This is a genomic window from Mesorhizobium muleiense (assembly GCF_900099905.1).
Taxonomy (GTDB): domain Bacteria; phylum Pseudomonadota; class Alphaproteobacteria; order Rhizobiales; family Rhizobiaceae; genus Mesorhizobium; species Mesorhizobium muleiense.
This window is the reverse complement of record NZ_FNEE01000022.1, coordinates 1-55,749: the sequence shown is the minus strand read 5'-3', so window position 1 is coordinate 55,749 and position 55,749 is coordinate 1. Positions and strand designations below refer to the sequence as shown.

The window sequence follows — 55,749 nt, the reverse complement described above, 5'->3', positions numbered from 1 at the left end:
TGAGCAGCGGGTGGCGCAGGAGCGCAGCTTCCGCAGCCATGACGGCACCGAGATCTTCTACCGCTACTGGCCGGCGGTCGGGCAACCCGCCAGGGGCGCGATTGTGCTGTTCCACCGCGGCCACGAGCATGGCGGCCGCATGGCGCATCTGGTCGACGAACTCGATATGCCCGGCCATGCCTTCTACGCCTGGGACGCGCGCGGCAATGGCCGCTCGGCCGGCGAGCGCGGCTATGCGCCGTCTTTTGCCGCACTTGTGCGCGACATCGATTGTTTGGTGCGCGAGATCGGCAGAGACGGTTTTTCCCAGCGCGACATCGCGCTGATCGCGCAATCTTTCGGCGCGGTGCTCGCCGCCGCCTGGGTGCATGATTATGCACCGCAGATTCGCGCCTTGGTACTGGCCTCGCCGGCCTTCTCGGTCAAGCTCTACGTGCCTTTCGCCAAGCAAGGCATTGCGCTGTGGCAGAAGATCAAGGGCCGCTTCTTCGTCAATTCCTACGTCAAGGCCAAGTTCCTGACGCATGACCCCGAGCGCATCGCCTCCTTCGAGGCCGACCCGCTGATCACGCGGCCGATCGCTTCCAACATCCTGGTCGAGCTCTACGACCACGCCGCCCGCATCGTCTCAGATGCCCGCGCCATCACCGTGCCGACGCAATTGCTGATCTCCGGCAGCGACTGGGTTGTGCGGCATGGACCGCAGCACGAATTCTTCGTCAATCTCGCCAGCCCGGCCAAGCAGCGGCATGTGCTGCCGGGTTTCTTCCACGACACGCTGGGCGAACGCGACCGCCGCAAGGCGCTCGACCTGATCAAGCCGTTCCTCGAAAGACAGTTCTCGACGTCGCAGATGCCGGTCGACCTGACCGCGGCCGACCGCGCCGGCTACACACGCGACGAGGCCGACCGGCTGGCCTCGCCGCTCGCTTTGCTGTCACCGAAAGGCCTCTACTGGGCAATGAGCCGCGCCTCGATCCGCGCGGGCGCCTGGCTGTCGTCGGGCATGAAGACCGGGATCGCCACCGGCTTCGATTCCGGCTCGACCCTCGACTATGTCTACGAGAACCAGGCGCGGGGCGCCGGTCCGCTCGGCCGGATGATCGACCGCACCTTTCTCGACGCCATCGGCTGGCGCGGCATCCGCCAGCGCAAGCTGCATCTCGAAGAGCTGATCGGCAGCGCCACCGGGACGCTGAAGGCCGCCGGCCGCACAGTCCATATCGTCGATATCGCTGCCGGCCACGGCCGCTACGTGCTCGACGCCGTCGCCAAATGCGCCGAGCCGCCGGCCAGCGTGCGGCTGCAGGATTTCTCCGAGCTCAACGTTTCGCTCGGCTGCAAGCTGATCGCCGAGCGGCACCTGCCGACCAGCGTCTCGTTCCGCCAGGCCGATGCCTTCGACGCCGCGATGCTTGCCGGGCTCGAGCCGGCGCCGGACCTGGCCATCGTCTCCGGGCTTTACGAATTGTTTGCCGACAACGCCATGATCATCCGCTCGCTCGACGGGCTGGCCAGGGCGATGCAGCCCGGCAGCCTGCTTGTCTACACCAACCAGCCCTGGCATCCGCAGCTCGAAATGATCGCGCGCAGCCTGACCTCGCACCGCGGCGGCCAGGCCTGGGTGATGCGCCGGCGCACGCAAGGCGAGATGGACCAGCTGGTGGCGGCGGCCGGCTTCGAGAAGCTCGACCAGCGCATCGACCAGTGGGGCATCTTCACCGTATCGGTCGCGCGGCGCGTCTGAGCATGGTCTTGCCTGTCCTTGGTCTTGCCCCTGCCCCTTCCGCCACTGGGCGCGAGCCGTACGCCGCAATCGTGCTGCGCGCGGCGCTGTGGCTCGCATTCCTGGCGCCGTTCTTCTATGCGAGCTACGTCTTCGCCAACTGGCTGGCGTCGCAGCGCGACGATGTCGGCAGCATCGTCTTCACCTGGGAGCGCGACATCCCGTTCATCGCCTGGACGATCGTGCCCTACTGGTCGATCAACCTGTTCTACGGCCTGTCGCTGCTGCTCAACGATACCAAGCGCGGCGTCGATCGGCTTGCCTTCCGCTATCTCACGGCGCAGATCGTCGCCGTCGCCTCTTTCATCCTGTTCCCGCTGACGGCGACCTTCGTGCGGCCGCAGACATCAGGCCTGCCAGGCTTCATGTTCGCGGTGCTCGGCGGCTTCGACAAGCCGTTCAACCAGGCGCCGTCGCTGCACATCGCGCTGCTGGTCATCATCTGGGATCATTGGCGCGATCGGCTGAAAAGCATGGCCGGCGTCGTCTGGCATGCCTGGTGTCTGCTGATCGGTGCCTCGGTGCTGACGACGTGGCAGCACCATGTCATCGATATCCCGACCGGCGCTTTGCTCGGCTTTTTCGCCTTGTGGCTGTTTCCGCGCCACGGCGAATTGCCGTTCGCCGGCTTCCGGCTGACCGCTGACGCCGGCGCGCGGCGGCTGGCGCTGTTCTACGCGCTGGTCGCAGCGCTGGCGCTGGCCGGCGCCGCTGCCGGCGCCTTCGTTTCGGCGCTGTGGCACATCCTGCTGTGGCCGGCGCTGGCGCTGGCCATCGTTGCCTTCGCCTATGCCGGAGCCGGCGCCAAAGTGTTCCAGAAAACGGCCGACGGCAGCGTCTCGCTGGCCAGCCGTGTTTTGCTGCTGCCCCACCGGCTTGGCGCCAGGATCAATGCATGGATATGGACGCGCAAGCTGCCGCCGCATGTCGCCATTGCCGACGGTGTCTTCCTCGGCCGCTTTCCCACCGTCGCCGAGGCCGGCGCCTTCGGCACGGTGATCGACCTTGCCGGCGAGCTGGAGCGGCCGCGCGGCGTCGCCTGCCGCTGGACGGCTGTCGCCATGGTCGATCTTTTGCCGCCCTCGCCCGAGGCGCAGGCGCAGGCGGTGGCGGCGATCGAGGACGCGCGCAGCCACGGCACTGTGCTGGTCTGCTGTGCGCTTGGCTTCCAGCGCAGCGCCGGCGCCGTCGCCGCATGGCTGGTTGCCACCGGCCGCGCCGACACGCTGGTGCAAGCGCGAAACAAGCTCGCCACCGCGGGCCGGCCGGTGCATCTTCACGTGGACCAGCCGGCATGAACAGTTCGAGCAATAGACAAAGCCACTTGCCAAAGTCGGCGCTGCCCCTCACCTGCCTGCCGGCATCCTCTCCCCGTATAGTGACGGGGAGAGGGGTGCCGTTATCAGCGGTTTCGCCAATCACCAGCGTTTTAGAAATGGCGCCGACACCGCGGCCAGCCCCTTCTCCCCGTCACTATACGGGGAGAAGGGCCCGGCAGGGCGATGAGGGCCGGCGCAAGCATTTGGAAAAGGGCGGCACCAAACCTGAAGCGATTGTTCCGGCATGAGTGCCCATCGAGACAACGCCGAAGCGTTCGCCGCCGGGCTGATGACGCAGGCGGTGTGGCCGCTGTTTTTGGTGCTGGCCGCGTTGGCGGCCGCGCCGGTCATTGCCGTGGCGGCGCAGCCGCAGGCGATCACGCTGGCGGCAGCGGCCTGGCTGGTCGCGGCAGCGAGCGGCGTGGTCACTCTCGCCGTCTCGGCCCTGCTTGTCTTCGACGCGTTGCTGTTCTGGCTGATGGCGAGCCATATCAGCGAGGCCGCCGGCGGTGCCTCGGTCGACGACGTGCTGGCGCGCATGCGCGTCAAACCGGCCGCAGCCGGCATCCGCTCGCTCGACCGGCGCATCGCGGGCACGCAACGCCTGCTGATGAAGCAGCGCATCGCACTCGGCCTGTTCGTGGCGGCGTCCCTCGTCGCCTTGTCGTTCTGAGCCCGACGATGAGCAAGCTCGGCACAAGGAGCTTCACCCTGCTGCAGACCGTGACCTCGGTCGGCCTGTCGGCGCTGGCCTGGGCGGTGACCGGCGTGCGGCCGATCTGGAACGGCAGCCAGCCGTCGAACCGGCAGCGCATCTACTTCGCCAATCATGCCAGCCACGGCGATTTCATCCTGCTGTCGGCCTGCCTCAGCGAGAAGCAGCGCGCCCGCACCCATGCGGTGGCAGCCGCCGACTATTGGGGAAAATCGCGGCTGCGCCGGTTCATCGCGCAGGACATGCTGTCCTCGGTGCTCATCCACCGGCAGTGGACCGATGAGGCGCAGAATCCGATCTCGATCATGCTGTCGGTGCTCGACGAGGGTCATTCGCTGATCATCTTCCCCGAGGGCACGCGCAACATGACCGACCAGCCGCTGCTGCCTTTCCGCTCCGGCCTCTACAATCTGTCGATGGCGCGGCCCGACGTCGAACTCATCCCGTGCTGGATCGAGAACATGTCGCGGGTGCTGCCCAAGGGCCAGTTCGTGCCGGTGCCACTGCTCTGCCGGGTGGTCTTCGGCGCGCCGATCGCCATTGCGCCCGGCGAGGAACGCCGCGCCTTTCTCGACCGCGCCCGCCAAACACTGCTGGCGCTGAACCCCCGCCCGCCAGCGCATGATGCGGAAAAGTGGAATCCGGTTTTCCGAAAAACATCATGCGACCAAAACAGCGTCGAGCCCAAACAGCGTCGAGCCCAAAGAGCTGGAGATCGTGGCGGATCCGGTATCCGGCACGATGCTCCCAGACACGATGCTCCCAGGCACGATCCTCACAGCCACGACGCTCCCAGCCACGATGTCCCAAGAGACGACTAGAACAACATGCCAATGCACGAGACGCTTATCATGGTTGTCGGCCTCACTGCGGTGCTGACCACGGCAAGCCTGGTCGCTGGCCTCCTGTCGTGGCGCGCGCCGAAGCCGCTGTCCCCGACGCTGGTCAACCTCAACCAGCGCATCAACGCCTGGTGGGTGATGGTGGTGGCGATCACCGTCGCCTTCTTCTTCGGCCGCGCCGGCATGACCATCCTGTTCGCGCTGATCTCGTTTGCCGCCTTGCGCGAATTCGTGACGCTGACGCACAGCCGCCGCAGCGACCATTGGGTGCTGCTCGGCATGTTCGGCATCATCATCCCATTCCAGTACTGGCTGGTATGGACCGCCTGGTACGGCCTGTTCACCATCTTCATCCCGGTCTACTGCTTCCTCCTGATGCCGGCGATCACCGCGCTGCACGGCGACACCGAGCGCTTTCTCGAGCGCATCTCGGCGCAGCAATGGGCGGTCATGATCTCGGTCTACTGCGTCAGCCACGTGCCGGCGCTGCTGACGCTCGACGTGCCCGGCTTCGATGGCCGCAATTTGTTGCTGGTCGCTTTCCTGATCATCACCGTACAAGGCAGCGACGTGCTGCAATACATCTTCGGCAAGCTGTTCGGCAGGCACCTGATGTCGCCGAAGGTTTCGCCGTCGAAGACCTGGGAAGGGCTGGTCGGCGGGCTGGCGACGTCGAGCCTGCTTGGCGCGCTGCTGTCGTTCCTGACGCCGTTTTCGCCGCTCCAGGCAGCGGCCGTCGCCTTCATCGCCTGCCTGATGGGCTTCCTCGGCGGGCTGGTCGCCTCCGCCATCAAGCGCGACCAGGGGGTAAAGGACTGGGGCCATCTGATCGAGGGCCATGGCGGCATGATGGACCGCGCCGACAGCCTGGTCTTCGCCGCCCCGGTTTTCTTCCACACGGTGCGTTATTTCTGGACGTGAGAGCGAGCTACGACCTCAGAGGCTGTTTCGAAAGTCGCTCCGGCGAGTCATATGGTGGTGGTTTCGAGAACCGGAGCGCAGCGGACATTAGAGCGCCGCGCGTCCATTGGACGCGCAAAGGACGCTCTAACACTTTGGTTGGCGCATGATCCTTTCCGGAAACCGAAATCGGTTTCCGGGGTCATGCGCTGGTCCGTGAGCACCGGAAGCGCAGAAAACGCCATCAGATGGCCGCCGGAGTAGAGTTTCCAAACAGTCTCTCACTTTGCAGCGGCAAGCGGCGCCTTCCTGGCCGGGCGCGGCCGGCGTCGCATGCGGCGCTTGGCAGCGACCTTCAGCGCCACCGGCGGATCGCTCGACAATGCGCCCAGAACGGCTTCGACCATGCCAAACGCCACAAAATCGGCATTGATGTCATTGGCCAATTCGACGGCTGCCTCGTTGTCGTCGCCGTCCTTCGACCAGAACACGATGCCTACCCGCAGCGCCGACCTGGCACGTTTCAGCCGACGAACAAGGAAACGGGCGTGCTTGATGGAGTCACGGTTCAGGAATCCGACCACAACGGTGTCGACGGCGTCGAGCTCGAGCCGGCGAATGCCAGTCGGATCCATATCGGCAAAGCTCGCCTTCGAGACCGTTGCCCCCTGGACTTCGAGCACCTGCGCCAGCATTGCGGCGGCGGCATCGTCGAGTTCGCCGCGGCCGCCGGCACACAGCACCGACATGTCAGTGCCATCCGGCAGCTCAGTGTCGTCCTCGCCCTCCGCTTGGGCCTGCTTGTCCCTGTCCTTGTCCTTGTACTTGTCCGCCGTGGCAGGCTCGACTGTGGCCGGATCATCGTCCTCCTCTGCTTCCTCCCGTGCGCTGTCGTCGAGGTTCGCCACCAGCATCTGCGCGCTGGCCGCCACCCGCCGTCTTTGCTCATCGCCCATGACGCCGCGCACGCGATCCTGCTCGCCGAGCAGCAGTGCGGGAATGGCGACCCTGTCATAGAATTCGAACAGATATTTTTCCTCCAGCATCTCCTCGGCGTGATCCGTGGCTTCCTCTGGATCGCCGGCCAGCAGCCGTTGGTAGAGTCGGGCGTGGGGTTCAAGCACCGGTTCGTTGCCGAACAGCACGTCGAGGAATTCGAACTGCGGCACGTGCCTGCCGAGCACAACGAGGCAGACCGTGAGCGGCGTCGACAGGACCAGGCCCAGCGGGCCCCAGAGCCAGGTCCAGAAGATCGCCGCGACGATGATGGCCAATGGTGACAGCCCCGTTCGTGAACCGTAGAGCCACGGTTCGACGACGTTGCCGGTGATCATTTCCATGGCCACGAACAGCCCGGCGGTCCACAGCACGAGCGACCAGCCGGGTGCCACGGCAAGCGCCAGGAACAGCGGCAGCAGCGCACCAATGATCGGGCCGATATAGGGAACAAAGCGCAGCGCCAGCGCCAGCAACCCCCACAGCAGTGCATTGGGTATGCCGAGAACCCAAAGCCCTGCTGTAACCGGTATGGCATAGACGATATTCACGACCAATTGCATGAGCAAATATCGGCCGACCCGCTTGCCCGCTTCCTGGAGCGCCTCGGTGGTCCGATGAAGGTCGCCGTAGCCGACGAGGCGTATGAAACGATCGCGCAGGTCCTCGCGCTCGAGCAGCATGAATATGACGACGACGACGATCAGGCCGGCCGATGCCAGCGGGCTGATCAGCGGGCCGATCAGGTTCTGCAGAACCTGAAGCGGCCTTTCGCGTGCGATGATCTCGACAGGCACCGGCTCGCGCCGTGGCTGATCCGCGGCGGGCGGCGAGGTTTCCTGCCTGTCGAGTTCCTGGCCAACGCGTTCGATCGCCTCGCTCAGCCTGGCGATGACGCCGCCGCCGACGCCGGTCTCCTTCAGCGATCGGACTTTGGTCAGGATATTCGACTGGTAAAGCGGGATGTTCTGCGCCAGTTCGCTGACCTGCGTGGCGACGATGAAGGAGAACAGCGCAAGCACCGTGAATGCGCCCAGCACACTGGCGATGACCGCAGGAAGACGGGGAATGCCGACCCGTTTGAGTGCCGAAACCAAGGGTGCAAGCGCAAAGGTCAGCAGCAGTGCGATTGCGATCGGCAGGAAAACCTCGCGCCCGAAATACAGGGCCGCAACCGCCGCCACGACGGTCGCGACGGTGGGCAGCGACATGCGCGGCAGGGCCATGGCTGCGGAAACAACGCCCACCAGCCCGGGCTCCGACGGATGCATGCCGTTTCGCCGATTGGCCGCCACTTGATGCCTCCATCCCGCCATGGCCATGATCAGGCATATTGAGCCGGCATGCAACGTCCCCACCTTCGTGCCAGCGAGCCCGACCACGCCAGCGACAAGGGTCTTCCCCTCAGCCCGGTGCCAGACGGCCCGGTGCCAGGCGGCCCGGTGTCAGACGGAATGGCTCAGCCAATGACGGTCGAACACGTCGACGATGGCGCGGAACTCGGCCGGTGGGATCTGGCTGGCGCCGCCGTCGCTGTCTCCGACTAGGAATTGCGCCAGCAGCCGGTCAACCGCTTCCGTCTGCTCGACGGACAGGCCAAGCGATGCCAGATCGGCGGCGATCGATCCGTCGGGCGGCAGATATCCGCCCCATGCCTGGGGCGCCGGATTGCGCAAGCGGACCATCAGGATCCGGGTCAGCGACGGCTGCGGCTCCGGGCCGATGATGGTGGTGCCGCACAGGTAGCCGCCAAGCACGCTTCCCGGCCGCGAGTGCGGAAACAGGCATAAGAAGAATTGCGCCTCGCCGCTGGCTTCCTTCAGATGCGCATAAAGCCCGCGTTTTGCCGACGTCATCTGCCCACCGAGCAGCAGCTGTCCGGTCGGCAAGGCCTCGCGATAGGCGGCGGTCAGGCCGTTCGCCCCCGGCCCGGCCTCAATCGACAGGCTGCCCCTGATCAGCTGGCCGCGATAGTAGGGCGACAAGGCGCGCGAATAACAGGCGTAGGTTCCGGCAAGGGCCCCAAGGCTTCGCTCCTCATGCCCGGCAGCGGTCTCGAAATGCGCACCGGCGCGGCGCTCCAGTTCGGCCCTGTCGATGCCGTGGCGGGCACAGATCGCCGCGGTAAAACCTGGCAGGTCGCTCTCGGCGATCCAGGCGCCGGTCTGCTCCAGCTTGAGCAGCTTCGTCCAGTCGTCGTAGACGCTGAGCTCGCGTGGCTGGGCGCGTCCCTGCAGCCATTTGTCGGCGCGGCCGAGATCGAACGCCGTCTTCGGGTTGACCCCCCGGAACGCCGCCGCAAGGTCCTTGCGGGTGACGGTCCCCAGCACGGCCGCGGTCAGCCGCAATTTCTGCGCGATATGCTGTGCCATCCTACCCGCCCCTTATGCCGCCGCGAGGATAGCACGCGCCGGGACCTGCTCACACTATACTTTTCCACAAGCTAATATTCCAGAAATTCCGGAGAATTCCACGTCCTTCCACACGGCGGCCGTGTTCGGGCCGGCGGCCGCGGTTAACCTTACGTTAACCATGGAGGGACCTCGTCATGAAACTTGCCCTGTCTGCACTTCTTGCCGTGCTCGCGCTGTCGCAAGCCGTGGAGGCCAAGACGAAAGCCGTTGCCACTGATACCAAAGCGGCGACTGCCGAGAAAAACCGGCCGCCGCTCGACAACAAGTCCACCAGCGGGATCACGTCGTCTGATGCGACGGCGGCGCCAGCCGACAACAATGGATCCAGTCTGTATCCGCCGGCGATCTATTTCAATTTCTAGAGTCGATCCATCCCTTGTGGTAGGGCTCTATCTTCTTGGTCGACCATGCGCACGCTTGCGGTGCCCGTGATCGACGGCCCCCTGTTCGACAAGTCACTTGTTCGACAGGCCACTTGATCGACAGGCTTAGCCGGCGGCGCGCCAGCCTATAATCCTCCACGTTCCCGTGAAATCGGCTTCGACCACGAGGCATCGCCGACTTCGACGGGCGATGCGGCCACCTGGCATGAGCAACAAGGGTGCCCTGCCCGCTTCACGCGCCAGCGATGGCACAGTTTGCCACCACGCTTGACCTTGCCGCCATCCGCCGGATAGTCCGCTATCCCCTTCGATGAAAGACCCTGATATGACAGACGCGATCGCAAGAGACAGCAACGGCGCCCAGTTGAACGAGGGCGATTCCGTCACCCTGATCAAGGATTTGAAGGTCAAGGGCACGTCGGAGACGATCAAGCGCGGCACGCTGGTGAAGAACATCCGCCTCACCGGCAATCCCGGCGAGATCGAGTGCAGCACCAAGCAGGTCAAGGGCCTGGTGCTTAAGACCGAGTTCCTGAAGAAGGCGTGATCGCGCCCGGCACTCAGTGCCTAACCGGCCGCCCCGGAGCCACTCCTTGAAAGCCGCCGAAAGTGCGATATATCAATGACTAAGCGTGCGTTGCACGCGACGTAGTGCTTTGGTCAAGCTTCATCTGTGGAGGTTGTCATGGCAAACGATCTGATGGAAGGAAAGAAGCCCCAGGATTGGATCAACCTGATCCTTGCGGCATGCCTGTTCATCTCACCCTGGGTTGTCGGCTTCGCTGCTGAAACCGCTGCTGCCTGGAACGCCTGGATTGCCGCAGTCTTGCTCGGCGCCCTGGCGCTCGCCGCGCTTTCGGTATTCGCCGAATGGGAAGAGTGGGTGAACCTTGTCGTCGGGCTCTGGCTGATCGCTTCGCCCTGGCTGCTCGGCTTCGTGGCAAACGCCAACGCAATGGCGACCCACGTTGTCCTCGGCGTGCTGGTGGTTGCGGCATCGGCCTGGGCAGTCTGGGACTCCCGTCATCATCCGCCAGCGCATGCGTGATCGGTGACGACCAAGGGGAGGAGCCCGGCGCGCGAGCGGCGGGCTCCTTCTAGGCCTGATATACAGGCCCGCTGGCCGGGCCAAATGTCCTTTTTGTGCTCCAAAATCCCGCCGCCCAAAATCCGCCGCCGCGGATGCGGATGGCAGCGCTGGCGCGGCGTTCGCTGAGGACACGCCGACGAGTATGCCGCGCTGCACCCGGCAAACTTCCACTTATGTTGCACTGCGTTAGATTTGTTGCATTGCAATATCAATGCATTGCGTCGAGTCTTCGCACGGGTGGCTTTTCAACGACTTCGCGAGGTTTTGCCGTGTCAGCATCGTTTCGGCCTGATATCGAAGGGCTGCGTGCGTTGGCGGTGTCCGGCGTCGTCGCGTTCCATTTTGGTCTGTCGGACCTGCCCGGCGGCTTCACCGGCGTCGACATCTTCTTCGTCATCTCCGGCTACCTGATCACCGGCCAGCTGCTGCGGGAAATCGCCGAGGACGGCAGGCTGGACCTGTGGCGGTTCTATGCAAGGCGCGCCCGGCGCCTGCTGCCGGCTTCGCTGTTCGTCATCTTCGCCACGCTGGTCGCCGGCTACTTCATCCTGTCGCCGGACGAACAGTCGCTCTATTCGAAAGGCGCCATGTTCGCCTCGGCCTATGCGATCAATTTCTGGCTGATACGCTGGTCGTTCGACTATTTCGCCCCCGACGCGGCGAACAACCCCTTCATCCACTTCTGGTCGCTCTCTGTCGAGGAACAGTTCTATTTCGTATGGCCGGGGCTGCTTCTGCTGGCGGCATGGCTGCGCCCGGGCAAGCGCACGGCGATCCTGGTGATCGGCCTCACCGGCGCGGTGTCGTTCGCCGTCTGCGCCTGGCTCACCACCGTGGCACAGCCCTGGGCCTTCTATTTCTCCCCGCTCAGGGCCTGGGAATTCGCCGCCGGCGGCCTGGCGACGATGGCGCCGGCAAAATTCTGGCGAGAGCGCCCGCAACTGGGCGCAGCACTGGCATGGCTTGGCCTGGCGCTGATCGCCGGTGCCTATCTGACCTTCAGCGAGCAGGACACCCCCTTCCCCGGCTTCGCGGCGGTGGTGCCGGTGGCCGGTACCGTGCTCCTTTTGCTCAGCGGCTCCGGCAATGTCCAAAGAGGGCCGAGCGCCATGCTGGCGCTGCCGCCCATGCAATGGGTGGGGAAACTTTCCTACTCGCTCTATCTCTGGCACTGGCCGGTCATCGTCTATGCGACGATGATGGTGCCCGACCTGTCCTGGCCCGGGCGGCTTGCCTGCGCGGCATTGACGCTGGCGCTGTCGCTCTTCACCTATAATTTCATCGAAAACCCGATCCGTCGCAATGGCTGGCTGATGGCGAACGCGGCGCGTGCACTAATCCCCGCCGCAATGCTGACCGGCGCCGGCGTGGTGGCGACTTACGCCAATGCGCGCCTTGCCGTGGACGGCCTCGACCCCTCGCAACGCATCATTGCCGAAACTGCCGCGCAGCCCTCCACCGCGCGCGCCAAGGTAGGCTGCGTTGTCGACTACGAGACCGTGACGCCGAAGGCCTGCGAGTTCGGCGCCAAGAATGCCGAGCGCTCGATCGCGCTGTTCGGCGATTCGCATGCCGATCACTGGTCGACGCCGCTGATCGAGGCGGCGAAGAGAAACGACTACAAGGTCGTCACCTGGCTCAAAGCCGCCTGCCGGGCGTCGCGGCTGACGGTCTGGAGCTCGAAGCTGAAGCGCGACTACACCGAGTGCGATCAATGGCGCGAGCAATCGATCAAGGAGATCATCGCCCTGCGCCCGAGCCTGGTGGTGATCTCGGAGATCTCGCTGACCAGTTCGCGCAAACTGTCGCCCGACGCCCGGCAATCCGAAAGCCTCGATCAGGACTGGCAGGGCGGCCTGCGCGCAACGCTGGAGGCGTTCAGCCAGGCCGGGCTGAAAGTCGCCTTCATCCGCGATGTGCCGTTCAACACCCTTTTTGTCGACACCTGCGTGGCCCGCGCGCTGTGGCGTGGACAGACGCCATCGGTATGTGACGCGCCGCGAACCGACGCCGCCAACGACGCCATGGCCGCGGTGGAGCGTGACATCGTGCGCGCCGTCCCCAACGCGACCTACATCGACATGACCGACCGGTTCTGCGACGCCAAGACCTGCCATGTCTTCATCGACGGCAAGCTGGCCTATCGCGACCGCCACCACATGGCGACGCCCTTTGCGCAAACGCTGGAGCCGACCGTCGAGCGCGCGCTGTTCTCGACTGGGGCGGCCGGGAAGTAAGGCGCGCAAGACGCGCCTTTCACCAGCGTCTCGGTGCCGCCAGTCTCAGTGCTCGCAGTCTCAGTGCCCCCAGTCTCAGTGCCCCCAGTCTCAGTGCAAGCCAAACTCGCGCAGCAGTTCTTCGCGGTAGCGCACGAACCGGCTCTCGCTGCGATCGCGGGGGCGCGGCAGTTCAACCTCGACCAGCCGCGCTGTGCCGCCCTTCTCCCTGGGCAGGATCAGCACCCTGTCGGCAAGATATATCGCTTCTTCCAGATCATGGGTGACCATGACCATGGTGACGTTCTCCTCGCTCCAGATGCGCGCCAGTTCCTCCTGCATGCCGATCTTGGTCATGGCGTCGAGCGCGCCTAGCGGCTCGTCGAGCAGCAGGATTTCAGGTTGCACGGTCAAGGCCCGGGCAATGCCGACGCGCTGTGCCATGCCGCCCGAAAGCTGCCTGGGATAGGCATCGCTGAATTCGGCCAGGCCGACGAGCGCGGTATAGAAGCGGGCCTTGTCCTCGGCCTCCGCCTTGGGCACGCCCCGCACTTCGAGGCCAAAGGCGACGTTGCCGAGCACCGTCAGCCAGGGCAGCAGGCGCGGTTCCTGGAAGATGACCGCGCGCTCGGCGCCGACGCCATGGACCGGCCTGCCGTCGATCGCGACACCGCCGCTGTCGGCAGCCTCAAGACCGGCAAGGATGCGCAGCAGCGTGGTCTTGCCCGATCCGCTGGCGCCGACGATGACGAGACATTCGCCGGAACGGATATCGAGGTTGAGCGCCCTCAGCACGGCAAGCGGGCGCCCGCCGAGGGTGAAGGATTTGCAGAGGTCGCGTATCGTGCCAGCGGAAAGGACCGACCGAGAACCTCGATGTCGAAAACGGTCGAGGCTGCACCGGTGCTGCTCGCCACCTCCGCAACGATGTGGCTGATGAACGCCTTGGTCTTCGACGGACGGATCAGGTTGCCCAACAGCCCCACCACCAGATTTTTCGACTATTTTGGCTCCTCGCAAAACGCTTGTGTGCATTAACTCTACTAAGTTTATAGAGTTTAAAACGAACCCGCCAAGCGGATTGAGTTTGCGGGACATCGCCGTTGATTGGTTCTTTCGACGCGAAATGCGAACGGCGAGTTCGGCAACGGCGCCTTGACCGCATTACGGCCATGCGTTGATGATTTCACACCAAAGGCATCGCCCGGGGGATTCGCATGAAAACAGCCGTTCTGACCTACCTGCTGCTGGCCATTTTGCTGGTGTCGCCGGCGCAGGCGGGCTGGAAGCCGGTCGAGAAGGTCGAGACCTACGCCGTTTCAGGGCAGACCGGTCCCCAACTCCATGCCTCGATGGGCGAGCGCGGGCCGACGATCGGCAAAAGCAGGGTCCGCGCCATGGCCTATACCAATTTCAAGCTGACCTGGGTCAGGGACTACCAGCGGCAAGGCAATGCCTGCGTGCTGGTGTCGGCGCGCCCAAAACTCATCATAACGTATACCTTGCCCAAAGCGTCCGGGCCTATTCCGGCCGTCGTGCAGAAAAGCTGGGACGTTTTTGCCGCTGGCCTTGCCGCCCACGAAAAGGTGCATGGCGACATCATCGTCGACATGGTCCGCAAGATCGAGACGGCGACCGTCGGCCTGTCCGTCCCCGACGATCCCGGCTGCAGCGAGATCAGGACCGAAATGACCAGGCGGCTTGCCGAACTCTCCCAGGCGCAGCGGCAGGCAAGCCGCGATTTCGACCGGGTAGAATTCGCCCCGCGCGGCAATCTGCAGCGGCTGATCGTCGCTTTGCTGATGGGGCGGTAGGGGGATGGAAACCGCAGCAAGGCTGGCGAAGGCGTTGATGACGGCCAATCTCCCCCGCAAGGGGGGAGATCGGCCGTCATCCATGACGTCGCTAATCTCCAAAGCGAGGGTGTCTGATGGGTCACGATCTCGTTCCGCCGCATCAGCGCAAGAACGCAAAATCGATGCGTCGTGTGATGACCGACGCCGAGTTGAAACTATGGAACGAGCTTCGCGCCCATCGATTGATGGGGCTGAGCTTTCGCCGGCAAGTGCCAATCGGACCCTACATTGTTGACTTTGCCTGTCCGACACACCGCCTAGTCGTCAAGGTCGATGGCAGCCAGCACGCGAACACTGAACACGCGGAGCGCGATGCAGCACGCAGCGCTTATTTGAAGAGCAGCGGCTGGACCATCCTGCGCTTCTGGAACGACGACGTCATTCGCGATATCGACAATGTCTGCCAGCACATAATCATCGAGGCCGATGCGGACAGGCGCTGACTTTCACCCCGCCACCGGCGTCCACATCACATCCTCGACCCGCATCGCCCCCGTCGCCAGCATCACCAGCCGGTCGAAGCCGAGCGCGGCGCCGCTCGCCTGCGGCATGATGGCCAGTGCGGCGAGGAAATCCTCGTCGATCGGATAGCGTTCGCCGTAGATGCGCTGCTTCTCGTCCATTTCGAGGATGAAGCGCCGGCGCTGCTCGTCGGCGTCGGTCAGCTCGCCGAACGCATTGGCCAGCTCGACGCCGCAGCAATAGAGCTCGAAGCGCTCGGCGGTCCTCGGGTCATCGGCGCTCGGCCGGGCAAGGGCGGCCTCCGAGATCGGATAGCCGTAAAGAATGGTGGCGCGCCCCTGCCCCAGCCCCGGTTCGATCTTTTCCACCATCACCCGGCTGAACAGATCGGCCCAATTGTCGTCGGGCGCGGTGCGCAAGCCCGCCTGGACCAGAGACGCGTGCAGCGCCTCGCGATCGGTGCTGCCGTCGGCGGCGACTGTGGCCAGCAGATCGATGCCGGCATAGCGGATAAAAGCCTCGGCGACGCTCAACCGTTCCGGCTCGGCGAACGGATCGGCCTCGCGGCCGCGAAAGGCGAAGCGTTTCGTGCCGGCGCGCTCGGCGGCCAGCGCGACAAGCCCGGCGCAATCCTGCATCAGGCTGTCGTAGGTCTCATCGGCCCGGTACCATTCGAGCATGGTGAAGGACGGATGGTGCAATGGGCCGCGCTCGCGGTTGCGATAGACCGCACTCAGGCTGAAGATGCGTTTCTCGCCGGCGGCGAGCAGCTTCTTGCAGGCGAATTCCGGCGAGGTGTGCAAATAAAGCGGCAGGTGCCGCCCATCCGGGCCGATCGCCTCGGTGGCGAAGGCCGACAGATGCGCCTCGTTGCCGGGCGAGACCTGCAGCGCCGCGGTCTCGACTTCGACGAAGTCGCGGCGGGCAAACCAGTCGCGCACGGCCGCGGTGATGGCATTGCGCAGGATCAGCCGCGGCCGCCGGTCGGCGTGAACATCAGGCGTCCACCAGGGCGAGGCGGCGGTCATGGCGACAGGATTTGCATCGGGGACTGGCGATTGCCGCCAAGATGCGCTAGGCCGCACCGAACGGCTCCCGCAGCCGATTTGCGCCATTCGGCGCTCCCAGGCCAGTCAACGCTGTTAGGAATAAAGCCCGTGAAGGTCATCGCCAGTTCCCTACGCAAAGGCAATGTCGTCGAAAAGGACGGCAAGCTCTATGTGATCCTCTTTGCCGAAAACATCCATCCGGGCAAGGGCACGCCGGTGACCCAGCTCGATATGCGCCGCATCTCCGACGGGGTGAAAGTCTCGGAGCGCTACCGCACCACCGAGCAGGTCGAGCGCGCCTATGTCGAGGAGCGCGAGCATACTTTCCTCTACCACGACGCCGAAGGCTATCATTTCATGAACCCGGAAAGCTATGACCAGGTCGCGGTGCCGGAAAGCGTGGTCGGCGAGATGGCGCCCTATCTCAAGGAAGGCATGGCGGTGCAGATTTCACAGTACAACGGCATCGCCATCTCGCTGGTGCTGCCGCAGCGCGCCACCTTCGAGGTGGTCGACACCGAGCCGGTCACCAAGGGCCAGACGGCATCCTCGTCCTACAAGCCGGCGACGCTGTCCAACGGCGTGCGCACGCTGGTGCCGCCGCACATCACTGCCGGCACCCGCGTGGTGGTGATGACGGCTGATGGCGCCTATGTGGAGCGCGCCAAGGACTGAGAGGCAGGATCATTTTTGTCGTCGCTGAAGGTGTCGCGCGCGATGAATGCCAAGGCGCAACTCGCGCCGGTGGCGCGATGCGTGCCGTCTCCTTTACTGAAACGGTGCAGACTCAGCCAAGGATAAAACCCGCCACCAGAACCGTAAGGATCATCGACAGCGGGACGGCAAGCAGGCAGCAGGCCTCCAACGTGTTGATTTGCCAAGGGTTCATCGGGCGCTTCCCAGTTGGTTTCCTATCTAAACGGGCAGACCGTGACGGCAGTTCCACGAAAAATCTCCACCGTCATTCCATGCCGTCTGTCGTGCCGATCGTCTCTTTGCCGGCCATCCAGCGGGCACGCGCCAGATGCGTCGCCCAAGCCCGGAATGCCCGTTCCGGCTCCTGCACCGGATCAATATGCAGGACGGTGCGGGCGACCTCGCGCCAATCGGCCCCGTCCGCCGAAGCATCGAGCAGCCGGATGTAAGTCAGCATGCAGTGCTCATCATACGCGGTCAGCGCCGAAGACGTCGGCGCCGTATCTGCGAAATGAGCGTTTAGCGGCATCTTTGGCATCGTGACCTACCAGCAATGGCGCAGCGTAACAGTCCGTCGGGAAACCCGCGCCCTTCAATTGGAGGACGCTGGCCGATCCAGGTTCGCTGCGCGCCCCAAATCAGGATGCGGCTTAGCTACTTTCGCTTCTGGGGCTTTAGATGAGTCCGTAGCACTGCGGCGGCAAACAAAAGCGCAAAGACAAGCGAGGCATTAAAAATCGGATGGGTGCTGAACACAGCCGCCGTTGCCGCAACAATGCCGACGATCACTAAGATCGCCCCCAAAACACCGCCCATGAAACGCATTGCCAACCCTCACATCTCTTGGTCAGGTAGGCAGCCTCTGATGGCATGACAAGTTCGTAGCGCCCGCCTCGTTTGCCCTCTACCCCCGCGGCCGCCGCATCAGCATCATTCCGTAATGCACCGCCAGCAAGTCCAGCCCGATTTTGAGCAGTTTCGACAGCACATCCCGCGGCTCGCCGGTCTGTTCGGCGAGGCTCTTCACCGTTTCGCCGGCGCAGCAGACTTTTTGCACCACGACCGACACCTCCCAATGCGCAAGCGCCCTGGTGGCGTCGGCATAGGCGCGGCCGGCGGACAGGATGCGGTCGGCAACGCCGCCGCCGATGCGTCCGCCGTCGACGCGCTCGGTCAGCGCCATCGGCTTGACCCCGTCCTGTGCCGAGACGCGAAAATCCTCGCGGTAGCGCATGCCCGCCTCGCGCTGCTGGCGCGACAGCGAGGTGATGCCGGTCAGCGGGTCGACATTGCGCACGCGCACAATGCCGCCGGTCGCGGTGTGGCCGCTATTGGACACCTCATAGACGCGCCTCGCCTCCAGCGTGCCGGTCGCCAGCCGCTTGCGGCCGAAGGCATCGTCCTTCAGCGCGAAATCATGGCCGACCTGCGTGTGGATACGCACCTGCTCGGCCTCATCAGTGGGTAATTTGGGCGGTTTGGCCTTTTGGGCGGTCTTCTTGCTCATCTGTGGCTCCTCGTTTCATTGCTGTCTTCGCAGAACCTGGGCTCCTCCGCGCAGCGGGGGGCGAGGAACCGGGCCGCCGTGCTCGGCGAGAAGACTCTCGACCGATGCCGCTCACGCTGCGTCCGCGAGAGCCGTACGGCGATGATCGCAGAACCGCGCCGCGTGATAGGCGCAGTAGCTTTTCAGCGGCCGCGTGCGCAGGCCGCAGCACAGCATCGCCAGTGCCGGCCGGCTGCCGGGCGCGTCGTTTTCGGGGTCTTGCTCCAGCGTCAGATCGAGCGGTGCGCGGCAGCGGTTGAACAGGCAGTCGATGAAGCGCATGGCCGCGACATGCGGCGGGCGCCCGACGGCGGCAGCGGGGCGCGGCGACGGCAGCTTGAGGGCCTCGCCGTCGGGCCCGTGGATCTCGCGCACCAACGGGCGCTGCGGCAGCCAGACCGGCGGCGCCAGCCTGGCCGGCATGCGGGCGATGCTTTGCAATTTTGTGTCGGTATAGGCGGGCATGATGTTCTTCCATCGAGATCGAAAGGGTTGCGTAGATGCCGAAGCTGCCCCCCTCTCCCCGTTCACGTGGAGAGGATGCCGGCAGGCAGGTGAGGGGCGGCGCGGCGTCGCCGATTACCTCTCCCGGGGGAAGCCGCCCTGCCCGTGCGCCGGTCGAAGACGATGACCGTGCCGTCCTCGGTGCGGATGCACGAAAGGCCCGCATTGCGCGCGCCGAAATTCGGGGCCGGAGCCGTGGGGGACGGCTCCGGCCGTTGCGGTCGCCGCCGCTGACGGCAGGGCGACCGGATCCGAGGCGCGAGCCTCGGGCTTCATCCCGGCCGGGGAGGAGGACAGCCGGGACGGATGGGAAAGCGAGATGGAGCGACGTGGCTTGTGCATGGCTATATATAAGCATAACTCAAAAAATAAGCAAGCCATTCTTCCATGGACGAAACCGATTCTTATGTTTCAGATGGCGCCATGGCGAAAACCTCATTGTCGATCAAGGTCGGGGCGGCGATCCGCAAGGCGCGCAAGCAGCGCGGCCTGGTGATGCGCCATATTGCCGAGCATAACGACACCGACGTCGCCGCTGTCGGCAATTGGGAAACCGGCCGCAACCTGCCGAAGACCGAGAACCTTTTGAAGACGGCCGCCTTCCTGCGCGTCGATCCGGTGGCGCTCGGCAAGGGCGAGGTCGTCTTCCTCGACGACGCCGACAATGTCGCCGACGCCGAGATCGTCACCGACGCCGCCCCCCTGCCCGCCGGCCCGATGGACATCGAGCTTCTGGGTGCCGCAGTCGGCGGCGACGACGGCGACTTCACCTTCAACGGCGAGGTCGCCGGCTATGTCCAGCGCCCGCCCGGCATCGCCCATCTGCGCAAGGTGTTCGCGCTGCACGTGCTCTCCGACTCGATGGTGCCGCGCTACGAGCCCGGCGAGATGCTCTATTGCGGCGGCCGCGACGCTGTGCCCGGCGACCACGTGGTGATCGAGATGTTTCCCGAGGAAAACGAGCGCAACGGCAAGGCCTTCATCAAAAAGCTGGTCAAGCGGACCGCCGCCGAGTTGGTCGTCGAGCAGTACAATCCGCCGAAGTCGCTGACCTTCAACCGCTACGCGATAAAACACGTCTGGCGCGTCATCCCGCTCAAGGAACTGCTGGGTTACTAGGGCGGCGGCGGCGGAGCGCTCCTTCTCCCCGCAACGGCATCGCCGGCAGGGGCAATAGGGATTCTTGCGAAGAGGACCCCCACCCTAACCCTCCCCACAAGGGGGAGGGAATGCTGCCGCGCCTTTACTTCCCTTAGCGCCGAGTCAGGCAATCTGCCGAGGTCAGCGCCAACGGAGTCTCCCTCCCCCTTGTGGGGAGGGGCTAGGGGTGGGGGTACATCGTAGAGCGAAAGCCTCGAAGCCTCGGCTTCCCATGCGATTCCCCTGCCCGCAAGCGGGCGCCATCAAGCCCGCCTGGATCTCTCCAGCGGAACCTCGCGCTCGCCAAGCATCCGCGCCTCGGCGCGGCGCTGCTGCCGCTCGTCGATGAACGCCGCCTGGATCGAGACCGCCGCGCCCGGCAGGCCATCGGCGCGACAGGCCGAGCAGCGAAGCCGCCCCGACAGCGCCGCCAGCGGCGTCTGCGCGGTCACCCCGAATCGCCTCAGCTCCGCCGGCTTCCACCATCTGTTTCGACCGCAATCGATACACTCGACCGCGATCGAGACGACCTCGGCGATCGTTGCTTCCTTGCCCGGCAATGCCATCGTCCCTGATGCCTCAGTTCCTGTTTTGTTCACAACATTAGGGGTTTTTCCCGGAGAGTCGAGTCGGTTCCGCTCAATCCATGAAAAAGTTTAACTTGTGCCAGTTTTTGAGTTATGCTTATATAAAAATACTCCAGATGAACGGGCGACGGGACCGGGTCTCCGTCGCGCCGCCGCCAGCCAAGGAGACGAAGATGGACGCCCTCTCCGCCCAGTTCGCCCGCGATTGCGGCTATAGCGGCGACAGCCCGGCGATGCTCGCCGCCTTCGCCGCTATCCGCCGCGACGGCATAGGCCGGGCGCGCCTCGGCCATGGCCAGCGCAAGGCGCTGGTCGACCGGCTGAAGCTCGGCGAGGCCTTGTTCCTGGCGGCGATCGGCCCGGCGCAATCGGCTGAAGAGGCGCTCGAGGACGCCGCCCGCTTCATTGCCTGTTATCGCAATATGCCGCGCTGGCGCCAGGAAAGGCGCGGCGCCGATCTCGCCCGCGCCAGGCAGCAGCTTCTGCTGGCGCGCTTCTTCCGCCGCTACGGCCACCGCCTCTGGTCACGGCAGGCGGCGTAAGCTGGAAGTCGGCGAAACCTGCGAATGACAGCTACGGTGCGGATCGCGTTGGCGGAATATATTCGCTATCCGGCACCGGCAGCCGCCCGTCCGTGTTGACCGCCGCAGCCCACATCCGGAAATCGACAACGGCCCTGCAATCTATATTGGCCTGGCCGAAATAAGGAGCCCCATACGAACATCCCGCACCCGCTATTCTGGTAATGATTTCAGGCGCGCTGCCGACTGGGCCGAAGGCAACGCCATCGACGTCGAGAATGGTTTTGTAGCCTTGCCACAGCCGGGCCGTCGCCTCCTTCGTGCGAAAGACCAGCCAGTTCTCACCGTCGGAAAACCTGAAAGTAATTGTCCCATCGGAGAATTTCGTCCGCGTGACCTCACCAGTGCAACCGAGCTTCTCGTTGCGGGCGACAAGGCGCTTGCACTCACCTTCGACCGTCCAGGTGCCGGCCTGCCCGTCTTTTGGTTTCAACGATGCACCGGCTGCCGCCGTTGCAGGCATCCCCACTAAAATGGCCGCTGTTAGCACGACGCTGGCGATGACGGATCGATTGACCAAGGCAACCCCATTTGGCGAATGCGCGCAGTCTTCTATGCCTCTTCTTCCTTAGAATCTCGCTCTGAAGCCGTTAGATTTGAACCGTCGTGTCCGAGAACAGACAGTCTTGCGCAAAGCTCGCCGTCCTCGAGATGGTCATGCGCAAGGACGCCGCCGCTCAACCCGCACTTGCCGTCACCAAGCCCGCGCCGTATGTCTCCCGCTCGATGAGCGAGATCAAATTCCGTCGCGCGCAAGCGCCCGACCTGCCGGCGATCGTCGCGCTGCTTGCCGACGATGCGCTTGGCGCTGGTCGCGAAGACGCGTCGACGCCGCTCGCGCCGTCCTATCTCGATGCCTTCAGCGCGATCGATGCCGATCCCAACCAGCTGCTGGCCGTGGCTGTCGAAGCCGGGCAAGTGATTGGAACCCTGCAGCTCAGCTTCATTCCGGGTATATCCAGGAGAGGTGCCTGGCGCGGCCAGATCGAAGGCGTTCGCGTCGCGCGGCAATGGCGGTCTCGCGGCGTCGGCAAGCAGATGATCGAATGGGCGGTTGAAGAATGCCGCTCGCACAACTGCAGCTTCGTTCAGCTCACGACCGACAAGAGCCGACAGAAGGCGCACGCCTTCTACGAGGGCCTCGGTTTCACCGCCAGCCATCTCGGCTACAAGATGGGGTTGTAGGTCGCGGCACCTGCCGTCAGCCAATCGTTTGAAGTCGGCGCCGCCCCTCGTCCGCCTGCCGGGCTCTCAAACATTCCGGGGTAGGTGTCGCCGGCGAAGCTGCCGATCTCCCCTTGCAGGGGAGATGCCCGGCGGGGCAGAGGGGGGAGGATCGCAGATTCATTCCAGCTTGGGTTCCTCGCCCCCAACGAAAGTGGGGGAGAGGTGGCTCGGCGAAGCCGAGACGGAGAGGGGGACTGCGCCCTACGAAAGCCCCCTCTCCGGCCGCTTCGCGTCCACCTCTCCCCCGCTTCGCGGTGGGCGAGGAACCCAGGTCTTGAGAGGTCGGCGGGACTACACCCTCCGTCCTGCCGGACATCTCCCCTGCAAGGGGACAGCAGCCGCTTCAGTTTTCGCCAACCACCAACGCTGGAAAGGTAAGCGGATTGGGCAGCGCAGACCTGAAGCGATTGCCCTCCACCTGCCCTCCACGCTCCTTGACAATCCGCCCTATTTGTTCTCTTTATGTTCCACAAAAACCCACCCTCAAGACAATGCGGCGTTCGAACCGCCGCGGGCGAACGGGCCGGATGGAAGCCAACATCCTCCACGCTGATCTGGACGCCTTTTATGCCTCGGTCGAACAGTTGCTCGACCCCGCCCTGCGCGGCAAGCCGATCGCCGTCGGCGGCGGCGTCGTCTTGGCCGCGTCCTACGAGGCCAGGGCCTTTGGCGTGCGCGGCGGCATGCCGGGGCGGCGCGCGCGTGAACTCTGCCCCGGGCTGATCTTCGTCGGCGGCCATTTCAAGGATTATCAGCGACTCGGCGATGCGGCTATTCAAGTGCTCGGCGATTTCACGCCGGTGGTCGAGCGGATTTCCATCGACGAGGCCTTTGCCGACGTCGCTGGCTGCACCCATCTGTTCGGCCCGCCTGCCGAGATCGCGACAACCATCCGCCGCCGCGTGCGGGCGGAGCTCGGGCTACCGATCTCGGTCGGCGTGGCGCGCACCAAGCACCTGGCCAAGATCGCCTCGCAGGTGGCCAAGCCCGACGGGCTGGTAGTGGTCGATCCGCGCCACGAGCTGGAGTTTCTGCACGACCTGCCGGTCGAACTGATGTGGGGCGTCGGTCCGGTCACCAGGGAGCGGCTGGCCGGCATTGGTGTGCGCACCATCGGCGAGCTGGCGAGGACCAATGGTGGGTCGCTGGAGCGTCTGCTCGGCCCGGCGGCGGGCGAAAAACTCAACGCGCTGGCCTGGAACCGCGACCCGCGAAAACTCGAGACGCAGCGTCGGGCACGATCGGCCGGCGCGCAATCGGCGCTCGGCAGGAAACCGGCCGAGGCAAAAATCTTCGTGCCCACCCTGCTGCATCTGGCCGACAGGGTCGCCACCAGGTTGCGGGCGAAATCGCGGCCCGGCCGCACGGTGACGGTCCGCGTTCGCTTTGCCGATCTGCGCTCGGTGACGCGTTCGATCACGCTCGACCAGCCGATTTCGGCAACCGCGATGCTGGCCGAGATCGCCGAGGCGATGGTGCGCAAGGTGCTTGTCGATCATCCGCACGAAAAGACCATTTCGCTGCTGGCGATCGCCGTGTCGCATCTGGAGAAGCAGCCGGCCCTGCAGCTGGAACTGCCGCTCGGCCTCGACGACGACCGCCGCCGCCCCGGCACCAGGAAGGGCGCGGCGCGCTGGACCGCCGACCGCGCCATCGACAAGATCCGCGACCGCTTCGGCTGGGAGGCGGTCGGCTACGCCTCGGTCGCGCTCGGCCAATCGCGGTCGGTTCCCGACGCGTTTCGCGAGCTGGCAGAAAAGGAATTGTAAGTAGGGGAGTAGGGGAGTAGGAAAGCGAAAAGGCAAGAGGCGCGCCCTACTGCCCTACTCCCCTACTCCCCTACTCGAGCCAGCGGCGCCACGGCCGGTCCGTTCAAGGCCGTGCCATCGATTGCAAAATGCGAACCGTGGCAGGGGCAGTCCCAGCAGCGCTCGAGCGAGTTCCAGTGGACGTGGCAGCCGACATGCGTGCATGCGGCCGAGCGCTTGTAGAGCGTGCCGTCGTCATCGCGAAATGCGGCGATCTTGCTGAGCCCTTCGCGGACGATGGCACCTTCTCCCGGTCGCAGCTTATCGACGGAATCGATCTCGCCAGGCGCGATATATTCGGCAAAACTCTTGATCGCCGTCGCATTCTCCGACAGGTAATCGCCGATCGCGCCTGCCGTCTTGCGCGACGGCTCGTAGAGTTCGCGCCAGGGACTTTCCTCCTTCAGAATCAGGTCTGAAATCAACAGGCCGGCGACAACGCCATGGGTAATGCCCTGGCCGGAATCCCCGGTCGCCACAAAGACGCGGCTGTCGCCAGGATTGCGGCCGATGAACCCCGCATAATCGACGGTCTCCATCACCTGCCCGGACCACCGGTTGATTTCCACGCCGACATCGGGCACCAGCCTTTTGGTCCAGGCCGTCAGGGCCGCGAAACGGTCACCGGCATCATCGGACTGTCCTGTCTTGTGGTCTTCACCTCCGACGATCAGGAAGTCGGTCCGACCGTCGCCAGGCTGAAGCCGAACGTAGTGATAAGGGTCTTCAGTATCCCAATACAGCGCATCCGGTATGGTATCGCGCGCGATCTCGAACGACATCGCGTAGGTTCGATAGGGCGCTTGCTTGGTGTGAAGCGCGACCCGATCGTTGATCGGCGAGTTGGTGGCGACAACGGCCGATCTGGCAGACACGGTAAAGCCTGAAACCGTGGTTACACGCACGCCGCCATCTGTCTCCTCGACCTTTTCGACGATAGTATCAGCATAAAGCACGCCGCCGCGCGCGCGGATGGCCGCGGCCAGCCCGCGGAGATATTTGAGCGGGTGGAAGGTCGCCTGATTGGCGTATCGAAGGGCCTGCACATCCGAAAAGCCTGCAAATGGCACGCCCCTGGTCTTCTCGACCTCGACACCGATCTTCAGAGCGGCGTCCAGTTCGCGCGTGATATTGGATTCCTGGCTGCCGGAAGCCGGAAAGAGAAAGCCATCAAGGCGCCGGAAATCGCAAGCGATACGCTCGGTCTCCCGGATGGATTGGATATGGTCGATAGCGGCCGATTGGCTTTGGTAAAAAATCCGCGCCAGGTCCTCGCCGCGCAATTTGGTCAGCTCCGAAAAATAGTCGTCGCAGACCGATGACAGGTGCGCAGTGGTGCGAGCCGTCATGCCGCTTCCGATCCGGCCGCGATCGAGGACAGCCACCTTTTGCCCGGCGACGGCCAGTTCGTAGGCGACCGACAGTCCGGCAATCCCAGACCCGACGACCACGACATCGACCTGTTCGCTTTGCCCGAGCGGCACCGCATCAGGCACGACTTCGGTCGCCGCCCAGAGCGATACAGTCCTTTCATCGCTGACATTCATCGGCTGAACCTCCCATCCACGATATTCGGTAAACGGAAGCGAGGATTCAAAGTTCCTCGACGCCTTTGAATGCCAACGGAGGCGGCCCTGGTCGTCAGAGGCTGTTTGGAAAGTCGCTCCGGCGAGTCATATGGTGGTGGTTTCGAGAACCGGAGCGGAGCGGACATTTGGGTCCGTGAGCCCGCATGACCCGAAATCGGAAAGGATCATGCGCAAAATCAAAAGTGCTACAGCGTCCTTTGCGCGTCCCAAGGACGCGCGGCGCTGTAGGTAAGCGCAGAAAACGCCATCAGATGGCCGCCGGAGTAGAGTTTCCAAACAGTCTCTCAGACCAAAAGCGTTGCGCCGCCCCATGCGATCAGGGCGATGCCAGCTGCCCGGCCAACCCACGGGCCGGCAGGAAACAGTTTTTCCGCCAGCACCAGAATGGCGAGCGCGGCAACCCAAACCAGGTTCATGACGCCACCCACGAACAACAACGCCATCAGCATCCAGCAGCATCCGACACAAAACGCCCCGTGCAATGCGCCCAGACGCAGCGCGCCAAGGGCGTGCGGACGCCAGTGGCGGGCAAGGAACGCCGTCGGTGCCCGGCAATGCGACAGGCAGGCGTTCTTGAAGGGCGACAGCTGATACAGGCCCGCGCCGATCAGGACGATGGCTGAAAGCCAGCGGCTTTGCGAACTCATCATCGTTGCCGAAACGAAAGCTTCGCGTTCGAGCAGCCAATGCAATGCGGTTGCGGCGACGGAGAACCCCAGCCAGACCAAGAGGTAGCCTGCCATGAACACACCGGTCGGCGCGAGCTTGTCCTGGATCTGACCCTGTGCCAGCGCATGGCGATGGACGCGCGCATAGAGCAGGATGGTCGGCGCCGCACTCGGCGACATCATGGCGATCATCATGACCCACCACATGGCGATCATCAGCGCCCAGTTCGCGGCCCCCCAGGCCCGCGGCTCCGTCGCCATCGCGCTCATGTCCATGCCGGACATATCCATGCCGGACATGTCCATGCCGGGCATGTCAGAGGTCATATCGGATGTCATGTTCGGAGTTTGCAGGTGCGGGAATAACGCGAGCCTCGACATCTCCCACGCATTCATGCCGATCCCTGCGCCGGCGACGATATAGAGCCAGGCCAGCAGGCACAGCGCCGCCATGCCCGCAATCGTGATGACACGGTCGCGCCTGAGCAGCCGTTCCAGTGGCGACCCGCCGTCCATGCGCCGCGTCAGGCCCGCACCACCCCGTGATTGTTGAGATGCAGCCGCGCGAACTGGCCGTAACTGTCCTTGGTGGTCACCTGAACCGGCCCGCTGGTTGTGCTGGAAGCGCTGCCGATCTCGGCGACCGCATATTCGAAGCCGTTCGGCAACACGATCTGAGCCCGCGAGTCCGCGCCCGTCACCTTGTTGCGGATTGGTTCGCCGACGGTTTCGATATAGTCCTTGACGAAGATGCGGCCCCTGCGGCCGTCGACATCGAGGTCGAGATCGATCCTGGTGAAGACCGGCTCATTCATTTTTGTCACGGTCGAGGCGTAGACGGCGAACATCGTCGCGAACGGGTCGGTGTCCTGGCCGGTCATGATGCGCAGCAGCGCGTTACGCTGCCGGTCGGTTGCCTTCTCGTCGACGAAAGCGATGGCTTCGCCGTTGCCCTCGTGGATTGCGCCGGGCCATTTGAAGATCGCGGCGATGCGCAGGCCGTCGAGAACGGTCTCGCCATGATGACCTTCATCGATCTGGATGCCGGCCACGGCATGGCAATGGCCCTTGTCGGGCAGCGCATTGAATTGACAGTTGCAGCCATATTCGCAGGTGCAATTGACGAGTTCGCGTCCCTTGATTTCCCAAGACGTCATGCTGTCCTCCCTCATCTCGAAATATTAGACCATCATCATACACCTGGACTCTTCCCTCTCAAAGGCGCACCCTTAAAAAGGCGAAACCCAAGCGAGAGTTTCGTCCAAGGCTTCACATGTTTGAGATGCGCCGCTGATTGCTTGACCTGTCCGGACAATCTCCGGGTGGGGCAAACGCTCATTGCGCCTATCCGTGTTCAGGCTGCGGCCCAAGGCACGTGCAGCCTGTTTCCGGATCAACTGGGAGGAAACAACATGCCTGATATTCAACGCAGAGAACTTCTTGTTCAGGGAAGTGCTGCCCTTGCCGCAATTGCCGCTCTCTATACCTCGCGTCGGGCTTACGCTTTTCCAACACGGGCGAGCGAGGAGGTTATTCGGTGGCTGGACCAGCCGACCGAAAATCCCGATCCGGTCGGCATCCAGAAGCAGCTTGTCTGGGAGGATCTGGATAGCTGGATAACGCCAAACGACAAGTTCTTCAGCATCTCGCATTTCAATCGACCAACGATTGACGAGAAGACATGGTCGATGGAGATCGGCGGCCTGGTCAAGAAGCCCTTGAAACTGACCCTCGCCGACATCAAGGCGCGGCCGCGCCAGGAGGTCGTTTTCACAGTGGAATGCTCGGGCAACCACGGCTTTCCCTTTTTCACTGGCGGCATCGGCAATGCCCGCTGGGCTGGGACGCCGCTCGCCCCGATCCTCGAGGAAGCCGGCGTTCTGGAAGATGGCATCGAGGTCGTCTTTTTCGGCACTGACACCGGCGAGGTCGCCATCCGCGACGTCAAGATGCAGCAGAACTTCGCGCGCAGCATGTCGCTTGCCGAAGCGACGAACCCAGACAATCTGCTCTGCTATGAAATGAACGGAGCCGCCCTGCCGGCGGCCAATGGTTTTCCGCTGCGGCTGATTGCTCCGGGCTGGTACGGCATCGCCAACGTCAAGTGGCTGGAGCGCATTGAGGTGCGCGACACCCGCTTCATGAGCCTTCTGATGGCCCGTGACTATGTCACCATCCGCGAGGAAGAGCGCAATGGCGAGACCGTGTGGACCGAGGACTCAGTCGGGCGAGCGCTGATAAAGTCGGCGCCCGCGAAGGTCACCCGCAAGGACTCGGACTACCGCATCATTGGGGCAGCCTGGGGGGCACCGATCGACCGGGTCGAAGTGCAGATCGATCAAGCGCCATGGGCACCGGCGACCATCGACCGCAGCGAGGAGGCCGAACACGCCTGGAAGATCTGGTCCCTGGATTGGCAAAATCCATCGCCTGGAGAACACACGGTGACCTCGCGCGCGGTCAGCACCACGGGACAGGTTCAACCGGCAATGGACGATCCCTTGATTGCCAAGAAACACACATACTGGGAAAGCAATGGCCAGGTGACGCGCCGCGTGCGTGTCGTTTGATAGACTTTGCGGGAAGGTGAAGCAGGCAGCGCCTGATCGCAGACTGGTCGCCAGCGTCAGTCCTTGGATGCCGTGATGACGAGCGCCGGCATGTCGAAAGCGACGGCGCCGGCTGCTGTCACGTAAGGCATAAGTGCCCGCTCGGCCTCCTCCAGGAGCCGCTTGAACTGCTCGTTGTCCAAAAGCCCGCCCCCCAACGTCCAGATGCAGGCTCTTTCAGTCGAGATCAGCGACTCGATCGAGGCAAAACGGACCGTTCCGCGGTGCCGCTTCACCTCGGCACGCTCTATGCCTGCCTTCGCGCAGAGCGAGCGCAGTAACTCCGCATCGCCGAGTACGAAGGGCGCGCGGAACGCGTTCGCAACGTCGGCTCCAAACAGCCGTTCAAGCATATCCGCCACTGCGGCATAGCCGGGCGACTGGTCGAGCGAGTCGCAGACCGCGACGGCGAGCCGGCCGCCGGACTTAAGCACGCGCATCATTTCCCGCAGTCCGGCTGCTCGATCGTCGAAGAACATCAGGCCGAACTGGCTGACCGCGGCGTCGAAGCTTTCATCCGGGAAAGGGATCTGCTCAGCGCGCCCTTCTCGCCAATCGATGCGAGTGCTTTTGCGGCGGGCAACGCAAAGCATATCGGGATTGGGATCAAGCCCGACCACCTTTCCCTCCGCGCCAACGCGGTCGAGGGCCGCGAGCGCCAGCACACCCGTACCGCAGGCAATGTCGATCACGCAGTCGCCCCTCCCTATTCGCGCCTCGGCGGCGACGATAGGCCCCCATTGTCGGAACAGCGCTGGAACGAACAGTGAGTCGTAGATTTCAGCCGGAGTTTTCGATATCTTGCCCCGGCGGGTCTGGGCCGCCGCTTGCTCCGATCCCGGCGTTGCACCTTCAAGGAACACTGCGTTGGATCGGGTTCCGGCGACGCGTAGCGCCTTCAGCGGCTCGTATTCGGGCGATGAATACCAGCGCCGGGCATGCTCGCCGTCGGCAAATTCGACGATGACCGGATAGACCGGCTGCCAGTCTCCTTCGACAAGGTCGGATTTCCCGCCCAGCACCAGATAGCGCCCTCCATACTGTTCAACCGTTGCAAAGACCCCTGCCAAATACTGCTCGACCTTGGCCTGGTCGGTGATTTCACGCACGTCGAAGAAGCAATAGGTAGACATGGCCGACCTCCGTTGATCGCATGGACTCCACGGGATGCGCGGTGGATATACTGTTCGGCGCATAGTAGACTTGGCCATGGGCACGCTCCATGACCCAGCGTCTCAATCGCTTGCTGCAGCGTCCGTTCTGGCGCGATCGCCTGGGCGGCCACCGGAAGAGGTCGTTGCCGATGCCGCACCTTCGGCCGCGCCGGACAAGGATGTGCTTTCGGATGTGCTGCGCGTGGTAAAGCTCACCGGCGCGCTTTTCTTCTGGGTCGATGCCTCTTCGCCCTGGAGCGTGGAAGTGCCGCGGGCGGGTTCATTTGCCCATCTTATCCTGCCGCGCGCCCAACATGTGATTTCCTACCACATCATCACCCAAGGATCGGGCTCGGTCAGCATCGGTGACGATCCGCCGATGGAGTTTGCCGAAGGCGACATACTTGTGATCCCGCATGAGGATTCGTACGCGATGTGCAGTGCGCCCGGAGTGCGATCAGGTTTGAGCACGGAAGATTCGCTCGATTTCTTTCGCGCCATGGCGGCCGGACAACTGCCCTTCGTGATCAACGAAGGTGGCGACGGCCTCCTCCTGACCAGATATGTCTGCGGTTTCCTTGGCTGCGATGCACGGCCGTTCAATCCTCTGCTCGGGGCCCTGCCTCCGCTGATACGCATCCGGCGCGCGCCCGGCGCACAGAGCGATCTGCTCGACCGGCTGATCGAGCTAACGCTGGCAGAGGTGTCCGTTCAACGGCCAGGCGCTGAATGCATCCGCCTGCGCCTCAGCGAGTTGATGTTCGTTGAGGTCGTTCGCCGCTATCTTGAGGCACTGCCGCCGGAGCAGACCGGCTGGCTGGCCGGCTTGCGCGACCCCGCCGTCGGCCGGGCTGTTGCGCTTGTCCACGAGAATCCGGCGCGCGGCTGGACAATTGAAGAACTCGCACGCGAAACCGGCGTCTCGCGGTCCGTCCTCGCGGCCCGCTTCACGCGTCTCGTCGGCTGCCCACCGATGCAGTATCTCACGCGATGGCGCGTACAACTGGCCGCACGACTGCTCACTGATGGGCTGGCCAAAGTCTCGGCGGTCGGGCGTGATGTCGGCTACGAGTCCGAAGCGGCCTTCAGCCGGAGCTTCAAGAAGCTCGCGGGCGTCTCGCCGGCTGGCTGGCGCGACGGCCGGCGCGGATAGCGGGCGGCCGGAGGCCGACCCTCCCCCTACCCCTCTATCGTGCTGATCTCGGCATCGATCAGGCACCAGGGCGCATAACGAAAATCGCGGATCTGGACGACCCGCTCCTCCCGCCATTCGACCAGCATGAAGCCGCGCACCGCGCCGTCCGGCTCCTGCGGGTTGCGGATCAGGATCGCCGGCCGGCCGTCGACAAAACCCAGCGACAGCGCCCAGTCGCTGATGCGCTCGTAATTGCCGAAATAGGTCGACACTTCAGCCTTGCCGCGCATGCGGAGCCGGCTGACCAATTCGAGCTGGACATCCTCGGCGATCAGCGCCCTGACCGCGTCGAAGTCGCGCGCGTTGAACAGATCGACATAACGGCGCAGCCGCCGCTCGTCATCGGCGTCGAGCCGTGGCGCGGCAGCCTGTTCGGGCTCGGCTGCCAGCAGGCGCAACTGCGCCCGCCCGCGATGCAGCGCCGCCTTGGTGGCGGCCAGCGTCGCGCCGGTCACCTCGCAGGTCTCATGCAGCGAAAGGCCGAGCACGTCGACCAGGATCACGGCGCCGCGCTGCGCCACCGAGAGCTGCATGAAGCTGCGCAGGCCGGCCGCCGCGGCGAGCCTTGAGTCGGCGCTGCCGGAAGGATCCTCGATCGTGGTCATGTCGGTCTCGGTCATGCGCGACCTTTCCCGATGGCGCCGGCGCAGATGGTCCTGCGCGGCATTATGGGCGATGCGAAACAGCCATTGCTCGGGCCGCTCGACGGTCATGCTGCCGTCGACCGCCTGCAGCGCCTTGATCAGCGTCTCCTGCACGATGTCTTCGCCGTCGATCACCGAGCCGGCCATGCGGGCGCAGTAGCGGTGCAGCTTTGGGCGGAACCCGGAGAGCATCGACTCCAGCGCAGGCCGATCGAATTTCGGTTGGATCATGGCGTCCATTCTATCCGGCCTTGCTCTCCTCAAGCACACGGTAGTTGCCGATAATTTTGGCAGGCGACCGCTTGACCGGCGTCGAGCGCCGTTCCGCATGGTTTTGCGTGAACGCCTCGAAGGCCGCAAGCCCGGTCAGCGCGGATGTGTCATTTCCCTCGCCGACGACATGGACGAACTCGCCGTCGTCGAGTTCGAGCACGAGATAGCGCACGCTCTGCGGCGCCGTTTCATCCAGCGTCTCGAACACTTTTGCCACCAGCGCGCGGTTCTCTTCCAGCCCGGTGTCTTTCACGCTGTAGCGAATGAGTTTGTAGCCCATGGTTCGTCTCCTGAATGGTTGGTCTGAGCAGAAGACGTTTCGCGTTCCCGAAAAGATTCTCGCACGCTATAAATTTTTTCGGCCGCCCGGATCGACTTCCACCTGCGGACGGCTAGGCAGCAGCCATCGAGGAGCAGGAGCGACGACCATGCACATCCAGTTTGCCGAACTGCCGGTATTCGACCAGGACCGCGCCAAGGCGTTCTACACCAGGCATTTCGCCTGCAAGGTGACGGCCGACGAGAAGATGGGCGATAGCGGCTGGCGCTGGATCGAGCTGAAATTTCCCGACGCCGTGACGAACCTGCATTTCGTGAGGCGCGCCGACGACACGCCAGGCGCGGAGCCGGTGCTGGTGCTGGTCGACGACGATGTCGAGGCGACGATCGCGGCGTTGAAGGCGGGCGGCGTCGAGATCATCACCGAACCGCAGGAGGCGCCCTGGCAGCCAGGCCGCACGGTGGCGGAATTTCGCGACAGCGAGGGCAACCGCATGGTGATCGGCAGCCAATGAGCGGGTGCAGCCGGAAAACGGCCACTTAAGCAGCCCCGGCTTTGTGCGCCAAAGCATGCCTCGGCTGGTAAAGGCCAAGCGAGCCGCCACTGGGAAGCGAGACATGCGTGAGCAGGCCCCAGCCTTCATCGGTGACCGAAGTGCATTCAACATCGTGCGATTTCAGCTCTTGGATCGTAGCATTGATGTCTTCGCACATGAGATAGACTTCGTGGCTGTCGACTTCGGCGGCCGGGTGAACGGCAATCTCGGCCGGCGGCAATGCGAAGATCAACCAGCCTTCGCCAGCATCGACTGCTGGAAACCGTAGAACATTGCGAAAAAATGCGCGGTCTGCCTCGGCATCCGTGCTGTAGATGATCATGTGTGCGCCGGAAATCATGGCTCCTTATCTCCCTGAAAGTGATGTGAACAAACAAGCTATTGCCGTTGCAAACGACGTTTCCGCCGTCGACACAGCCGCTCGATATCGGCATGCTTCAGTTGGATATAGGTCGGCCGGCCGTGATTGCAGGTGCCGGAACCCGGCGTTGCTTCAAAGACCGACGCCTGCCAGACCTCACGCTATCAGCGGAAGAAGCTGGAGATGCTGTTGGCGCAGCTGCCGCCATTACCCGGCCATCGGTTTTGAGTCGACCTGGCGTGCGTTTTGGCTCTGGTCGGCGACCGGGCCGGCTGGGGCATCGATCCGGCTCAGAATGTGATCCGAGATGCCGCGCGCGATCTCCCGCTCGCCCATGATGATCAGGTCGGCGCCGAACTTCTTCAGGTAATCCACTTCGGCATCGGAATGCGCACGGGCGATGATCTCGAGCCTTGGATTGATGGCATGGGCTTGCTCGATGAGATTGCCGCTCTCGAACGGATTGGGAATGGCGCTGATCAACCACCGGGCTGAGGCAACGTTGGCCGCCTCAAGCAGGCCCGGCTGGGCGGCATTTCCCGCAATGACATCAACGCCGCGGGCGCGCAGCTGTTCTACTATCACTTGCCGTTCCTCGATCACCAGGTACGGCTGCCTTGCCTTTTGCAACGTCTCCGCGACCAGGCTTCCGACCCGTCCATGGCCGACAAGCACCGCGTGGTCTGTCAGGCTGGTAGCCGCGAGTTCGGGCGGTTCGGATTTGCCTTCTTGCGTGGCGATGGTTCGCTCTCGTGCTTTCAGCCACGGCGTCAGCCGATCCAACGCCGCAAACAGCAGCGGGTTGACGAGGATCGAAAGGATGGCTCCGGCAAGCACCAGGTCACGTCCAGCCTCTGGAAGAAGCGCGAGGTCGACACCCAGTCCCGCCAGGATGAAGGAGAACTCGCCGATTTGCGCCAGGCTTAGGCCGAGTGTCAGGGCCACGTGGGACGGATAGCCGAACATCAATGCGATGGCCGATGCGGCCGTGGCATTGCCGATGACGATGATCAAAAATGTCACGCCGACGAGCAGCGGCTGCTCGACCAGGATCATCGGGTTGAACAGCATGCCGACGGAGACGAAGAAAAGCACGGCGAATGCGTCGCGCAGCGGCAGCGTTTCCTGAGCGGCCCTTTGGCTCAACTGGGATTCGGCAAGGATCATTCCTGCGAAAAACGCCCCAAGAGCAAACGAGACGCCGAACAGCTCGGCTGCCCCGAAAGCGACACCAAGGGCGATCGCCAGCACGGCCAAACGGAAAAGCTCTCGCGAGCCAGTGTGAGCAACGTAGTGAAGGATCGGCGGAATGACACGTCGCCCGACGACAACCATGATCGCGAAGAAAGCCACCAATTTGCCCAGCGTAAGCCCGAGCGCGCTCCAGATGGTCTGCGGCTCAAACAATGTGAACAGGTCATTGCCGTTAAGGTTTGCCCCGTTGACATTGCCACCCAGCACGCCGGCGAAGGCCGGCAACAGCACGAGCGCGAGGATCATGGCGAGGTCCTCTACGACCAGCCAGCCGACTGCGATGCGTCCGCCATCGGTTTCGAGCTGCCGCATTTCCTGCAGCGCCCGTAGGACCACGACTGTGCTTGCAACCGACAGGGCCAGCCCAAACACCACTCCGGCTCCGATCGGCCAGCCGATCGCCTGCGTCACGAGGAGCCCGAGCATGGTCACCAGAGCCATTTGACCGACAGCGCCGGGAAGCGCGATCTTTCTTACCGACAGCAGATCGTTCAGCGAAAAATGCAGCCCTATGCCAAACATCAGCAGGATCACGCCGAGCTCGGCGAGTTGGCGCGCCAGCGCCTGGTCGGCAACGAAGCCGGGCGTGAACGGGCCAATCAAGACACCAGCCACGAGGTAGCCGACCAGCGGCGACAGGCGAAGTCGGTTCGCCAACGTGCCGAGGATGAAGGCGAGTCCGAGGCCGGCGACAAGGGTTGCGATAAGTGGCGCCTGGGGCATCTTCCCAATCCAGGTTTCCGGCCACGCTTGGCGCTCGGGTCAAGCGTTGCGCGAGCCAGAGATAATGGACCCGGGGATAATGGACTAAGACGCGGCGGTCTCAACATCTTTCGCGCGGCGAACGGAAACGCGCCGGTCGGAGCGACCGTTAGTGGCTGTCGTGCTCGCCGTGGGGATGTCCGTGGCGATGATCGGCAACCGCGTTCGCCAATCTTATATTCGCCGCCGCAAGCGCCGGCATGTGCTCGAACAACTCGTGTTCCAGCGCTGCGGTGATCTTCTGCGCTTCGCTGACCGGCAGGCTTTCTTCGACGGCGATGGCAATGTCGGCGTGCAGCCTGTGACCGATCCACCGCGCCTTGGCATCGACAATGCGCGCCTGCGGCACATGCGCGGCGGCATGGTCGATGTCGCCGATGACTTCAGGATCTATACCATCGAGCATGCGGGTCAGCACCGAGCGCGCGGACTGCCAGACGATGCCGAAGATGGCAAGCGTGATGAGCAGGCCGACGATCGGGTCGGCCAGCGCAAAGCCGAGCCAGACGCCGAACGCTCCGAGGACCACGGCAAGGCTGGTCAGGCCGTCGGTGCGGGCGTGGTAGCCGTCGGCAATCAGTGCGGCGCTGTTGATTTCGCGGCCGACGCGGATGCGGAACACCGCGACGGCCTCATTGCCGAGAAAGCCGACAATGCCCGCCGCCGCCAGCCAGCCCAGATGCGTCACCACGCGTGGATTGATCAAACGGTCGATGGTCTGGTAACCGGCGACGATGGCGCTGAACAGGATGATCCCGACGATGATCATCCCGGCCAGGTCCTCGACCCGGCCCAGGCCGTAGGTGAAGGTCGGCGACGGCTTGCGCCGGGCCAGCAGGAAGGCGATCCACAGCGGAATGGCGGTGGTGGCGTCACCGATGTTGTGGACCGTGTCGGCCAGCAGCGCCACGCTGCCCGACAGCGCGACCACGACCATCTGCATCGCCGCGGTGATTGCCAGGATGACGAACGACCATTTTATCGCCCATATGCCGCGGTCGGTCGTGGCAATGGTCGCATCGATGACCCCGTGGCTATGCGACCCGCTCACATGATCGTGATGGCCATGACCATGCGCGGCGTGATGGCGCGACCCGAACCCGAACCAGTCGAGGATGCGCGCGCCGAGCACAGGCATTTGACAGCTCACAAATATTTCGCCAGTTGCTTGAGTTCCGCCAGCGAGTTGCCGCCGGCTTCCGCGGTGTCCGTCAGGCAATGCTCGATATGATCGTGGATCAGTTCGCGCTTTGCACTGCTGATGGCGCTCTCCACGGCGTGGAGCTGCTGCGCCAGGTCAACGCAAGGACGATGCGCCTCGAACATCGACAGCACCGCCGCAAGATGGCCTTGCGCGCGCTTCAGACGCTTCACGATAGCCGGATGCGAACGATGGATGCCTTCGGACATGCCTGTTCGTATCCTCCCCGGGAGGATCCAGTCAAATCTTCTTTCGAGCTCACCTTGCCGGCGAGTCCGTCACAAATCGAAGAACGACGCCAGCCACCTCCTGCGGGTAACCCGCCGGCGGCGGCGGCCCGTATTATTTCGTGACCATGTTGCGCCGGAACCTTCCCCTCGCACCAGCGTTCGGGGCGCTGTATTCGCGATGCCTTATTTTTGGGCAAGCATGATAGGCGACGGGCGAATAGCGGTGGGGAGGCAAAAAGCATGGGTCGGGGAGGAGCATGTTGTCATGTCGAACCGTGAAATTGGAACGTCCCACACATTGGGGCTGCGCATCGCTGATCTCAAAGCCAGGATGCGGAGCGCCCGGATTACCGAGCACGAGATGAAAATTTTTCAGAAGGTAGCCGCTGTCATGGGAGCAGGTGAAGGCTCCCTGCGGATCGATGCCGACGACCTGATTGCCGCATCTTTCGTTGTCGAGGACGAGCCCAGGGCAAACTGACGACTGTGGCGCCCCCGGCGATCAGCGTCGGGGCGCGTGCGAGGCTCGCGATGTTGGCGCTCTACGGCGCCCCCCTCTGTCCTGCCGGACATCTCCCCCACAAGGGGGGGAGATCGGCAGCTTTGCCAACCGCGCCTCTTTTTCAAAGTTGGGCGATTGGCGGAACCAGTGATAACGGCCGATCTCCCCCCTTGTGGGGGAGATGTCCGGCAGGACAGAGGGGGGCGCTGTCCCGCCAACTTTGCCATGATGTCCGGAGGCGACCTGTCGCAACGGAGGGCCGCAGCTCACACGTCCGGATACTCCTATCGAGAAATCCAGATATCCACCCCGGCGGCTTTCTGTTAGCAAATATTCACCTCAGGTGGCGGGAAAGACCTGACTTGCCGGAACGATCACGCAAAACCATGGCGCCACGGCCGAACACCGGCCGGCCCAACCCAGGCGTCAGTTCCCCCAGCGTCAGCCTTTGCCGTGCGCTGTCAAAGCTCGGCCTGTGCTCGCGCAAGCAGGCGGAAATTCTGGTCGCCAAAGGGCGCGTCCGGGTCGCCGGCAAAATCGTGCGCAACGGCTCGCTGCGCGTCGATCCCGGCCGCGACCGCATCGAGGTCGACGGCAGCCGCGTCGTCGCCGAGCGCAAGGTCTATCTGATGATCAACAAGCCGCGCGGCCTGGTCACCACCCGCAACGACCCGCAGGACCGCGGCACCGTCTACGACTGCCTGGCAGAGCTCGACCTGGCCTTCGTGTCGCCGGTCGGCCGCCTCGACAAGGCCAGCGAGGGCCTGCTCTTGATGACCAACGACACGCGTTTCGCCCAGCGCCTGCTCGACCCCGCCTCGCACGTCGCCAAGATCTATCACGTCCAGATCGGCGCCCTGCCCGACGCGGCCCTGCTGGCGCGGTTGCGCGCCGGCGCCACGGTCGATGGCGAAGATTTGACGGCGCGGTCGATCGACATCCTGCGCAGCGGCGCCAGCACCGCCTGGCTGGAAATCACACTCGACGAGGGCCGCAACCGCCACATCCGCCGGCTGCTCGGCGCGCATGAGGTCGAGGTGCTTCGCCTGGTGCGGGTGGCGATCGGCCGCTTGCGGCTCGGCGACCTCGCCAAGGGCAAGGCCCGCCACCTCACGGCCGAAGAACTGGCGCTGTTTCAAGGCTGAGCGAAGGCGCCGAAGCGCGCTCCCTTCTCCCCTTGTGGGAGAAGGTGGATTGGCGCGTAGCGCCAAGACGGTTGAGGGGTGCTGGAAGGATCGCCGTCGGCGCCAAGCTGGAACACCCCTCATCCGACCTCGCTTCGCGAGGCCACCTTCTCCCACAAGGGAGAAGGAAGATCGGCGCCCCGCTACTCGGCCGGGACCGGGCTGAGGCCGGGATCGCCCAGCGCGTGCGGCCTGGTTTCCTTGCGTGCCGACGCCCGGGCGAGCACGCTCTGCCGGTTGACCGATTTGCGCTCGGCATCGATGCGCTGGATCAGGATTTCCGCGCGCTCGATCGACCCGAGCAGCGCCAGGATCGTGCCGCGTTCGGCGGCGCCGGCATTGGGTCCGAGCGCCAGCGTGCGGGCACGCAGTTCCTCGACCTCCGGCAGATTGACATTACCGGCCGGCACCTTCGGGTCGGAGATGCCGTAAGTCGGCAAGATCTGCCGCAGCGAGGCATCGAGCTTGCTCAGCGCGACGTCGACGATGGCCTGCGCCGGACTGCTGAATTTTTCGCGCCGCACGCGGCGCGCCACCTGATGCATCGATTCTGTCAGGGCGGCGGTGAAGTCGGCTTCCTCGATGAGGCTGGCGATCAGGTCGAGCTGGTCGTAAGGCAAATCCTCCTTCATCAATTCGGCAGTGTAGGCGCGGATGTCGCGGCTGAGGATATCGGTTGCGAGATAGTGCTCGCCGGGATCCGACGGCGCCTTCTTCGACGAACGGGCGATGTCGAGGAACATGGCGCCGGCTTGCAGATGGCGGGCCGTCTCCTGCTGGACGGCGGGAACGGCCTTGGCAAAATCGCCGGCCAGCTTGCGGTCGAGGAATCGCGGCGTCGAGAAATCTTCCGTGTCCTCGGCATCCGTGTGACCGACACGCGATAGGACCCGCTCGAACACCCCGATGAACGGAAACAGCAACAGCGTGTTGAAGACGTTGAAGAACGTCGAGTAAAGACCGACCGCGACCGGCACCAAGGGAAAGGTCTCCTTGCCGTCGACGATAACCGGAATGGCCGGATCGCCGCCGAAGAACTGCATCGCCCATTCCAGGACCTGCATGGAGACGAAGAACAGCGGGATGGTGATGCACACGCCGATGATGTTGAACGAGATGTGCGCGTAAGCGGTGCGCTTGGCGTTTTTCGAAAGATTGAGCGAAGCCATCCACGAGGTGATCGTGGTGCCGAGATCGGCGCCGAGCGAGAAAGCGACGGCTGTCGTCCAGTCGAGAATGCCGGCGGCGCCAAGGCCCATGACGATGCCGATCGTCGCCGAGGACGAATGGATCATGGCGGTCACGCCGGCGGCGATGAACACGCATTTGAGCAGGTTGAGGTAGGAGTCGGCCGTCAGCGTTTGCAGCAGGGCCATGACTTCGGGCAGGTTGCGCAGCGGGCGCAGGCCGCCGGTCATCAGGTTGAGGCCATAGAAGATCAGCGCGAAGCCCATGCCGGCAAGCGCTATGTTCTTGACCTTCTCGCTTTTGGCAAAGCAGTAAATCAGCGAGAACACGCCGGCCAGGATCAGCCCGAGCGGACCGAGCGGCAGGGCGATGAGCCCGTTGCCGAGCGTGGTGCCGATATTGGCGCCCATGATCACGCTGATCGCCGGTCGAAGGGCAATGACGCCGGCATTGACCAGGCCGACGACCATGACGCTCATCGCCGTCGACGACTGGATGACGCCGGTGATCAGCGTTCCTGCCAGCACGCCCTTGATCGGCGTTCCGGCGGCCTTGGCGAGAAAGGCGCGCATCCGGTTGACCGACAGCGCCTGGATGCCGTTGGCCATGAAGTCGAGGCCGAGCATGAAGATGCCCAACCCGCCGATCACCGGCACGAGGATGTCCTTGAAAATATCGATGTCCATGTCACGCAGTCCCCAACAAGCCGCCATCACGGCGCGATATGAATTTCAGTTCAGGTGCTGCGCGAAGCAGCAAGCCTGGTTCTTCCGCTCAGTTCTCTTCCGCTCAGTTTGCGACAGGCCCCTGCCCTGCCCAGTATTGCTCGATCCGGGCGACGAGCGCCTTCGGCAGCGGCACGTAGCCGAGCGCGGCGGCGTCATCCGCGCCGTGCGCGAAGGCGAGCCGGAAAAGGTCGTGCACGCGGCGATAGCGATGTTCCGAACGGCCCGAGACCTGAACGACCGCGAACACCGCCGTGCTGATCGGATAGGCGGCATCGCTGTTACGATCGGTCAGCGAAGCGAAGAAGTCGGTCGTTTGCGCCCAGTCGATGGATGTCGCGGCAGCCTGCACGCCCTCCGGCTCCGGCTTGACGAACTTGCCGGATTTGTTCTCGATCAGCGCGTAGGCAAGGTTGGCGCGCTGGGCCTGGCCGGATTCGGCATAGGCGATCGCGCCCCTCGTGTCGTGCACGGCTTGAATGAGGTTCTGTGTGCCTTCCGCGTCAGTGCCGAGCGGCCACGAGATCAGTGTATTGGCGCCGTATTTGGCCTTCCACTCCCCGCTGACCGCCGACAGGTACTCGGTGAAGACAAAGGTCGAGCCGGAGCCATCCTTGCGGTGAACAACGTTGATCCTGAGATCGGGCAGCGTCAGATCCGGATTCACCGCCTTGATCGCGGGATCGGACCATGACTGGATCTTGCCCAGATAGATGTCGGCCAGCACCGGCCCCGTCAGGCGAAGGCTTCCCGGGCCGATGCCGTCGAGATTGACGACGACGGCGATGGCGCCCATCACGATCGGAAACTGCTGGCGGCCGGCCTTCTTGAGTTCGGCGGCATTGATCGGCGCATCCGTCGCGGCAAAGTCGATATCCGGCTGATCGAGACGCAGGACGCCGGCGAGCGAGCCGACGATTTCATAGTCCACCTTCCAATCGGGAGAGACATAGTCCCCGCCGTCGGCGCGGGCGTTCTCGTAGGCCGTTGCCCATTTGCCGATGATCGGGGCGGCCAGTGTCGATCCGGCGCCGCGGATAGGCTCGGCCTGTGCAGCGGCCCCGATCATCAGGCCAACAGCAAGCGTGATGGCGCCGCTTATCTTCGCCGATTTGCGCCGTAGTGACGCAAAGCTTGCTGGAACAATCATGGCGATCCCCGACGCGCGAACAAATAGCTAGTTTTCAGTCTTGGCAGATATCAACAGTCATCCGCCCGGCGAACGAACGCCGGCAGAGAAACAACACCGCTCACCGTATGAACCTTGGTTAACGATTGGATGACAAAGATCTTTGTGGGCGAGATTTTTATTTTTCCGCGATTGCCGCGGTTGCCTGAAGAATTGTTCGGCAGCCAATCGCTTCAGCTTTGCGCTGCCCCTCACCTGCCTGCCGGCACCCTCTCCCCGTATAGTGACGGGGAGAGGGGCGCTCTCATAGATGGTTTCGCCAATCACCAGCGTTGCAGAATATCCGCCACGGTGCGACCAGTCCCTTCTCCCCGTCACACGGGGAGAAGTGCCCGGCAGGCGATGAGGGGCGGCGCCGACTCCGACAACAGATCCCCCTTGGCACGAAGTTGCTGGTCGCCTCCACGCAGGGACAGCCCTATTTCGCGTCGTGGAAGATAATGCCCACCGTATGGCGCAGGCCGGAGCGAATCCGGCTGACGCCGTGCCTGAGATTGACGCGGTAGCTGCCTTTGCTGCCCTGCACCGGACGATTGTGGACCGCGAAGGCGACTGCATCGCCCTGGCGCAGCGGCACCACCTCGGCGCGGCTCTGCATGCGCGGGCGCTGTTCGGTCAGCACGAACTCGCCGCCGGTGAAATCCTTATCCGGTTCCGACAGCAGGATTGCCACCTGCAGCGGGAAGGCAAGATCGCCGTAGAGATCCTGATGCAGGCAGTTGAAGTCGCCAGGGCCATACTGGAGCAGGAGCGGCGTCGGCCGCGTCTGGCCCTGCTCGTGGCATTGCTTGAGGAACGCGGCGTGTTCGTCCGGGTAGCGCTGGGCGATGCCCATGCGCTCGTTCCAGTCGTTGGCGACGGCGGCAAGGCGCGGATAGAGTGCGGTGCGCAAGCCGCCGATCAGCTCTGGCAAGGGATAGCGGAAGTAGCGGTACTCGCCCTTGCCGAAGCCGTGCCGCGCCATGTGGACATGGCTGCGGAAATGGCTTTCGTCGGGATAGCGCCCGGCGATCTCCCGGCATTCTTCTGACGTCAGCAGCTTTTCCATCACCGCGCAGCCATAGAAGCTCATCTCCTCGGCCAGTGCCTGCCAGTCATATCCGGCGACGCGCGCTTCCGCCGATCGGACCGCTGCTGCTGGAACCGTGTGCATGGTCATAGCTCTGCTCCTCTGGCTTCATCGGCTTCTGCCATCAGATGGGTGAAGCAGCGCACACAAACCACCCGTTTCCTGCCAACCGGTTTAGGCACAACGCAAGGTTGCCATGGATCAGCTTCACCGCCGCGACGCAGCATGGATTTTGGCAAAATCGAGCCCATATCCCTGATAGGGAGCTTTGAGCGTGAAACTCGCGCGTGTAGCCCTGATTGCCGCGGCTTTTGTAGCCGCTGTGGCTGTTTGTTCTTCTTCCGCAGCAACAGGAGAAGCAAACGGCCAGGGGAGGACTGCGCTGCGCATCGAGATAGACGGCGCCATCGGTCCGGCGAGCGCCATGCAGTTCGAGGAAGCGCTGGCGGTGGCCGCAGAACGGAACGCCGAGGTTTTCATCCTGCAGATGAACACGCCGGGCGGGTTGGTCACCAGCATGCGTGAGATCATCGCCGACATCCTCGCCTCCCCGGTTCCCGTCATCGGCTATGTCGCGCCCGCCGGCGGGCATGCGGCGAGCGCCGGAACCTACATCCTCTACGCAACCCATGTGGCGGCGATGGCGCCCGGCACCAATCTGGGCGCGGCAACGCCCATCGAGATGGGCGGGCCGATGCCATCCTTTCCCGGCGACGACAAGAACAATGGCCCGGAAGCCGGCAAGGACCCGAAGAATCCACCGGCGGGCAATGCGATGATCGCCAAGGCGACGAACGACGCGGTTGCCTTGATCCGCAGCCTGGCCGAACTGCGCGGGCGCAATGCCGATTGGGGTGAAAAGGCGGTGCGCGAGGCGGCCAGCCTGTCGGCCAGCGCCGCACTGCAGGAAAATGTGATCGACTTTGTCGCCCGCGACACGACCGAACTGCTTCAGCTGGCCGACGGTCGGACGGTCGAGATCGCCGGCAGGAAAAAGGTGCTGGCGACCAAAAGGCTGCCGGTTGAAACGCTCGAGCCTGGCTGGCTCATCCGGCTTCTCGCCGTCATCACCGACCCGAACATCGCCGTCATCCTGATGCTGATCGGCGTTTATGGCCTCGTCTTCGAGTTCACCAGCCCGGGCGCGGTCGCGCCAGGCGTGATCGGCACGATCTGCCTGCTGCTCGGGCTCTATGCGCTCAATCTCCTGCCGATCAGCTATGCCGGCCTTGCCCTGATGCTGCTTGGCATCATCTTCCTCGTCGTCGAGGTCTTTAATCCCACAGTGGTGCTTGGGCTGGGAGGCGTGGCAGCGTTTCTGCTGGGCGCTGCCATGCTGCTCAGGATCGAAGGTCCCGGCTTCGAGATGTCGTGGGCCGTCATCGGCACCGCCGCCATCCTGACGCTCGGCCTGGCGCTGCTGACCGGCAGCTATCTGTGGGCGGCCCGCAAGAACGTTCCGCGTGTTGGCGCCCAGGCCATGCAAGGGCTGCCGGCCAAGGTCCTCGACTGGCAGGGCAGCGAGGGACACGTGCTGGCCCGGGGTGAGCGCTGGCGGGCGAAAGCCGACGAACCCATTGCGGTGGGCGACAGCGTCGAGGTGGCTGATGTCAGGGGTCTCGTGCTGACGATACGGCGCCGCAATGTGCGAAGCGATGGAGCAAGGCAATGATGCTCGGATATGTGGCCTATCTGGTGGCAGCGCTCGTCGTGGTCATGTTCCTGTCCGCGGCCATTCGCATCCTGAGGGAATATCAGCGCGGCGTGGTCTTCACGCTCGGCCGCTTCACCGGGGTCAAGGGGCCCGGCCTGATCATCCTCATCCCCTTCGTGCAGCAGATGGTGAAGGTCGACCTGAGGGTGGTGGTCCAGGACGTGCCGCCGCAGGACGTGATCTCGCGCGACAACGTCTCGGTGAAGGTCAACGCAGTGCTGTATTTTCGTATCGTCGACGCCGAGCGGGCGGTGATCCAGGTCGAGGACTTCATGACCGCCACCAACCAGCTGGCACAGACCACGTTGCGCTCGGTGCTCGGCAAGCATGAACTCGATGAAATGCTGGCTGAACGCGACAAGCTCAACAGCGATATCCAGGAGATCCTCGATCAGCGGACCGATGCCTGGGGCATCAAGGTCTCCGATGTCGAGATCAAGCATGTCGACCTCAACGAGAACATGGTCCGCGCCATCGCCAAGCAGGCCGAGGCCGAACGGCTGCGGCGTGCGAAAGTGATCAATGCCGACGGCGAACAGCAGGCGGCGGCAAAACTCGTCGAGGCCGGCAAGATGCTGTCCGAGACCCCGCAGGCCATGCAGCTGCGCTATTTCGAGGCGCTCCATGACATCGCCGGTGAACGCTCGTCGACGGTGGTGTTTCCGGTGCCGATGGATTTGCTTGGCCATTTCATCAGGCCGACCGGCGAGAAGACGTGAGCTCGAAGGCCGGCGATCCTTCAACCCCCTCTGCCCTGGCAGGCATCTCGCCCCACAATAATGACCACTTCGTGGGGGCGAGGAACCCAAGCTGGAATGAGGCCGCGATCCTTCACGCTCCCCTCTTCCCGGCCGAACAGGGCTAACGGAAAAATCAGACATTCATGGCAATGTTAAAACCCGCCTGCCCGAATGAAGGTCAGGCGACGGCTGGGTGCTGGCCCATCGACAAGAAAAGGATTGCGCATGTCATCCTTGCTCAACACAGGACGTTCATCGCTTAAGCGCAGTCTGATCATGCTGGCAGTCCTGGCGTTTTGCATCCTGCCGGCCGGGGCGTTGGAGCCCGTTGATCTCCCGGAATCGCCAGACATTGTGGCCTTCAGTGTTCAGAACAACGGCAAGTCGGTCCCAGTCACGTTGCGACAGCTGGAAAAGCTCGGTCTCTACCGGGTCACCACCGCAAGTCCATTTGAAAAGGGGCAGCTTACATTTGAAGGCGTCCTGTTCCGCGATGTGCTCAAGCTCGTTGGATTGGAAGGCGAGGATTCCGTTGTTCTGCGGGCGGTGGACGAATATGTGCAGATAATTCCGCGCCAAGATTGGACGGAAGGTCCTCTCCTGCTTGCCACCCGCCAGAACGGAAAATTGCTGACCCGACGCACGCAAGGTCCGACCCGGCTGGTCTATCCGCTCAACGACCACCCGGCCTTCGATACGCCAATCCACAAACCACGGTGGGTCTGGCTGATCAAGACGCTCGAGCCTGGCGGCTGATCGAGTTCCGGCGTGGCTCGAATGGCACGCTTTGGATCGAGAGGCTGGCGCGTTCCCGTCACCTACGGGACCGCCATTGCGGCTGCAGCAGCCAGCTCTGCCGTCCTGATCACCGTACTGTTTCTCAGCCTCAGCAAGATCGAATATTCGCTGCCGCGGTTCGGCTTTTTCGCCATCCGCGAGTTCCACATTGCGATACGCGATGTAACCCACCTCAAAGACATGACATCGCTCGCCCAGGCAGCCCCCGGCTCAGCAGACAGCCTTGAGCAGTTATCGGCGGCGAACGACCTGGTCTACATCCGTTTCAAGCGGATCGACGGCACCGGGACAGCGAGCGAGATTCCCGCCTACGCAAGTATCGTTCCGCGTGTCGTTGACGCGGTGACACGGCTTGATGCCATGATTGCGGCCGGGCCGCCTCTCGATGAAAATATATTGAAGGAAATGGGGTTGGAGCTCGAGCATCTCGTAGCGAGGATGAACGACGAATATTACAAATATGGAGATGAGATCAACGTGGATCTCTATTCGGCGGAAAAAAGCCTGAAGAGATTCAACTACCAGATTGCATTCGCTCTGGCGGTCTTGTCGCTGCTGGCGATCGGAACTGCCGTATTGCTTATCGGCCGTCGGGAAACGATAAGGAAACTGGAGTTTCTGGCCTGGCGCGACGCGACGACGGAATTGAAGAACCGTGCCTGGATGTCAGCCAACAGGGACGTGATGCTGGACCGGGCAAGGCTGGCCGGCAAGCAACTCCGCCTTTTCCTGATAGACTTGGATCATTTCAAGGGCGTGAACGATACGTTCGGTCATCACATCGGTGATCTGCTGCTGAAAGCCGTCGCCGAAATCCTGCAATCGGTCGAACGGCCCGACGAAGTTGTCGCCATCCGTTTGGGCGGCGACGAGTTCGCCGTCATGGCGATTGGGGACCGGCACGCGGCAGCCGATGCGCTCGGCGATCGGCTTCGCGAGCAATTGAACCGGTTTGCCGAACTCGCTGGCCACCACGTGCGGATGGGAGCCAGTATCGGCATGGCGTGTTTCCCCGAGCATGGGTCGGATATTTCCACCCTGTTGCGCAACGCAGACAGCGCTCTTTATGTCGCCAAAGCGGAAGGACGCTCTGGCTTCGTGACGTTCTCGCCTGCAATCCTCAATCAGTTCGATATGCAGCTCGGCGAAGAAGCTGGGATCAAGCGTGCGCTTAACTGCGACGAGTTCTTTCTGGTTTGGCAACCGCAGTTCGAGCTGGCAACCGGCCGCATGATCGGCGCCGAGGCGCTCGTGCGCTGGCGCGACCCCGCTTCGGGAGCGATTCGTCTGCCGATGTCATTCATTCCAATTGCCGAACGAAGCGATCTGATACTGGAAGTCGACAAGGTTGTGCTGAGCAAGGCTTGCCTGCAGGCAGCTCGATGGGCGCCACTATCTGCCGATGATTTCGTTTGCTCGGTCAATCTTTCGGGCAAAAGCCTTCAGAACGATGCGTACTTCGCCCACCTTGTTCTGGTGCTGCAACAAACAGGACTGCCGCCCTCGCGCCTGCAACTGGAAATAACGGAGGGGGTGCTTATCCAGAACAGCCGCAACGCCTTGAACATGCTGACGGAAATTCGAAATATCGGCGTCGGTCTGGCACTCGACGATTTTGGATCCGGCTATTCAAGCTTCGGCTACCTTGCCGATTTCAACCTCGATCGGCTGAAGATCGACCGATCGTTCTTGAGCGGTCTGGAAGCGTCGAAGAAAAAACAGAACGTCGTTCGAGGCATTATAGCACTGGCCAATTCCCTCGGCTTGACCGTTCTGGCAGAGGGGGTGGAAAACGAAGCGCAGCTCGATTTCCTGATCGCCGAGCGTTGTCACAGCGCTCAGGGGTTTTTCCTGTCACAACCGATCGAAGAAAATCGGCTGACGAACCACCTGGCTGCGAGGCGAGGCAGGATGAAAGATACGGACAAGTTCAGGCTGGGCCTGTCTGCGTAGAGCATTTGCACAGAGGATGTGGTCCTGAGCCTGAAAGCGTTGCTGCCGGCCGGCCTCCAGATGCGAAATCCTATGCGAACAAGCCGACTGCTCGATCGTAAAAATGGTCGAGAGCGCAGCGCCTGGCCGCAATCCGGGCGGCTTCAACCAATTCCTCGCGACCCGAGGCGCCGTCCTTGTAGGTTGCGATGACCACACGCGCGATCATTTCGGCGTCCTCGTTGTCGAGCTCCGCTTCGCCGGACCGCAAAATTTCCCGAACCACACCCCTCAAGAGATCCAGTTCAATGGTTGAAAAGACGCCCATATAGGGCGCGGATTTGCACTCCACGGCCATCTGAATTCCTCCCACTGTCACGATATCAAACACGCGACAGATTACAACTAAAGTATTAGGCGAGCGCGCGCTTTGGGAGGTGCCTGTAGGCGGTGAAACGGAATGGGATTAGTCTGCGCGGTCTCGGGCTTAAGGACGCGGCAAAAGAATGGATTTCAGTTCAGGGCAAGGCTATTTCCTCATCGGCGGCCTCATCCTGGTCGGTGCCGGGCTGCTGATCCTTTCGCTGATCGTCAATGCTCGTGTGGCGCACAGCGTGCGCCACGACATGCGCCATCGTGAAAAGCTGCTGGAATATTATCGCAACATCTTTTCCCAGCTCGGCGTCATCCTGATCGGAATTGGCGTTTCTCTGTTCATCTTCTTTTTTCAGCAGAATTATCAGGACCAGCGCAAACGCGAAACGGAGCTCCAGCTGGTTCTTGCCAAACTGGCCGCGCGCATTGCTCGCGGGGCTGCCGTCGTCGAATACTTGGGCGAATTCGATGCGCTGCTGGATGATGGCGGACCCTATACCAGTCCGGAACTCGGCGGGACCAACGCCGCGATCAGCGCGCATGGGGCGGAACTCGGCAAGCAGGTCGCCGAGATCCTTTTGGTTGAGCGCGATGTTGAAGTTCAAGGGTTCGAGATCCTGAACCTATCGCGCGACTTCGAGGCATCGTTCGTCGTCAACGAGCTCGATCCCGCGCTGTGGTTCAACATCGTCCGGGATGAGAGCGAGATCAAATATGCCACCACTCAGCTCGCCCTCGACTACAAGGACCTGCAGGATGCGATCGGCGGAGACTCGATCGCGGTTGCGATCGCAAATCCTGAAAAACAGGCAAAAATCAAGCAGGAGGTGCTCGACATCTTTTATGATGCCGACCTCTTGCGCCAGCGCAGCCGAAGACTTCTCGGCCGTGCGTGCTGGCTTTTCAGCAAGGGGCGCAGCTTCGTCAAGCTTGGACCGGTCGACGAGATCGAGGCCGATGCCAGGTCGCACCAGGAATGGATCGATCGGTCGAAACGCTTCCTGACGCAGTTGAAGTCGGGAAGCGGCGATTGTTTCAAATTGCTCCAGTTCAACCCGGCGCCCTGAGTTGAGAACGCGCCGGCAAGCGGCCCGCCGCCCCGCGGCCTGGCCCAATCGCTGCTCATGCAGAACCGGATGACCATTCCGATCCAAGGCTCTATAACGGGCCGACAGAATTGCGATGATCAAGGGGAGACGATGCGCTACATACGTCCGCTTTCAATGGAAGATGCCGTTGGCCAGTTGGCCGGTTCGCCCGGCACCGCCGCCATTCTCGCCGGAGGCAGCGACCTCCTGGTGAGGATGAAAGGCGGCTTTATCGAGCCCGACCTGATCGTCGACATCAAGGCAATCGACGGACTGGGCGAGATCAGGGAAACGGCGGAAGGCTTCAGCATCGGTGCCGCGGTGTCCTGCGCCCTGATGGGAGAGAGCGCGGCCTTGAACAGGGAATGGCCGGGCGTCGTCGAAGCGGCCAAGCTGATTGGCTCGAAACAGGTGCAGGGTCGCTGCACGATCGTCGGCAATCTTTGCAACGCCTCGCCGGCCGCCGACAGTGTGCCGGCGCTGGTGGCAGCCGGCGCCAGGGCATTGATTGTCGGGCCAGGAGGCAGGCGCACGGTCGCGGTGGAGGCAGTCCCGACCGGGCCTGGCAAGACGTCGCTCGCCAAGGGAGAAATCATCGAGGCGATCCTGCTCGACAGGCGCGCGCCGCGCTCCGGCGATGCCTATCTGCGTTTCATTCCACGCACGGAGATGGACATCGCCGTGGTCAGCGCCGGGGTGAACCTGACGCTCGACGAGCACGGTGTCGTCAAATCGGCCCGCGTGGCGCTGGGTGCCGTGGCGCCGACGGTGCTGCTGGTGGAAGAGGCGGCCGAGGCCCTCATCGGCAGGAAGCTGGACGAAGCAGCACTTGAGCGGCTCGGCAAGGTCTGCTCCGGCGCCTGCCGCCCCATCGACGACAAGCGGGGCACCGTCGAGTTCAGAAGAAAAGTTGCGGGTGTGCTGGCCAGGCGGGCCGCCACGACCGCCTATGCGCGTGCAGGAGGCAAGTGATGGCCGCAATTGCAGTCTCAACGACGATCAACGGCGACAATGTCGAGTACCTTTGCCAGCCGGACGAGACGCTGCTCGACGTGCTGCGCGACCGCCTCGGGCTGACCGGCGCCAAGGAAGGCTGCGGCACCGGCGACTGCGGCGCCTGCAGCATCATCCTCGACGACCGGCTGGTATGCTCGTGCCTGGTGCTTGGCGCGGAGACCGAGGGCCGGCGCGTCGAAACCATCGAGGGCATGGCGCACGGCGACAGGCTGCATCCGCTGCAGCAGAAGTTCCTCGAACACGCAGCGCTGCAATGCGGCGTCTGCACGCCGGGCTTCCTGATCGCGGCGAAAGACCTGCTGGCCAAGAACCCCGACCCGACCGAGGAGGAAATCCGCTTCGGCCTCGCCGGGAACCTCTGCCGCTGCACCGGCTATGACAAGATCGTGCGCGCCGTCCAGGACGCCGCAAGCGTGATGAAGGGAGCCTGACGATGAATTTCGATCCGCGCTATTCCGGACGCAATTTCGCCTCCGTCGGCACGCGTCCCATCCGCCCCGACGGCGTCGACAAGGTAACGGGCCGCGCGCGCTATGGCGCGGATTTCAACATGGCCGGCCAGTTGGTCGGGCGTGTCCTGAGAAGCCCGCACGCGCACGCCACGATCAGGAAGATCGACACCTCGAAGGCGGAGAAGCTCAACGGCGTGAAGGCGGTGATCACCGCGGCCGACCTGCCCGACCTCACCGACGGCGATGCCGCCCTATACGACATCCTCGACAACTGCATGGCGCGCAAGAAGGCGCTCTATGACGGCCATGCGGTGGCCGCGGTCGCCGCGGTCGACGCCCGCACGGCGAGGCAGGCGCTGAAGCTGATCGAGATCGACTATGAAGTGCTGCCGCATGTGACCGATGTCGACGAGGCGATGAAGCACTCGGCGCCCGTGCTCGACGACACCATCTTCACCGAGGGCCTTGAGCAAGAGCCCGTCAAGCCGTCCAACGTCACCAAACGCAGCCAGTACGGCCATGGCGACATCCATGCGGGATTTGGCCAGGCCGATTACGTCGTCGAACGCTCCTTCAAGACCGAGCAGACTCACCAGGGCTATATCGAGCCGCATGCCTGCGTGGCGAGCGTCAGCGCCGACGGCACCGCCGACCTTTGGGTCTGCACGCAAGGCCATTTCGTCTACCGCCAGCACTGCGCCCAACTGCTTGGCATGGAAGCCTCCAAGCTGCGCGTCACCTCGTCGGAGATCGGCGGCGGGTTCGGCGGCAAGACCCACGTCTGGGCCGAGCCGGTGGCGCTGGCGCTGTCGCGCAAGGCCGGCCGGCCGGTCAAGCTGGTGATGACGCGCGACGAGGTGTTCCGCGCCTCCGGGCCGACCAGTGCCACCTCGATCGACGTCAGGATCGGCGCCCGCAAGGACGGCACGATCACCGCGGCCGAGGCGACGCTGCGCTATTCCTGCGGCCCCTATGCCGGCATGTGGGCCGAGCTCGGCGCCATGACCGCGTTTGCCTGCTATAATCTCGCTAACGTTAGGACGGTCGGCTACGAAGTGCTGGTCAACCGGCCGAAGACGGCGGCCTATCGCGCGCCGTCGGCGCCGATGGCGGCGTTTGCAGTGGAAAGTGCCGTCGACGAGCTGGCCAAGGAGATCGGCATGGATCCGGTCGAGTTCCGGATCAGGAACGCCGCCCAGGAAGGCACCCGATCGTCCTACGGCCCGGTTTACGGCCCGATCGGCATCGGCCCGACGCTGGAAGCGGCGAAGAACCATCCGCACATGCAGGCGCCGCTGGGCAAGAACCAGGGCCGCGGCATGGCTTGCGGCTTCTGGTTCAACTTCGGCGGCCAGACCTGCACCGACCTCAACATCGGCATGGACGGCTCGGTCTCGCTTGCCGTCGGCACTGTCGATGTGGGTGGTTCCCGCGCGTCGCTGTCGCTGGTGGCGGCGGAGGAACTCGGCATCGCCTATGAGCAGGTCAAGGCGGTGGTCGCCGACACCTCCAGCCTCGGCTACAACGACATGACGGACGGCAGCCGCGGTACCTTCTCCTCCTCGATGGCGACGATCTCGGCCGCCCGCAACGCCATCAAGATCCTGCGGGAACGCGCCGCGCAGATGTGGGATGTTCCCGTCGACGACGTGGTCTGGGAAAACGGCCACGCCATCGCCAAAGGCGAGAAGTACGGCAACCTTGCGGCGCTGTCCCTCAGGGAGATCGCGGCCGGGTCAGGAAAGACCGGCGGGCCGATCGCCGGCCACAGCGAGCTCGTCGCCGACGGCGCCGGCGTCTCCTTCGCCACCCATATCTGCGATATCGAGGTCGATCCGGAGACCGGCGCCACCAGGGTGCTGCGCTACACGGTCCTGCAGGATGCCGGCAAGGCGGTGCACCCGACCTATGTCGAGGGGCAGTACCAGGGGGGTGCCGCGCAAGGCATCGGCTGGGCGCTCAACGAAGAGTACGTATACGGCAAGGACGGGCGGCTGCAGAACCCCGGCTTCCTCGACTACCGCATCCCGGTCTGCTCCGACCTGCCGATGATCGACACGCAGATCCTCGAGATCCCCAATCCCAACCACCCTTACGGGGTGCGGGGCGTCGGCGAAACCTCGATCGTGCCGCCGCTGGCGGCGATCGCCAATGCGGTGTCGAACGCCGCGGGCGTGCGGATGACGCATATCCCGATGTCGCCGCCGCGGATTCTCGCGGCGATCGAGGCGGAACGGGGAGGCCGATGGTCGAAGTAACGCTCTGGGGATCGCTCGGCGCAATCGCCGGAGGCAAGAGCAAGGTCGAGATCGAGGCGAAGGATATTCGGGAGCTGTTCAGGAAGCTGGCTGAGCAGTATCCCGGCTTCGAGCCCTACATCGACCGCGGCATCGCAGTCGCCATAGACGGGGTTATCTATCGCGACACCTGGTCGAAGGAATTGCCAAAGGGGGCGGAGATATTCCTGCTGCCGAGGCTTGCGGGGGGATAGTTTCACGGCCAAGCCCCGGCCTGTCACGGCTCAGAGTAAAAGCGCTCCGTAGCGATCCTTCGCGCCCCCCTCTGTCCTGCCGGACATCTCCCCCACTTGGGGGGAGATTGGCAGCTTCGCCTGCAGCGCCTTTTCTGCAACGTTGAGGATTGGCGAAAGTGGTCGCGACAGCCGATCTCCCCCCTTGTGGGGGAGATGTCCGGCAGGACAGAGGGGGGCGCCTCGCTCCGCCATCAAAGGTTCTGCACCGCAGCAGCGCTCCAAGGTAACGGGATGGATCCCAGGGTCTGCGCCGCGTCGCTTCGCTCCTTGCTCCGCCCTAGAATGTCGAAGGCGCAGAGCAACTAATCACCGACGCGCTTCAGTGTGCCGAGATTGTTATCGTTGAGAAACTCTATGGTCATGGCCGACGCCTTGCCGTCGGGGCCGATGTCGAAGCCTACGCCCGAGGGCCTGTCCGGCGTCTCGGCGTCCGCGAAGGTCAGGAAGAGGTCGCCGTCGAAATGCTTCAACGAATAGGACCGGGCGCCGGCTGGCCCGACCTTGAGCGCAAGAGCGTCCCCCGCAGTCGACACGACCGCATCGCCGATGAAATCGTTGGAGTAACGGCCCGCATAGGCGCTGGCCGGCCGGGCCGGGCTTGCCGGAGACGGTGGCGCGGCATAGGTGGCCTTGGCCGCCGCGATTGCCGGGCCGAACAGGCTCGCATAAGCATCGTCCCATGCCTTGACCCAGTCCTTCTCGACCCTTCCGTCAAAGGCGAGATCGGCGAAGCTCTCGGACAAGCCTTCCGGCACGCCTGTCGAAAAGGCATTGGCGACGATGACGATGCCAAGCTTCTCCTCCGGGAAGAGCGTCACCAGGGTGCGGGCGCCGACGCTGAACGCGCCGGCATGGCCCCAGCTCAGGCCGTGACGGCCGAATTCGACATTCCAGCCGAGGCCGTAGAAGGACGTGCCGCCTGAGACGGGGTTCTTGCCCCGTTCCATCAGCGGAACATGCGTCTGGTCCAGCGCATCGGCCTTAATGAGCGTCTCGCCGGCATAGACCCCATTGCCGAGCACGAGGCGCACCCATTGCGAGAGATCGCGCGCCGTGGAGCTGACACCGCCCGCGGGCGCCTGCGCATCCGGATCGCGCTTTACCTTCGCGGCCCAGACGCCGTCGATCTTGACGTGGAGCGCAGCGCGATTGGCATGCTTGATGAAGTCCGCATGACGGGAACTGGTCGAGGCCATTCCAAGCGGACGGTAGAGCTTCTCCTCGGCGATCTCCTCCCAGGACTTGCCCGTCGGCTTCGCGGCCGCGACGGCACCCTCGGTCAGTCCGAAATTGCTGTAGGAGTAGCCGGCGCGAAAGCTCGACGATGGCGACACGAACCGCAGACGACGCAGGATCTCCGCGCGATCGTAGCCAATGTCCTCGAGATCGTCTCCGGCGGTGCCGGGAAGCCCGCTGCGGTGCGAAAACAGATCGCGGACCGTGAGTTCACTGGTCGGATAGGGCTCGGCGAGCCGGAAGGCCGGATCGAGATCGACGATCTTCGCATCCCAGGAAACGATGCCCTCGCTGACCAGCGCCGCCACTATCGTTGCCGAGACCGGCTTGGAGAGGGAGGCAATCTGGAACACCGTGTCGGTGTCGACGGTCTCCGGCTTGCCGGCCTCGCGACGCCCGAACCCTCTGAGAAAGACCACCTTGTCGCCATGCACGACCCCGATGGCGAGACCGGGTACGGCACCGTCCGCGACGACACCTTCGGCGAGCGCCTCGAGCTTCGACAGGGCGGCAGTGATCCGGTCGGGCGTAAGGCTGTCGGCCGACGCCGCCTGCGGCGAAAGCACCATGACGGCGATGAAGGCCAACGTCCCCCAACGGCGGAAATTCCGACCCAACCCCACGCTCGAGCTCCTCCCCTGCAAGCACTGTCATACTACAGGGCGACGCCGGGAAGGCCAGCCCTCGCCTGCGCGATACAGCAAAGTCCGCTGCGCGACGCCAAGCGGCCATCCCCGGGTGCCAACCGGTCAAAAATATCGAACGGACCATCGCTCGGCGGCGACGACCGTCATGAAGAACCCGAACGACAACAGCGATGAGAGCACGATAGCGGCGTCGAGCCGGTCGGACCAATAGTTGAAGGTCGCGTCGACGATCGTCGCCAAGACCTTGTCGGACCCGATCCATTCGCCAACGATCGCGCCGATCACCGCGGTCGCATCGCGGCGGTAAGCCGCCGGAAGCGGCGCCTAGTGGTGAAAGCCTGGCGCTTGCTACCCGACGCGTAGGGCAGCTCAGGGTGGAAACTTGCCGTATGCGCGCCTGTCGGAACGACGTGATTGCGGCAAGGAGCGGACGTCGCCCCGCCTATGCGGCTTGCTCACTCTACAGT

At 63.7% G+C, this 55,749-nt stretch carries 56 protein-coding genes and 1 pseudogene (1 of these 57 only partly in view); 30 read left to right on the top strand and 27 right to left on the bottom strand.

Annotation, left to right across the window (positions count from 1 at the left end):
- The 5 genes and pseudogenes from BLT09_RS26960 to BLT09_RS26940 form a co-directional block, all read left to right on the top strand.
- Positions 1–1,747 carry the 3' portion of a bifunctional alpha/beta hydrolase/class I SAM-dependent methyltransferase gene (locus tag BLT09_RS26960; RefSeq protein WP_091598851.1) on the top strand. The gene continues 35 nt to the left of window position 1, outside the view, so 1,747 of the gene's 1,782 nt are visible here — the last part of the coding sequence; its start codon lies beyond the left edge, outside the window; it ends in the stop codon at positions 1,745–1,747.
- Between the two features lie 2 nt (positions 1,748–1,749).
- Positions 1,750–3,084 (top strand): phosphatase PAP2/dual specificity phosphatase family protein, encoded by a 1,335-nt coding sequence (locus BLT09_RS26955; RefSeq protein WP_091598848.1) that lies wholly within the window; start codon positions 1,750–1,752, stop codon positions 3,082–3,084.
- 265 nt (positions 3,085–3,349) lie between these two features.
- Positions 3,350–3,778: a hypothetical protein gene (locus BLT09_RS26950; RefSeq protein ID WP_091598845.1), complete on the top strand. Its 429-nt coding sequence runs from the start codon at positions 3,350–3,352 to the stop codon at positions 3,776–3,778.
- Positions 3,779–3,786: 8 nt separating this feature from the next.
- Positions 3,787–4,446 (top strand): annotated as a pseudogene (locus BLT09_RS26945) (lysophospholipid acyltransferase family protein); the annotation flags it as partial.
- Positions 4,447–4,653: 207 nt separating this feature from the next.
- On the top strand, positions 4,654–5,583 hold the full coding sequence (locus tag BLT09_RS26940) for a phosphatidate cytidylyltransferase (protein WP_091598842.1): 930 nt from the start codon (positions 4,654–4,656) through the stop codon (positions 5,581–5,583).
- A 260-nt stretch (positions 5,584–5,843) separates the two neighbouring features.
- On the opposite strand, the gene BLT09_RS26935 is transcribed toward BLT09_RS26940, so the two are convergent.
- Together BLT09_RS26935 and BLT09_RS26930 are read right to left on the bottom strand one after the other, a co-directional pair.
- Positions 5,844–7,853 carry an AI-2E family transporter gene (locus BLT09_RS26935; RefSeq protein WP_167366545.1) on the bottom strand — a complete coding sequence of 670 codons (2,010 nt, stop codon included), beginning with the start codon at positions 7,851–7,853 and terminating at the stop codon, positions 5,844–5,846.
- 150 nt (positions 7,854–8,003) lie between these two features.
- Entirely contained in the window at positions 8,004–8,930 is a 927-nt protein-coding gene (locus tag BLT09_RS26930) for a hypothetical protein (RefSeq protein WP_091598839.1), read from the bottom strand.
- Between the two features lie 176 nt (positions 8,931–9,106).
- Between BLT09_RS26930 and BLT09_RS26925 the strand changes: the two genes are divergently transcribed.
- From BLT09_RS26925 to BLT09_RS26910, 4 genes are all read left to right on the top strand, one after another.
- Entirely contained in the window at positions 9,107–9,334 is a 228-nt protein-coding gene (locus tag BLT09_RS26925) for a hypothetical protein (protein ID WP_091598836.1), read from the top strand.
- 346 nt (positions 9,335–9,680) lie between these two features.
- Positions 9,681–9,902, top strand: a complete 222-nt coding sequence (locus BLT09_RS26920) for an alkylphosphonate utilization protein (RefSeq protein WP_091598834.1) — start codon at positions 9,681–9,683, stop codon at positions 9,900–9,902.
- Positions 9,903–10,040: 138 nt separating this feature from the next.
- Positions 10,041–10,403, top strand: coding sequence for an SPW repeat protein (locus tag BLT09_RS26915; RefSeq protein WP_091598831.1), 363 nt, complete (start codon positions 10,041–10,043; stop codon positions 10,401–10,403).
- 311 nt (positions 10,404–10,714) lie between these two features.
- Complete coding sequence (locus BLT09_RS26910) at positions 10,715–12,682, top strand: acyltransferase family protein (RefSeq protein ID WP_091598828.1); 1,968 nt, start codon at positions 10,715–10,717, stop codon at positions 12,680–12,682.
- A 90-nt stretch (positions 12,683–12,772) separates the two neighbouring features.
- Here the strand turns inward: BLT09_RS26910 and BLT09_RS26905 are convergent, their stop codons facing one another.
- Together BLT09_RS26905 and BLT09_RS26900 are read right to left on the bottom strand one after the other, a co-directional pair.
- On the bottom strand, positions 12,773–13,504 hold the full coding sequence (locus BLT09_RS26905) for an ABC transporter ATP-binding protein (RefSeq protein WP_091598948.1): 732 nt from the start codon (positions 13,502–13,504) through the stop codon (positions 12,773–12,775).
- Entirely contained in the window at positions 13,450–13,638 is a 189-nt protein-coding gene (locus BLT09_RS26900) for a hypothetical protein (RefSeq protein WP_208602548.1), read from the bottom strand. The genes BLT09_RS26905 and BLT09_RS26900 overlap by 55 nt, the downstream gene beginning before the upstream one ends.
- Positions 13,639–13,878: 240 nt before the next feature.
- Here BLT09_RS26900 and BLT09_RS26895 point away from each other — a divergent pair, with 240 nt between their 5' ends.
- Positions 13,879–14,475, top strand: coding sequence for a DUF922 domain-containing Zn-dependent protease (locus BLT09_RS26895; protein ID WP_091598825.1), 597 nt, complete (start codon positions 13,879–13,881; stop codon positions 14,473–14,475).
- 116 nt (positions 14,476–14,591) lie between these two features.
- Positions 14,592–14,960 carry an endonuclease domain-containing protein gene (locus BLT09_RS26890; RefSeq protein WP_091598823.1) on the top strand — a complete coding sequence of 123 codons (369 nt, stop codon included), beginning with the start codon at positions 14,592–14,594 and terminating at the stop codon, positions 14,958–14,960.
- Positions 14,961–14,963: 3 nt separating this feature from the next.
- Here the strand turns inward: BLT09_RS26890 and epmA are convergent, their stop codons facing one another.
- Complete coding sequence (gene epmA, locus BLT09_RS26885) at positions 14,964–16,007, bottom strand: EF-P lysine aminoacylase EpmA (RefSeq protein WP_091598819.1); 1,044 nt, start codon at positions 16,005–16,007, stop codon at positions 14,964–14,966.
- A gap of 129 nt (positions 16,008–16,136) precedes the next feature.
- Between epmA and efp the strand changes: the two genes are divergently transcribed.
- Positions 16,137–16,703, top strand: coding sequence for an elongation factor P (gene efp / locus BLT09_RS26880; protein ID WP_091598816.1), 567 nt, complete (start codon positions 16,137–16,139; stop codon positions 16,701–16,703).
- A gap of 286 nt (positions 16,704–16,989) precedes the next feature.
- Here the strand turns inward: efp and BLT09_RS26875 are convergent, their stop codons facing one another.
- The 4 genes from BLT09_RS26875 to BLT09_RS26865 all read right to left on the bottom strand — a co-directional run bounded on the left by BLT09_RS26875 (position 16,990) and on the right by BLT09_RS26865 (position 18,735).
- Positions 16,990–17,262 carry a DUF2285 domain-containing protein gene (locus tag BLT09_RS26875; protein ID WP_091598813.1) on the bottom strand — a complete coding sequence of 91 codons (273 nt, stop codon included), beginning with the start codon at positions 17,260–17,262 and terminating at the stop codon, positions 16,990–16,992.
- 116 nt (positions 17,263–17,378) lie between these two features.
- Entirely contained in the window at positions 17,379–17,549 is a 171-nt protein-coding gene (locus BLT09_RS34475) for a hypothetical protein (protein WP_167366544.1), read from the bottom strand.
- A gap of 79 nt (positions 17,550–17,628) precedes the next feature.
- A complete protein-coding gene (locus BLT09_RS26870; protein ID WP_091598810.1) occupies positions 17,629–18,231 on the bottom strand; it encodes a DUF6456 domain-containing protein in 603 nt (200 codons plus the stop codon).
- Positions 18,232–18,342: 111 nt separating this feature from the next.
- Complete coding sequence (locus BLT09_RS26865) at positions 18,343–18,735, bottom strand: hypothetical protein (protein WP_236473732.1); 393 nt, start codon at positions 18,733–18,735, stop codon at positions 18,343–18,345.
- Positions 18,736–19,197: 462 nt separating this feature from the next.
- Between BLT09_RS26865 and BLT09_RS26855 the strand changes: the two genes are divergently transcribed.
- Positions 19,198–19,893 (top strand): XRE family transcriptional regulator, encoded by a 696-nt coding sequence (locus tag BLT09_RS26855; RefSeq protein WP_023799071.1) that lies wholly within the window; start codon positions 19,198–19,200, stop codon positions 19,891–19,893.
- Between the two features lie 284 nt (positions 19,894–20,177).
- Here the strand turns inward: BLT09_RS26855 and BLT09_RS26850 are convergent, their stop codons facing one another.
- Complete coding sequence (locus BLT09_RS26850; protein WP_023799072.1) at positions 20,178–20,480, bottom strand: hypothetical protein; 303 nt, start codon at positions 20,478–20,480, stop codon at positions 20,178–20,180.
- A 194-nt stretch (positions 20,481–20,674) separates the two neighbouring features.
- On the opposite strand from BLT09_RS26850, the gene BLT09_RS26845 reads away from it, so the two are divergent.
- On the top strand, positions 20,675–21,043 hold the full coding sequence (locus BLT09_RS26845; RefSeq protein ID WP_091598945.1) for a hypothetical protein: 369 nt from the start codon (positions 20,675–20,677) through the stop codon (positions 21,041–21,043).
- Positions 21,044–21,074: 31 nt separating this feature from the next.
- Here the strand turns inward: BLT09_RS26845 and BLT09_RS26840 are convergent, their stop codons facing one another.
- The gene (locus tag BLT09_RS26840; RefSeq protein WP_139172692.1) at positions 21,075–21,515 is read right to left on the bottom strand and encodes a hypothetical protein; all 441 of its coding nucleotides are present in this window, start codon (positions 21,513–21,515) and stop codon (positions 21,075–21,077) included.
- Between the two features lie 293 nt (positions 21,516–21,808).
- On the opposite strand from BLT09_RS26840, the gene BLT09_RS26835 reads away from it, so the two are divergent.
- On the top strand, positions 21,809–22,267 hold the full coding sequence (locus BLT09_RS26835; protein ID WP_091598943.1) for a GNAT family N-acetyltransferase: 459 nt from the start codon (positions 21,809–21,811) through the stop codon (positions 22,265–22,267).
- 569 nt (positions 22,268–22,836) lie between these two features.
- A complete protein-coding gene (dinB, locus tag BLT09_RS26830; protein ID WP_091598804.1) occupies positions 22,837–24,078 on the top strand; it encodes a DNA polymerase IV in 1,242 nt (413 codons plus the stop codon).
- Positions 24,079–24,140: 62 nt separating this feature from the next.
- Here dinB and BLT09_RS26825 read toward each other — a convergent pair whose 3' ends face one another.
- From BLT09_RS26825 to BLT09_RS26815, 3 genes are all read right to left on the bottom strand, one after another.
- On the bottom strand, positions 24,141–25,664 hold the full coding sequence (locus tag BLT09_RS26825; RefSeq protein ID WP_091598801.1) for an FAD-dependent oxidoreductase: 1,524 nt from the start codon (positions 25,662–25,664) through the stop codon (positions 24,141–24,143).
- A 326-nt stretch (positions 25,665–25,990) separates the two neighbouring features.
- The gene (locus tag BLT09_RS26820; RefSeq protein WP_091598798.1) at positions 25,991–26,890 is read right to left on the bottom strand and encodes a DUF2182 domain-containing protein; all 900 of its coding nucleotides are present in this window, start codon (positions 26,888–26,890) and stop codon (positions 25,991–25,993) included.
- Between the two features lie 8 nt (positions 26,891–26,898).
- A complete protein-coding gene (locus BLT09_RS26815; RefSeq protein WP_091598941.1) occupies positions 26,899–27,531 on the bottom strand; it encodes a DUF1326 domain-containing protein in 633 nt (210 codons plus the stop codon).
- 255 nt (positions 27,532–27,786) lie between these two features.
- On the opposite strand from BLT09_RS26815, the gene BLT09_RS26810 reads away from it, so the two are divergent.
- Entirely contained in the window at positions 27,787–28,944 is a 1,158-nt protein-coding gene (locus BLT09_RS26810) for a sulfite oxidase (RefSeq protein ID WP_091598795.1), read from the top strand.
- 56 nt (positions 28,945–29,000) lie between these two features.
- On the opposite strand, the gene BLT09_RS26805 is transcribed toward BLT09_RS26810, so the two are convergent.
- Positions 29,001–30,116: a DUF1330 domain-containing protein gene (locus BLT09_RS26805; RefSeq protein WP_208602547.1), complete on the bottom strand. Its 1,116-nt coding sequence runs from the start codon at positions 30,114–30,116 to the stop codon at positions 29,001–29,003.
- Positions 30,117–30,318: 202 nt separating this feature from the next.
- Here BLT09_RS26805 and BLT09_RS26800 point away from each other — a divergent pair, with 202 nt between their 5' ends.
- On the top strand, positions 30,319–31,290 hold the full coding sequence (locus tag BLT09_RS26800) for an AraC family transcriptional regulator (protein ID WP_236473733.1): 972 nt from the start codon (positions 30,319–30,321) through the stop codon (positions 31,288–31,290).
- A 26-nt stretch (positions 31,291–31,316) separates the two neighbouring features.
- On the opposite strand, the gene BLT09_RS26795 is transcribed toward BLT09_RS26800, so the two are convergent.
- Both BLT09_RS26795 and BLT09_RS26790 read right to left on the bottom strand, forming a co-directional pair.
- On the bottom strand, positions 31,317–32,207 hold the full coding sequence (locus BLT09_RS26795) for a sigma-70 family RNA polymerase sigma factor (RefSeq protein ID WP_413468434.1): 891 nt from the start codon (positions 32,205–32,207) through the stop codon (positions 31,317–31,319).
- A 10-nt stretch (positions 32,208–32,217) separates the two neighbouring features.
- Entirely contained in the window at positions 32,218–32,529 is a 312-nt protein-coding gene (locus tag BLT09_RS26790; protein WP_023799082.1) for a hypothetical protein, read from the bottom strand.
- Positions 32,530–32,677: 148 nt separating this feature from the next.
- Between BLT09_RS26790 and BLT09_RS26785 the strand changes: the two genes are divergently transcribed.
- Entirely contained in the window at positions 32,678–33,043 is a 366-nt protein-coding gene (locus tag BLT09_RS26785) for a VOC family protein (RefSeq protein ID WP_091598784.1), read from the top strand.
- A gap of 25 nt (positions 33,044–33,068) precedes the next feature.
- Here the strand turns inward: BLT09_RS26785 and BLT09_RS26780 are convergent, their stop codons facing one another.
- The 4 genes from BLT09_RS26780 to BLT09_RS26765 form a co-directional block, all read right to left on the bottom strand.
- Positions 33,069–33,425, bottom strand: coding sequence for a VOC family protein (locus tag BLT09_RS26780; protein WP_023799084.1), 357 nt, complete (start codon positions 33,423–33,425; stop codon positions 33,069–33,071).
- Between the two features lie 228 nt (positions 33,426–33,653).
- Positions 33,654–35,423, bottom strand: a complete 1,770-nt coding sequence (locus BLT09_RS26775; RefSeq protein WP_091598781.1) for a cation:proton antiporter domain-containing protein — start codon at positions 35,421–35,423, stop codon at positions 33,654–33,656.
- Positions 35,424–35,571: 148 nt separating this feature from the next.
- Complete coding sequence (locus tag BLT09_RS26770) at positions 35,572–36,600, bottom strand: cation diffusion facilitator family transporter (protein ID WP_091598778.1); 1,029 nt, start codon at positions 36,598–36,600, stop codon at positions 35,572–35,574.
- Positions 36,601–36,608: 8 nt separating this feature from the next.
- Positions 36,609–36,872 (bottom strand): metal-sensing transcriptional repressor, encoded by a 264-nt coding sequence (locus BLT09_RS26765; RefSeq protein WP_027154260.1) that lies wholly within the window; start codon positions 36,870–36,872, stop codon positions 36,609–36,611.
- 286 nt (positions 36,873–37,158) lie between these two features.
- Between BLT09_RS26765 and BLT09_RS26760 the strand changes: the two genes are divergently transcribed.
- The gene (locus BLT09_RS26760) at positions 37,159–37,374 is read left to right on the top strand and encodes a hypothetical protein (protein WP_023799088.1); all 216 of its coding nucleotides are present in this window, start codon (positions 37,159–37,161) and stop codon (positions 37,372–37,374) included.
- A 407-nt stretch (positions 37,375–37,781) separates the two neighbouring features.
- Positions 37,782–38,540: a pseudouridine synthase gene (locus tag BLT09_RS26750; protein ID WP_091598775.1), complete on the top strand. Its 759-nt coding sequence runs from the start codon at positions 37,782–37,784 to the stop codon at positions 38,538–38,540.
- Between the two features lie 182 nt (positions 38,541–38,722).
- Here the strand turns inward: BLT09_RS26750 and BLT09_RS26745 are convergent, their stop codons facing one another.
- From BLT09_RS26745 to BLT09_RS26730, 3 genes are all read right to left on the bottom strand, one after another.
- Complete coding sequence (locus tag BLT09_RS26745) at positions 38,723–40,453, bottom strand: Na/Pi cotransporter family protein (RefSeq protein WP_091598772.1); 1,731 nt, start codon at positions 40,451–40,453, stop codon at positions 38,723–38,725.
- A 103-nt stretch (positions 40,454–40,556) separates the two neighbouring features.
- Positions 40,557–41,642, bottom strand: a complete 1,086-nt coding sequence (gene pstS, locus BLT09_RS26740; protein WP_091598767.1) for a phosphate ABC transporter substrate-binding protein PstS — start codon at positions 41,640–41,642, stop codon at positions 40,557–40,559.
- A gap of 457 nt (positions 41,643–42,099) precedes the next feature.
- Complete coding sequence (locus BLT09_RS26730; protein WP_091598761.1) at positions 42,100–42,840, bottom strand: 2OG-Fe(II) oxygenase; 741 nt, start codon at positions 42,838–42,840, stop codon at positions 42,100–42,102.
- Between the two features lie 184 nt (positions 42,841–43,024).
- Here BLT09_RS26730 and BLT09_RS26725 point away from each other — a divergent pair, with 184 nt between their 5' ends.
- The 4 genes from BLT09_RS26725 (at position 43,025) to BLT09_RS26710 (ending at position 47,955) form a co-directional block, all read left to right on the top strand.
- Positions 43,025–44,422: an NfeD family protein gene (locus tag BLT09_RS26725; RefSeq protein ID WP_023799094.1), complete on the top strand. Its 1,398-nt coding sequence runs from the start codon at positions 43,025–43,027 to the stop codon at positions 44,420–44,422.
- Complete coding sequence (locus BLT09_RS26720) at positions 44,419–45,183, top strand: slipin family protein (protein ID WP_023799095.1); 765 nt, start codon at positions 44,419–44,421, stop codon at positions 45,181–45,183. Before BLT09_RS26725 ends, BLT09_RS26720 begins: the two co-directional genes overlap by 4 nt.
- 246 nt (positions 45,184–45,429) lie before the next feature.
- Entirely contained in the window at positions 45,430–45,960 is a 531-nt protein-coding gene (locus BLT09_RS26715) for a putative pterin-binding protein (RefSeq protein ID WP_167366543.1), read from the top strand.
- A gap of 21 nt (positions 45,961–45,981) precedes the next feature.
- Positions 45,982–47,955 (top strand): putative bifunctional diguanylate cyclase/phosphodiesterase, encoded by a 1,974-nt coding sequence (locus tag BLT09_RS26710; RefSeq protein WP_091598755.1) that lies wholly within the window; start codon positions 45,982–45,984, stop codon positions 47,953–47,955.
- Positions 47,956–48,025: 70 nt separating this feature from the next.
- On the opposite strand, the gene BLT09_RS26705 is transcribed toward BLT09_RS26710, so the two are convergent.
- Complete coding sequence (locus BLT09_RS26705) at positions 48,026–48,325, bottom strand: hypothetical protein (RefSeq protein ID WP_139172690.1); 300 nt, start codon at positions 48,323–48,325, stop codon at positions 48,026–48,028.
- A gap of 115 nt (positions 48,326–48,440) precedes the next feature.
- On the opposite strand from BLT09_RS26705, the gene BLT09_RS26700 reads away from it, so the two are divergent.
- The 5 genes from BLT09_RS26700 (at position 48,441) to BLT09_RS26680 (ending at position 53,357) form a co-directional block, all read left to right on the top strand.
- The gene (locus tag BLT09_RS26700) at positions 48,441–49,376 is read left to right on the top strand and encodes a hypothetical protein (RefSeq protein WP_091598749.1); all 936 of its coding nucleotides are present in this window, start codon (positions 48,441–48,443) and stop codon (positions 49,374–49,376) included.
- Positions 49,377–49,508: 132 nt separating this feature from the next.
- Entirely contained in the window at positions 49,509–50,369 is an 861-nt protein-coding gene (locus BLT09_RS26695) for an FAD binding domain-containing protein (protein ID WP_091598746.1), read from the top strand.
- Entirely contained in the window at positions 50,369–50,845 is a 477-nt protein-coding gene (locus BLT09_RS26690; protein WP_091598743.1) for a (2Fe-2S)-binding protein, read from the top strand. The genes BLT09_RS26695 and BLT09_RS26690 overlap by 1 nt, the downstream gene beginning before the upstream one ends.
- Before the next feature lie 2 nt (positions 50,846–50,847).
- Entirely contained in the window at positions 50,848–53,124 is a 2,277-nt protein-coding gene (locus BLT09_RS26685) for a xanthine dehydrogenase family protein molybdopterin-binding subunit (RefSeq protein ID WP_091598740.1), read from the top strand.
- On the top strand, positions 53,112–53,357 hold the full coding sequence (locus BLT09_RS26680) for a MoaD/ThiS family protein (protein WP_091598737.1): 246 nt from the start codon (positions 53,112–53,114) through the stop codon (positions 53,355–53,357). The genes BLT09_RS26685 and BLT09_RS26680 overlap by 13 nt, the downstream gene beginning before the upstream one ends.
- Positions 53,358–53,701: 344 nt before the next feature.
- On the opposite strand, the gene BLT09_RS26670 is transcribed toward BLT09_RS26680, so the two are convergent.
- Together BLT09_RS26670 and BLT09_RS26665 are read right to left on the bottom strand one after the other, a co-directional pair.
- The gene (locus BLT09_RS26670) at positions 53,702–55,258 is read right to left on the bottom strand and encodes a serine hydrolase (protein ID WP_413468435.1); all 1,557 of its coding nucleotides are present in this window, start codon (positions 55,256–55,258) and stop codon (positions 53,702–53,704) included.
- Positions 55,259–55,384: 126 nt separating this feature from the next.
- Positions 55,385–55,567, bottom strand: coding sequence for a hypothetical protein (locus BLT09_RS26665; RefSeq protein WP_413468436.1), 183 nt, complete (start codon positions 55,565–55,567; stop codon positions 55,385–55,387).
- Between the last annotated feature and the right edge of the window lie 182 nt (positions 55,568–55,749).

Bases quoted from the DNA above. Each gene is read 5' to 3' on its own strand.
- BLT09_RS26955 (WP_091598848.1), top strand. From the start codon at position 1,750: ATGGTCTTGCCTGTCCTTGGTCTTGCCCCTGCCCCTTCCGCCACTGGG.
- BLT09_RS26950 (WP_091598845.1), top strand. From the start codon at position 3,350: ATGAGTGCCCATCGAGACAACGCCGAAGCGTTCGCCGCCGGGCTGATG.
- BLT09_RS26940 (WP_091598842.1), top strand. From the start codon at position 4,654: ATGCACGAGACGCTTATCATGGTTGTCGGCCTCACTGCGGTGCTGACC.
- BLT09_RS26930 (WP_091598839.1), bottom strand. From the start codon at position 8,930: ATGGCACAGCATATCGCGCAGAAATTGCGGCTGACCGCGGCCGTGCTG.
- BLT09_RS26925 (WP_091598836.1), top strand. From the start codon at position 9,107: ATGAAACTTGCCCTGTCTGCACTTCTTGCCGTGCTCGCGCTGTCGCAA.
- BLT09_RS26920 (WP_091598834.1), top strand. From the start codon at position 9,681: ATGACAGACGCGATCGCAAGAGACAGCAACGGCGCCCAGTTGAACGAG.
- BLT09_RS26915 (WP_091598831.1), top strand. From the start codon at position 10,041: ATGGCAAACGATCTGATGGAAGGAAAGAAGCCCCAGGATTGGATCAAC.
- BLT09_RS26895 (WP_091598825.1), top strand. From the start codon at position 13,879: ATGAAAACAGCCGTTCTGACCTACCTGCTGCTGGCCATTTTGCTGGTG.
- BLT09_RS26890 (WP_091598823.1), top strand. From the start codon at position 14,592: ATGGGTCACGATCTCGTTCCGCCGCATCAGCGCAAGAACGCAAAATCG.
- epmA (WP_091598819.1), bottom strand. From the start codon at position 16,007: ATGACCGCCGCCTCGCCCTGGTGGACGCCTGATGTTCACGCCGACCGG.
- BLT09_RS26875 (WP_091598813.1), bottom strand. From the start codon at position 17,262: ATGCCAAAGATGCCGCTAAACGCTCATTTCGCAGATACGGCGCCGACG.
- BLT09_RS34475 (WP_167366544.1), bottom strand. From the start codon at position 17,549: ATGCGTTTCATGGGCGGTGTTTTGGGGGCGATCTTAGTGATCGTCGGC.
- BLT09_RS26870 (WP_091598810.1), bottom strand. From the start codon at position 18,231: ATGAGCAAGAAGACCGCCCAAAAGGCCAAACCGCCCAAATTACCCACT.
- BLT09_RS26865 (WP_236473732.1), bottom strand. From the start codon at position 18,735: ATGCCCGCCTATACCGACACAAAATTGCAAAGCATCGCCCGCATGCCG.
- BLT09_RS26855 (WP_023799071.1), top strand. From the start codon at position 19,198: ATGGCGAAAACCTCATTGTCGATCAAGGTCGGGGCGGCGATCCGCAAG.
- BLT09_RS26850 (WP_023799072.1), bottom strand. From the start codon at position 20,480: ATGGCATTGCCGGGCAAGGAAGCAACGATCGCCGAGGTCGTCTCGATC.
- BLT09_RS26845 (WP_091598945.1), top strand. From the start codon at position 20,675: ATGGACGCCCTCTCCGCCCAGTTCGCCCGCGATTGCGGCTATAGCGGC.
- BLT09_RS26835 (WP_091598943.1), top strand. From the start codon at position 21,809: ATGAGCGAGATCAAATTCCGTCGCGCGCAAGCGCCCGACCTGCCGGCG.
- dinB (WP_091598804.1), top strand. From the start codon at position 22,837: ATGGAAGCCAACATCCTCCACGCTGATCTGGACGCCTTTTATGCCTCG.
- BLT09_RS26825 (WP_091598801.1), bottom strand. From the start codon at position 25,664: ATGAATGTCAGCGATGAAAGGACTGTATCGCTCTGGGCGGCGACCGAA.
- BLT09_RS26820 (WP_091598798.1), bottom strand. From the start codon at position 26,890: ATGGACGGCGGGTCGCCACTGGAACGGCTGCTCAGGCGCGACCGTGTC.
- BLT09_RS26815 (WP_091598941.1), bottom strand. From the start codon at position 27,531: ATGACGTCTTGGGAAATCAAGGGACGCGAACTCGTCAATTGCACCTGC.
- BLT09_RS26810 (WP_091598795.1), top strand. From the start codon at position 27,787: ATGCCTGATATTCAACGCAGAGAACTTCTTGTTCAGGGAAGTGCTGCC.
- BLT09_RS26805 (WP_208602547.1), bottom strand. From the start codon at position 30,116: ATGTCTACCTATTGCTTCTTCGACGTGCGTGAAATCACCGACCAGGCC.
- BLT09_RS26795 (WP_413468434.1), bottom strand. From the start codon at position 32,207: ATGATCCAACCGAAATTCGATCGGCCTGCGCTGGAGTCGATGCTCTCC.
- BLT09_RS26790 (WP_023799082.1), bottom strand. From the start codon at position 32,529: ATGGGCTACAAACTCATTCGCTACAGCGTGAAAGACACCGGGCTGGAA.
- BLT09_RS26785 (WP_091598784.1), top strand. From the start codon at position 32,678: ATGCACATCCAGTTTGCCGAACTGCCGGTATTCGACCAGGACCGCGCC.
- BLT09_RS26780 (WP_023799084.1), bottom strand. From the start codon at position 33,425: ATGATTTCCGGCGCACACATGATCATCTACAGCACGGATGCCGAGGCA.
- BLT09_RS26775 (WP_091598781.1), bottom strand. From the start codon at position 35,423: ATGCCCCAGGCGCCACTTATCGCAACCCTTGTCGCCGGCCTCGGACTC.
- BLT09_RS26770 (WP_091598778.1), bottom strand. From the start codon at position 36,600: ATGCCTGTGCTCGGCGCGCGCATCCTCGACTGGTTCGGGTTCGGGTCG.
- BLT09_RS26765 (WP_027154260.1), bottom strand. From the start codon at position 36,872: ATGTCCGAAGGCATCCATCGTTCGCATCCGGCTATCGTGAAGCGTCTG.
- BLT09_RS26760 (WP_023799088.1), top strand. From the start codon at position 37,159: ATGTCGAACCGTGAAATTGGAACGTCCCACACATTGGGGCTGCGCATC.
- BLT09_RS26750 (WP_091598775.1), top strand. From the start codon at position 37,782: ATGGCGCCACGGCCGAACACCGGCCGGCCCAACCCAGGCGTCAGTTCC.
- BLT09_RS26745 (WP_091598772.1), bottom strand. From the start codon at position 40,453: ATGGACATCGATATTTTCAAGGACATCCTCGTGCCGGTGATCGGCGGG.
- pstS (WP_091598767.1), bottom strand. From the start codon at position 41,642: ATGATTGTTCCAGCAAGCTTTGCGTCACTACGGCGCAAATCGGCGAAG.
- BLT09_RS26730 (WP_091598761.1), bottom strand. From the start codon at position 42,840: ATGACCATGCACACGGTTCCAGCAGCAGCGGTCCGATCGGCGGAAGCG.
- BLT09_RS26720 (WP_023799095.1), top strand. From the start codon at position 44,419: ATGATGCTCGGATATGTGGCCTATCTGGTGGCAGCGCTCGTCGTGGTC.
- BLT09_RS26715 (WP_167366543.1), top strand. From the start codon at position 45,430: ATGTCATCCTTGCTCAACACAGGACGTTCATCGCTTAAGCGCAGTCTG.
- BLT09_RS26710 (WP_091598755.1), top strand. From the start codon at position 45,982: ATGGCACGCTTTGGATCGAGAGGCTGGCGCGTTCCCGTCACCTACGGG.
- BLT09_RS26700 (WP_091598749.1), top strand. From the start codon at position 48,441: ATGGATTTCAGTTCAGGGCAAGGCTATTTCCTCATCGGCGGCCTCATC.
- BLT09_RS26695 (WP_091598746.1), top strand. From the start codon at position 49,509: ATGCGCTACATACGTCCGCTTTCAATGGAAGATGCCGTTGGCCAGTTG.
- BLT09_RS26690 (WP_091598743.1), top strand. From the start codon at position 50,369: ATGGCCGCAATTGCAGTCTCAACGACGATCAACGGCGACAATGTCGAG.
- BLT09_RS26685 (WP_091598740.1), top strand. From the start codon at position 50,848: ATGAATTTCGATCCGCGCTATTCCGGACGCAATTTCGCCTCCGTCGGC.
- BLT09_RS26680 (WP_091598737.1), top strand. From the start codon at position 53,112: ATGGTCGAAGTAACGCTCTGGGGATCGCTCGGCGCAATCGCCGGAGGC.